This is a genomic window from Flagellimonas sp. 389 (assembly GCF_018449435.1).
Taxonomy (GTDB): Bacteria; Bacteroidota; Bacteroidia; order Flavobacteriales; family Flavobacteriaceae; genus Flagellimonas.
Window position 1 is genome coordinate 1 of sequence record NZ_JAHCMU010000003.1, and the last position, 57,671, is coordinate 57,671.

Below are 57,671 nucleotides of genomic sequence, written 5' to 3' on the forward strand. Positions count from 1 at the left end.
ACTTTTGTTGGAAGGTTCAGATGGTTATATTCTATTGAACTTATCCCCTTATTAAGGTCGGATGTCATGTTCCCGTTGGCATCATATTCAAAGTCATTGTTCGTGTTGGTGCCGTCCTTGAAGCCCTGGTCATCGTTCCAGAAATCCGTCACCTTGCGTATCTGGTTCGAGTCCGTATGGTAGTAATAGATCAAACGGTCCATATTGCCAAAGGTCGTTGCCCCGGCATTGGTATGGCCCTTTCGCTCCAGTTTGGTGATGTTCCCGTTCTTGTCGTACTCCACCAGGTCCAGATCGTAGTTGGCACTGGAGTTTGTGGCATTGGTGATACGGTTGAGCGCATCGTAGCCGTAGCGGTACCATTTTAGGCCATTGTCCACATTGGCCGTCCGCCATTCCGTTTCAGCAATGTTGCCATTGTAAAGTGGTGCGCCTCCATGGTCGGCCGTGTTGTAGTTGATTCCAAAGGCAAAGAGGTCGTTGCCCATGCTCGAAGGGTCGTTGATACGCTTGAGCCAGCCCCTCACATTATATTCGTAGTCCACCGTCTGCAGGTTGCCGCCCACCTTCTTCTGTACCAGTTGCCCCAGCTCGTCGTAGGTGTTCTCCGTTAGGGTCTCGGTATGGGCTCCCATGGTCTGGGTCTGTTTGGTGAGCCTGCCCATATGGTCGTATTCAAAATCGTCCGTGGTCACTATGGCGGGGTTTGCACCCTTGGTATGGGTGGTAACGGTCTGCAAAGGCCTGCCCACAAAGTCCAGCTTCGTCTCCATTTGGTCAAAGGTATCCAAATAATCGTTAAGGGTGCCCTCGGCTATCATCCTTCCCTTTTCGTCATACGCCCTTGCCCAACCTATCCATTTATCGTTGTTGCCGTCGAGCACCAAGATACTGCCCCCCGTGGGAAGCCCTTTTACGTTTTGTGAGACTGTCTGGCCCAGAACATCGGTAGGGATGGTATAGCCCAAGAGCGGAAAGTTGTAGTTATCGTAAAAATTGATCGTGTGTACCTGTGGTGCCGGGGAACCTACGGAAATCTTGGGGTAGGCATTGTCCGTATAGCCCTGTCCAACCTTTTCCTCATATTGCGCGGTGGCATTCTCAACATTGGTCTGTGCCTGGGAGCGGGTCATGTTACTGCTAAGGATCCCGGTGAGGACAACACGCCCAAGGGCATCGTATTTGGTAAAGAGCCATTTTCCGTCGGCCTGCAGGTTGGCATGGCGCGTGAGCACGGGCTGGTCCAATGTGTTGTATACAATTTCCTCTGGGTCCTTGCCCGGCACCTTTTTCTCCACCAAACGGTTGCGGTGGTCGTACTTGTACTGGTAGCAGAGCTCGTTCAACTCGGTACCGCTCACACTGGCCGTGGTCACCTTTGGGGGTATCACATAGGTAAGGTTGCCATAATCGTCGTACACGTAGTAAGTGTCGTGCGCCTCGACTGCGCTCGGCGACCCTACTTCTGCGTAGGTGCGCTTTAGCACTACCCGGCCCAGCTTGTCCGTGAACTCCTCGGTGGTATGCAGCTTGGAAGCGGTGCCGTCGTGGTTCTCGTCCTTGGTGACCGTTTTGTGGAGTTCGCCTTTGGTACGATATCCATTTTGTACCAATTGAGGGGATTCTGGGTTATTTCCCGTAAATGAAACGGAGAAACGGCGCACTTCATTCGTTACATTGGCCTTGTATGCAAATTCTATCTCGTGCCCCCCTCCCATTCGCCAGTCATGGCCCGGTGCAGCTTGTTTTAGTATCCTGCTCAAAGGAGAGGGTTCAAACTCTTTTTGGGAATACGGGTTGGGACTACCACTGTTGATCTCCCCATTGTACTTTTCTGTATAAAAGCCATGAGTATCAGTTTTGGAAGTGCTTCGCATATGTCCCACTGAACCGTCGGCAGCATAGGGTAGGTATTCCTTTTCCACCCTACCGATCGCATCGTATTCCATGTAGGTCACCAAATCCTTGCCATCTGGGTTCCCCATTGCAAGTACGTTCTGTTTACCACGTCCAAGACCATCGTAGTATGTAATCTCTTCTATGACATCACTACTGTTCTTAATCTGAGATGAATTGGATAAAGTGTTCACCCGAATTTGAAACTTACGTACATAGACATAGTTCTCATCGCTTAATGTTGGGGGAACATAACTGCAACCATTATTGGTACCATAGCTATCTGGGCATTGGTCCAAGTTATTAGGCACATAATTTGCAGGTTGATTGCAACTTGAAATGGACATGGCCGGATCTCCAAAACCATCACCATCCGAATCGTCATAATACGTAACGAGCTGTTGCACGTTGTAGCTCACTGTCCTAGCGTTGGACCAACATCCCGATGCATTGTTCTGGGCCCTTAGATAATAGGTTGAGCCCACGGTCCGATTTACAGATTGAGATGAGTTGGCCGTACTGGTCCCTGAACTGGAACTTTGCCAATAATACGTAATGCCGACCGGATGGTTCGCCCTTGTTAAACGGGAGTAGCCACAATTGTTGGTCACGGTCGGGGTAGGTGGAGTACCAGGAACCACGTTTACGGTATAGTTTACTGTTCTGGCAGTGCCCCAACAGCCAGAAGAGTTGTTACGTGGTCTCAAGTAATAGACGGTGCCACTGTTCCTTGTGACACTTGATGATGCACTGGATGTACTGGTGCCCGAAGATGAGCTTTGCCAATACCAGGTCACCCCGCTTGGCGGGTTGACCCTCGTGAGTACCGTATTCCCACAATTCTTTGTCACCGAAGGTGTTGATGGTGTTGATGGGATATAATCTATAGTATAGTTTATGGATCGCGCCGAACTCCAAAGCCCCGCGCTGCTCCTTGCCCTCAAATAATATACCGAACCGCTTGACCTGTTCACGGAACTTGCAGAATTTGAGGTACTGGTCCCAGAACTGGAACTTTGCCAATAATACGTGACACCACTGGGTGGATTGGTCCTTTTGAGGCGCGTGTAACCACAATATTTAATTATCGCTGGAAGGGGTGGAACACTCGGTGATCCAGTCACGGTAACGGTATGATCATCAGTATAGAAATTGTTAAAGGTGTTCATGGAGACCGCTGAGATGGTCCTTGTTCCCGGGTCGTTGAATCTTATAACCGCATTTACACTGTTCGATGACTGGACCGTGGCCCCGGAACTCGTACTCCAGTCCGTGCTCACTATATTTGAAGGACCAAAGATGGTATAATTCCTGGTCCCTCCGGAAGTAGCCGTGGTGGGCCCTGCTATGGCTATACCCTGACCTCCTCCGATCTGGGCCCAGAGTGCCGTTGGTATGGACAGAAAAATAAACATGGCCACTGTAAGCTTGGCCACTTGATTGAAATTGTATTGTCTTGTTTGCATGGTCGGCCAGTTTATTGTTGTCTGATAAAATGTTTTTCCTCGATGATGTTCCTTGTTTTCCCTTCCACCTTTGGCACAAGCACCAGTCGGTCATTGGTGAGTATACGTACGGTCTCATACCCAATGTTCCCTGTAGAATCGGTTAGCACAAGTATCCCATCATCGGTGAACGACCAGCCATAAGCGAAGCTCTGTCCGTTCGCCATGGTAAGCGTACAATTGCCGTTTGGCGAAAATGTCAAACGCCTTCCACTGTAGGAACTCAAAATCCGAGCCTTTAACTGGGGGAGGGAGTCCAGCTTGACCCTTGAAGGTCCGTCCATCGTGGCAAAGGAACTGACATCGTCAAAAAACCAGACACCCAACAGTTGTTCCCTTGGGTTTTGTTGCGCCCTTGCACAAGGGGCAAGAAGGATGAACAATAGGGCAATTATCAGAATATACAGTTTTGAAAGGTGTTCTCTTGAATGTGTCATCATATTAATTTTTTGCTTGGTTATTGACCTTTGTAATGGTATCTGTTCTCTGAAACATAATCTCCATTATGGTCCTTTACGGCTTTCAAGCGGCCCAGCCCATCGTATTCATAATGAACGGTGTATCCTGTTGGGTCTGTGACAGATTTTATCCCGAGCAAAGGGTCATACTTATAGGTAGTCACCAAGGTATTTGACAGTCCTCGCAATTCATTTTCTTGGCTAACGGTCAATCCTGAGATAGCCGTGAAAGTACCTGGAAAACTTGGTAGGGCATTGATTTGGGACAAGCTTGCATTCTGGACGGATGCTATTACATATGTACCGGTAACATCCCATATCAATGTTGTAGGAGAGCCGTTATAACGCTTGATCTCAACCAGCCTTCCGTTCTGTAGTCCATAGGTCTCAAAAAGTTCGTAGTTTAAAGGAATATGGCCACTGGAAGCGTTATTGCTACCTATTCCTTTATTAAACCTGTAGGTGGCCACCACATTCCCTTCATTATCAAAATCTTGGGTCTGGCCCAGGACCATATTGGATTTATTGAACACGCGCTTGCTCACCTGAAGTCCATAATTATCCGAAAGAAACGCCGCCATTGCGCCATTTTCATGTATGTGATCGTAGGGATAGGTGTGATTGGTCACTATATGCTCTCCATTTGAATCAAAGCTAAAGTTGTTGTTAACGATATCTGAATAATTTGAGGCAAAGAACCTACCGTCCTCTTCCAAAGTGGTCAATCTCATATTATTGTTGTATTGAAATTTTTTAACTTTCACTATGGCATTAAAGGGTTCGGGATCCTCGTAATCATAATGTATTTCGGTACGCTTCTGTAATACGTTCCTTCTATGGGTATAAACCGTGTTGTTTGGATTATTGTAACCTAAAAACATGTTGACATTGGAAGGTGGAAACGAGAATTGTTGATAACAATAGTCCCTGTCCCCCAAAGTCCAAAAGAAGAGCGTCTTTGTGGTCGTATTGGCATACTCCATGTCCACACTCTGTACCAATTTGGAACCTCTATACTGTTCTTGACGAACTATTTGGGATGCATAGGATTTATTTCTAAACTTATGGTCAAAGTGTTCAACGGTCCGTAAAGTATCCGTTCCACCAACAACGTCAATCGTTACTTTTTTATAAAAATGTCCTGATTTGATTAGTGCGGGATTTAATGCAAGATTATTAGAGGAAAAAACATCTCGACCACCATATGGCTTGTTAAAGTTGTCGTAATCGATACCATATCCAATAAGATCCTCATAATTATAGACGGTTTTCTTAGCCATAGAACCGTCCACATCTTGATCAATTTTCCTTTTTACCCTCAATCCACCAGCATAAAAGAAGGTAGGCACTACTTCTGGATCATCTTCGTCCATCCATGAGAGTCCAACACGAATCAGGGCATTGGGATTGGAATTCAATTGGCTTGTCTTTACTTTTAATTCCAGCATATAATCCCCAGCTTGGAGGTTTAAACTTCCATCGGCCCAAATAATCTTATCTGGATTAAGGATTGCTGGCCCTGAAATTGAAGTACCGGTTCTAGGATAAATATTGAAGGTGGAACAGTCGATGTTAGGGAAGTTTGGATCATAAGCGCATATATCGGAGGAACCGCTATAGGATACAGAGGTGCCTAGAATTCCCTGTACATTGGACACTACGGTAAAGGGTACTCTGAACAGAGTATTGAAACCACTTGTTATATTAGTTGAATAAATCTGGTTTGATACTTCAACCGATTTCTGTGAAAATGTGGGGTTGCTCGTAGTGCCTACAGCAATGGCATTGGGCTCATAATTAAAACTTGAACTTCCGCCCGTGGGGTAGATTATTTTATTGAGGACACCTCTTTGCAGATAATTATTGTTAAATGACCTGTCCCCCAACATTCCGGTATAGACATTGTTCAAGGTATATTGCGCCAATGGGGTAAAGGGTATCAATGTTGAATTGTTCTCCCCATTATAATATCCAAAATCATCCTTTCCCGTATTACCCTTATTTGGTAGATTACCATTATTATAGTAAAATTTATATGCAGGCTTTGGAACGCCGTCAAAACCAATTTCTTGTAATTCATCCAGTCTCAACCTTGGATCACCACCATATTTACCATAAGAAAAGACGAACGACTTAGTCTTTGAGTTCAGTTTATCCAATATTTGTATGGATGCAAGCTTCCGTTTCCATGTGGAAAGCGAAGAATCATCTAAATAGTTAAAGGTTATCTTTACTGTAGTCGATTCAATTATATGCGGTAGTTTATTTTGTGGAGAGTATACGATGGACGTGGTAGAGAGGCTTGTACTTGTTCCAGAACCTTCTTCCAAACAACCACATACAGATACTACGGGGATGACCGGCTTACACCTGTCTACGTGAACAATACTATGTGCCAAATCGGTAACAGTATACGACAAGGAATAGAGCTGATACGTAAATGTAATTTGCTTATTGTTCCTGGTCGTAATACGATCTAACATCCAAGATGCAGTATAAGAATTGCTGTTGAAATTCAAACTGCTTCCAAGTGAACCTCCAACCACAACATTCTGGGTATTGTATTCTTTGTCACCGTCAAAAAAATACGTATTTCCTTCACCATCAAAAGCCTTAAAATGGATGAGCTGTCCCACTCCGCCTATTTTTTCTACTCGAATATCAGTATCTTCTTCCATAGTCAGTACTCCATTCGCATCAAAAATGAAGTCACCAGTCTTTCCACCAAAGCTATAATTGAAATCATCAGGATAGTAATCCTGTGTTTCATCTGACTGTCGAATCTGCTTTTGAACCAAGTAATCATCCAAACCACCTTGGCTCGCTATCCAGTTTGGATTCACAGTTCCCTTACCGTTTGGGTGTAACCAGCCTATTTCATCATTTTTATCATTGACCTGTCTAAATATTCCTCCTCCTGCATTCAAGGTCCAATTGAGTCCTACTGCACTGGCCAACTGATCAACTTTTATTCCCAAAGCGTGGTAGGATATGGAAATCGGTACAGATACACCATCTTCAATTAGGGTAAAGAGAGGAATCTCAATCTGCGGAATCCCAGTTGAATTGTCAACTGGAATATCACCATATATAGTAAAAGTGCCTGCATTTGGAGTACTAGGCAAGACCTTAGCGTAGTAATCGATATACAAAGGGTTATAGCCTTGGGAAAATAAATCCGTATTGAAAGAGAAAACCAAAGTTAGTAATGCGAAAAGATAGAAGGTCTTTTTCATGTTAGGTTCTTGAAAGATTAAAAATGATTGTTCGATTACCAGAAAAGTAAACAAATTATAGTAGTTATTTTATTACAAAAATCATTTTAAATTCCATCATTTTATACTACAAAACGGAAATTAAAAACTAAAAACATGATAAACAAACGATTAACTGCATGTTTGCACCTTCTCCATACTCCTATAAAAAATAAGTATTTAACAATTATTTAATATTTTTAGATTGATTAAATTCTTACAAATTATAATGTGAAAAAAGTTATATTTTAAGTAGGATATTATTCGTACATTTTCATGAAAATTTCTTTTTTCCGCTTAAAACCAATACTAGCATGCACAATCCATTTAAAAAGATAACATCCATAAAAGTTTCATATAAAAAGTTGGATGCCATTAACCTGCAAGAGACCCTAATTGTGCTGGCCATAATAGGAATTCTTCTCCTACTTGCGCTTCCCAACCTCATGCCATTGATTTCCAAGGCCAAAAGTGTTGAGGCCCAAGTACAGTTAAAGGCCATTTACAATGCCCAGACCACGTACAGGTACATGCACAGCAAATATTCTCCCGTAATGGAGGAACTGGATTTTGAAGCACCACGAACGGTCGAGGAAAATGGAACGGCCAACTATGTTTACGAAATACTCAATGCCGACAATGCAACTTTTAAAGCTAGGGCCGAAGCCATAACGGATTTTGACGGGGATGGGGTCTTTAACGTCTGGGAAATTGATGAAAGCGGAAATCCCAAGCAAATCGTGAAAGATTGATCGTTCCTCTTAACCTATTGCTCATTATGTGCCTTACCGCTATCACATACCAAGATTTTAAGGAACGAAAGGTCTTTTGGTTTCTTTTTCCATTGGCAATGCTATTATTTGGACTGTTATACTATGTACAGGTTACTGGCATGTCGGTTTTTCTGTATCAAATTCTTACAAACATTTTCTTGGTCACAAGCATTTGGACCATTTTATTCCTTTACACTCATTTCATCACCAAAAAAAAATTCTTGAACCATAGTTTGGGTTTGGGTGATATCCTCTTTTTTTATACGCTGGGCCTAGGGTTTCCAACACTTACATTTATTGTGCTGTTTGTGGGCAGTACATTGTTTTCCTTATTGGTCTTTTTGATCATCAAGCGCAATCTAAATCATAAAACTGTTCCTTTGGCCGGACTCATGGGCCTTTTCATAATCTTTGTCCTGTTGTATAGCTTCATCTTTAAATACCCTCCTTTATATGGCTATTGATACCAAACACGATTTTAAGATAAGCTCGGACCTTGCGCAACGTATTACTGCGGAGCAGGCCTTCCACTATAGGATTGTACCTAAAGAATTCACGGATACTACTTTGGTGCTTTGGACCGATGCTTCAAGCCTTGAAAGCCTATCTTCGGAATTGATGATCGTTATGGATTCCCCTGTACGATTGGAGCGATTATCATCTGAAGAATTACAAGATTACTTGACCGCCAATTACAGGCAGGCACAGAAAGGTCAGAACAACGAATTGCACTATACCCCTGATTTTCTGGAAAAAATACTGGTCAATGCAAAGACAATCGGCAGTAGTGATATCCATTTTGAACCTTATGAAACTGCATGTCGAGTCCGTTTCAGATTGGATGGAAAACTCGTAGAACAGTTTAAGGTTCCTATCAAAGAGTATCCCACAATCATCAACAAAATCAAAATAAAGGCAGATTTGGATATCGCCGAAAAGCGATTGCCACAAGATGGACGGATTACGATGAAAATGAACAATGATGAATTCGATGTTCGTGTGTCCTCTCTCCCTACACTTTTTGGTGAAAAAATTGTGCTTCGGATCTTGAACAAGGATACCGAATCGGTCACCTTGGAAGATTTGGGGTTCAATCCCTTGGAATTGGCACGGTACAAGGAAGGTATAAAAATGCCCAATGGAATCATTTTGATATCGGGTCCCACAGGTTCTGGAAAGACAACTACGCTCTATGCCACATTAAAAATTCTCAATGATGCCAAAACCAATGTTCTCACCATAGAGGATCCTATAGAATATACCCTGGAAGGCATAAATCAAGTACAGTTAAAGGAAAATATTGGTTTGGATTTTGCCAGTGCGCTGCGGACCTTTTTAAGACAAGACCCAGATATTATCATGGTCGGGGAGATACGCGATGTAAAAACTGCCAACATGGCCATTAGGGCTTCATTGACCGGGCATTTGGTCTTATCTACAATTCACACCAATTCCGCTTGGGCCACTATTTCCCGATTGATCGATATGGGGATTCCCCCATTTCTTATTGCCAGTACTTTAAATACAAGTGTTGCGCAACGTTTGGTAAGAAAGTTGTGTCCAAACTGTAAAAGAAAAGGTGCTATTGAAAAAAGTCTTTTTCCAGAAGGGTTTCAACCTCCCAAAAATTTGACCCATCATTATTTACCTACCGGATGCCAAAAATGCCATCATACCGGATATCAAGGGAGAAGGGCCATCTATGAAATTATACCGATTACAAAAAAACTGGTGCCCCATATAAAGAACAACGAACTGGATATTCAGAAATATCTGAACGACCATAACATACCAAATCTACGTGACAATGCGCTACTGCTTGTTGCGGAAGGAACAACTTCTATCGAAGAAGTATATCCCATGCTAACCAATTGAACTGATGAAGAAAAATCTATTATTCCTTCTCTTACTTTTTTCTATACTTCTTACGGCCCAGGAAGAAAGCAGAATACAAAATATAAAGAACAATCTGGAGCTGCTTGCGGTCGAAAACCCAGGGCTTTCAGAAAATTTAAAGCTGGACATTAATGTAAACAGTGTATCAATTTCCAATTTTCTATTGGCAGTATCGCAAGTTCACAAAGTAAATATCAATATAGACCCCAGCCTTCAAGGCATTAATATCGTAAACAACTTTTCAAACGTTACGGTTTCGGACATTTTGGTTTTTTTATGCAAGCAGTACAGCTTGGATATTAATTTTACCGGCAATATTCTTTCCATCCAAAAATATCAACCGCCACCGGAAATAGTCCCCGAGAAAGAAATTTTGGTTTCTTTTGACGCTATCAATAGCCTAATTTCCCTGGACCTTAAAGGAGACCCTCTTGAGAAAGCATTTCGGAAGATCATGGATGTATCGGGACAAAACCTATTGTTCAATAGCGGGATGGAAACAATTCCCTTGACACTTTACATAAAGGATGTTTCTATGGATATGGCTATGGAAAAATTAGCGGAGACCAATAATTTAAAGTATGCCAAATCAAGGGATGGCTTTTATCTTTTTGATAAGTTCATAGAGAATACTTTACCAAATTCCCGAGTATCTGGCGGTTCCTATTTAGGCAACAATAATTTCCAATATCAGGTGCTTGATACGGTAAACAGAATTTTGACCGTGGATTTTACCAATGTGCCCATTGCGGATATTGTACATGAAATAAGTTTAGATCTAGATTTGGATGTCTATATGGCAACACCTTTGACCGAAGCGGGAAACATCAGTTTCAAGGCCAAGCAAATCTACTATGATGAATTACTGACCAAGATGTTCGAGAGCAAAGCCAAATTCTCGAATCCGGTCGCTGATCCTTCTAATGGTCAACTTTCAAATCAGCCCCAAAACAGAAATCAGAACAGGTCAGCTCCAAACATTGGGTTAAGTTCCAATACTGCAACGTTCACCTTTAAAAAGGAAAACGATCTCTATTTCTTTGGAACGGCAGACCAGCTCAGTGTTAGAAAGTTTGAAATTGTACAGATGATGCACCGATCCGTGGAACTTTTGGGTGACCCCATGCAATCTGGAGGATTTGGAAGATCGGCTGGGAGAACGGTCCAAGCAGGAGTCAATTTTTTAGGCAACAACGGTTTTCAAGGTGGTGCAAATGGATTTGGAAATAATCAAGGAGGTTTTGGACAAAATCCCAATACCACGCGCAGAATCAACACCCAACCCACACAGTTTAACAATTATTCATCAAATGCAGAGGCGATTGTCAGCATCTTGCCAGATGATGTGGTCGCTGATTTGGATATCAAGATAGATTTTGAACTCAATAGTTTTCTCATTAGTGGACCTGCAGCCAACATAAATCGTTTCAAAAAATTCGTCAAAGAGATTGACAAACCAGTTCCTGTTGTACTCATCGAGGTTATGCTAATAGAAGTAAGAAAAACGGCCACGGTAGAAACTGGAATCAGTTGGGGCATTGGGGAAGAACCCGTACAAACGAGTGGTGGAATCTTTCCTGAAACTGACTTGACTTTGGGTGCAAAGACGGTAAATAAAATAATCGGTGGATTCGATGGGTTCGGCTCTTTTAATATTGGACGTGTAGTTCCCGAATTCTTTGCAACGATAAAGGCTATGGAGGCCAATGGGAACCTAAAGATCAGGTCTACTCCCAAACTCTCTACCTTGAACGGCCATCGAGCCAACCTTTCCATAGGGGAAACCACATACTACGTCGTAACGAGCCAAAACTTTTTTGGATCGCAGATACCCACTACTTCCGAGGTTAGGAATTTTCAGCCCATAGATGCGCAATTGGCCGTAAGCATAAAACCATTGGTATCGGGAAACGGGCAGGTTACCTTGGACATCAATGTTATACAATCCGATTTTAGCTCGGAACGAATCGATGAAGATGCTCCTCCCGGACTTACCTCTAGGGAATTTAGTTCTATCATACGAATGCAGAACCAAGATTTGGCAATTTTGGGAGGGTTGGAGGAAAAGGTAAAGAACGATTCTGGCAGTGGAGTACCATTTTTGGCAAGGATACCGGTCATTAAATGGCTATTCAGCAAAAGAAGAAGAGAGGATACCAAACAAAAACTTACCATTCTTATAAAACCTACAGTAATCTACTAATGCTTGAGTTTTTAAAGACATATTTTACCAAGGGAAATATTTTTTACGGACTGAAAATCTATCAAGTGGAAAATACCATCAAGTTTCATCTTGTGGAAGCCGTTAGAAAGAAAGGTGAGCTCACCATTGCCAATAGCCAAGACTTTGATGAACTGGATATGCTCCCCAAGTTTTGTAAAACTTCCGTTCCACTCTATCTTATTTGCAATACAGCGGATGTTATCACAAAGCAGTTGGAAGCCGCATCAAATCTTAGTGGCGAAGCGGCTGTAGAACGTATGTTCCCTGGTTTGGACCTTGATGTTTTTTACTACCAGATTTCAAAGCTCAAAAACCATTTATTGATAAGCATCGCAAAAAAAAATGGTGTTGACAGCTATTTGGACAAGTTAAAAGAAATGAATTTCAGTGTTGTCGGATTTTCATTGGGGCTATCTACATTGGGTTCTTTACTGAACTATATCAATAATGAAACCATCTATACCAATACAAATAAAATAGCTTTTGATAGCGGTCATAGCGAAAAACTTTCAATTTCCAAAGTAAATAATACCGCTCCCGTTAGCTATACCGTTAATGGGTTGCACATGAAAAATTCTGCATTGGTGGCGTTTTCAGGAATCTTGGATTTTTTATCGGACAGTGCGGCACATAACTCCAATTTTGATGCTGCGGTACAAAATCTCCAAAATGAATTTAAAAGAAATAGAATCTTCAGGATTGTCTCCAGGTCATCTTTGGTTCTGATACTATTGATTTTACTATCTAACTTTTTTGTCTTCAGTCACTATTTTGATAGCGTAGCCTCGTTAAAGGAAAATTTAGCATTTGATAACGAGAACAAAAAGAATCTCATGACGCTAACAGCTAAAGTAGCGGAAAAAGAAAGAAAAGTGGATGCCGTCCTATCGGTTACAAATTCAAGGACTTCTCACTATTTGGATGAATTGGCAGCTTCTATTCCCAAAAGTATATTATTGGATGGGATACAGTACCAACCACTTACAAAACCGGTACAAGTATTGAAACCCATCGAAGTGAACATTGACGAACTTATCGTGACCGGAAATTGTATCAATAGTGAAGACTTTTCATCTTGGTTGATATATCTGGAAAGATTGGAATGGGTCAGGTCGGTGGAGACTTTAGAGTACGATTACAAAAATCAAAACAGTTCAAATTTTAAGATAAAGATCAGTGCAACAACTCCTTAAAAATAAAGTAGTTCTCTTATTTCCATTGCTATTGGTGACATTGCTCCTATGCTATAAATTGGCAATATCCAACACATTGGCCCTTAAAAAGGAATACCGCTCCCTAAAAGCGGAAGAGCAATTGTTCAATGATATTCCACAACAATTAATGTTTCTCTCCAAAAAAGAAAAGTATTTGGACTCGTTGCTCCAAAAGCTGAATTTGAACAATACTTCGCTGGAAAACAATCTATTGCGGGTTGTAAATAGTGAAGCTGCCAAGAACAATTTAAAGGTCATGGATTTTAATCCGCCCCATAAAGTGATTACAGATAATAATTCGGTTACTACCTACGAATTTGTTTTAAGGGGCGGTTTTACCGGTATTTTAAAGACTATTTATACCATTGAGAATCAGTCTACCTTTGGAGAGGTCATACATTTAAATTTTTCGAAGGATAAAAACTATAGAACAAACAAGAATCACTTAGAGGTAAAAGTATTGATGCAACATATTGAGTAGAAATTTAAAAAGCGGAAAGAGAATTTATAATATTAAATGTCCCAAATCCTTACCTCTAACTTTGTGCGTGGATCCTGTTTCGATTTTATAATGTTCCGATAGATAAGTGTTAAATAAAATCGAAATAGGGCGCATTCTACTATTGCAAAAGGTAACTTGAATTTCATTTCCCATTTAGCAGTGACAAAATTTTTGTGAAGGACTATAAACCTTATGCTTACGGTATATAATATTAGGAGTCAATTTAAAAATATAAGAGCAATTGTCAATTACAAAAGGTGATTCGAAAATACAAGAGTAAATGCGAATCCCATAAGAGTAAGATGTATTACATTGGATTCCCCAACAAGCGGGCGGAGCTTATCTATTTTTACTGTATGCACTAACCCAGTAAAAGTCTCTGTAAGCAATAGACTGGAATTGAACTCTTTTCTGAAGTTTGAAACTGTTTATTATCCCAGAAAATGAGCAATGACGTAATCCAATCTCACGTACTCTTTTTCTGAATCGTTGCATTTACTTTTGTGATTTTTGCAGAAAACACATGTTTTTATGTGCATTTAGTATTGTAATTGACAACAACTCGACTCTAAGGAGAGTTGTTCTATTTCAACAATCCCCCGTGTCATTGCTCAACAATTACTAATGGTTTTGCTTCTCTTTTCCTCGAACCGTTTCAACAAATCATTTATATCCTCGCTTATTTTGCTCTCGACCACTCTGGCATATATCTGTGTAGTGGATAGCTTGGTATGTCCCAAAAGTTTGGATACCGTTTCAATGGGCACTCCATTGGACAGCATTACCGTTATAGCAAAGGTATGTCTGGCAACATGAAAGGAAATGTTCTTGTGGATATTGCAGGATTTCGTTATTTCCTTTAGATAAGTATTTACTTTTTGGTTTGAGCTTATGGGCAATAAATTGTTTGTAACATCTATTGTTTGGATTGCCCTATACTTCTCAAGTACTGCCCATGCTCTGGGCAATATGGGAACTTTTACAAGCTTGTCCGTTTTTTCCCGTTTGGTATATATCCAGTAATTGTTGTCTATACCCTTTACAATATTATCTTTTGTAAGTCCCTTGACATCTACATACGATAGTCCCGTATAACAGGAAAAGACAAAACAATCTTTTACCCGCTGTAACCGTTCACTTTTAAAATCGGTGTTCTCCAATAGTTCCAGTTCTCTTTCATTTAAAAATACCCTGTCATATTTATTGAATTTTAGCTGAAATTGGTTAAATGGGTTTTTGTTCATCCATTCCAATTTAACAGCTAGGTTTGCCATTTTCTTTAAACGTTCCATATGCTTCATCACCCCATTGTTACCAAGTACAAGCCATTTTTTGGAATCCCTACAGTTTCTCAGATAATGCTCAAAGTCCGTAATAAACCTAAAGTTCAATTGTTTAAGGTAAATATCATTTACTTTTCTTTTTTTGAGTAAAAACCGTTCCAGGTACCTTTCTGTGGTAAAATAGTTTTTCATCGTTCCCGCTTTAAGAACATGAACCATATTGTTATTATGATAGGTTATTAATTCCTTTAAGGTTTTACTATTCTCATCTTCTCCCAAGTATCGGGACTTAATGGCATCTGAGGTTATTATTTTATCCTCTTCCAATAGTTGTTTATGGCATTGGAGTAATTTACCATACACTTGGTCCAAATAAGCGTTTAAGGCTCTGATTTTTTCGGTGTTTCCCCTGCCCCTATTTTTGGCAGAGTCCCATTGTGCTGAATTTGCACACCTTTTTAGACTGATTTCCGCTCTTTTTCCCATGACATTTATACGTGCGTAGATGGAAAGTTCGTTGGGGTTGCTTCTTGATTTTCTTGTGAAGAAAGTAATGGAAAAGGTACTTAATGTTCTCATTTTAAATGACTTTGATTAAACAATGATTTGTAAAGACGAAAGTCAAATCATGCCTCAAAGCTCCATAAAGTTAGCACAATTTTAGTGAAACATTGCACACCTAATTGCACACCTTTTATATGGTTTTATTTGGCATCAAAAAAAATGAACAAAAACAAAAAACACTGATAATCATACGATTAACAGTGTTTTGTTTCAACCTATTTCTAGGTTCGTCGGGATGACAGCGTTTGAACCCTATCTGTATGTCTTTGAAGACCAGTACAATATCCCAATATTTTCAAAAAATGTCACCCAAACGGTCACCCTCAACGCCGGTTCGACGTTTTCGTTCTATAAAATTAGTAAAAGTTGTTCAAACTAATACAATGGAGTACAAATAAGATTTCCTTTGCTCAACTTGTCACTATAGGTCTTAACTCAATGGTAAAAGTGAAATCATTTATTGTCCGATTGTCTCTTAAAACGGCCATTTCTCAAGACCTTTTTTCATATCCTTCAAGTTAGTATTGGAGAATGTCCAAGGAGTTAGCACAATCGAATTCATGCTTTCTCCTCAATAGTAGAGTCGCGGTGATTACAAAACGAAATCACCTACTACATTTATCCTCCATTTTCTATAATACCCAGTATACTGGAGATGTTCACAGGTTTTTCCAAGGTAAAATCGGCTCCTAGATTTTTGGCAACACGATCGGTGGAAATAAGATACTCTTTTTCATGTCGAAAGTATCCGGTCACTGCAATAATTAGGGAATTTTTGTTGTGAATTGCCTCATATCTTCGTATTTGCCCGATGCATTTGATACCTCCATCGGGTAGGAATTCATTATTCCGTACATGAAATAGGTCAAGGATAAAATAATCATAATTGTTGGTTAACAGTAAATTGGCCTCGTCTGCACTGGGTACTGTATCCACATGATAACCTTTGGCCATCAATGTATCCTGCCATTCTGTAGCAAGTCTATAATCATCCTCAACAATGAGAATTCTAGGTGTTTTTTCTGTCATCTTTCTCTACTAATATACATATCCATTGACAATTTCTTTCAATTTCTGTGTCTGAATAGGTTTCAGAATAACGGGGGCTTTGGGAAAGGTACTTTCATTGAGAAAAGAACTTCCATATCCTGTAATATAGTAAAAGGGTATATTTTTTCGCTTACATTCCGAGGCCACCTTGATGCATGTTTCTTTTTTTAAGTTAACATCCAACAATGCAAGATTGTAAGTGGTAGTGCTCAATGCAGCAAGGGCTTCCTCCTGATTCGAAAATGTATCTACCTGATTTACCTGAGGGTGTGATACAACTTTCTTCATATCCCTGGCATTCAGGAAATCATCTTCCAAAATGAGGATGTTGATACATCGGGCCTTTGAGACCCTCTCCGGTTCGTTAGCATCCTGCACCTGTTCCAGAACAAAAACATTATTCTTGTCTTCTCCGATAAGGTCTCCAGGGATTTTGAACTTGGCATAGAGCCCATTTTCCTGAAAATCGACTTCAGATATACCGGAAAACTCATATTTTAACGCATTTTCAATAATGCTCGTGCCAAACCCTACCTTGTTTGGAGGTGTAACGGAAGGTCCATCTAATTCTTTCCATTCAAGGAGCAAATCACTATTTTCTTTTTTCCAAGATACATTAAGCTTACCCTCTTTCATAGAAAGCGAACCGTATTTCACCGCATTGGTGGTCAACTCGTGAATGATGAGTACCATCATTGGAATGGTATCGGGAGCCAACATAATACTTGGTCCTTCAAGGTCGATATTGTCAGAGTGATTGCATAAAGGAGGTATAACTTTTAGAAGTAGCATTTTCAAATCAACCGAGTTATATGAACTTGAGGTAAGCAAGCTGTTTGCGTCGGCCAAAGCCAGAATTCGCTGTTCCAACGAATCTACGTAATGGACCACGGATTTTTCGTTTTCCGCAGTCTGTCTCGATATTGATCGTACCAAGGTCAGCACATTTCTCAGGCGATGGTTGAGTTCACGAACCACGATTTTTAGTCGCTCCGAAGTGGCTTTTTCAACCATTACAGCTCTTTTGAAGGTCTTGACCGCCACCTCCGCCACAGCAATCGTCTCGGCATCCCATAATTCGGATTGTCCCTTGTTCAATTCCGTAAAATGATTGAAAGAACTTCTGGGATGAAGACGTACTTGCGAATCTTCCACCACCACATCTTTTTTCGGGTTGCCTGCCCATGCAATGTTCTGTTCTACCGCATTCCGAAAGAAATAAATAAAAATATTTGGGTGGTCTTTATTTATTTGAAGGGCGAGCATTCCCCTAGAGTTGCCTATTCCGTTTACATGTAGCTCATTCAAATTAGTAAAATGATGAATTTCTTGCTCTTCGTTGTCCTTTATTTTTTTTGTAATCTTATGGATGGCCTTTATCGTAGGACAATCTCCATGAATTAAAATTTTCTTATCAATTTGATACGCCACACCATCACATTTTATGAGTGCTTTGAGCTTATCGGCATACTTCTTCCAGAAGGATCTTAGATATAGCGAGTTCTGGTTTAGGGTTACAAATTCTTCTCCATCCATATGGAGTTTGTTGATTCTTTTCTCTGCATTTCGTTCCAATTGCTGTTCCAAGACCATACTGACAAGCTGCCCCACCAATTCTGCCGAATAGGTGATTTCAGACGTTAGCTTTTTTGCGTCTTTATTGTGGAGGGCAAATAGTCCCCAAAGTTTATTGTTGATTACAATTGGGAGGGTCAAAGAGGAAGCTACCCCCATATTTCTCAGGTATTGGTTATGAATAGGAGAATTTCCCCTTAATATGGCCAAACTCAAGTTTAAAGGTGGTAAATCTTTCTGTGCCGCCTTAATACTTATTCCCTCGTCCGAAGTACTGGATATATGCCGTATCGATATCTTTAGAAAGAGCTCTCTTGCAATGGGTGGTATGTCGTATGCCGGGAAACGTAAACCCAAATAGGAATCCATTTTTCCATTGTTTACCTCGGCAACCACTTCTCCAGAATCATCAGGGTGAAATCTGTAGGCCATTACCCGATCATATTCAGTGATATTTTTCAAACCCTGTACGGATTGGGCCAAGATTTCATCGACAGTTTCCAATTTTCGTATGGTATCGAGGGTCCATTTCAAATGCGAGTTGATTTGAATGGTGGATAAGGGCTGTCCCACCGGAATAAACTCAAGTACTACGTATTTGTCCACACGAAACAGTGAGAGGTCTATTTCGCACTCGTTTAACACCATTATTTTTACCTGTTCTCGATGACGAAAGGCTGAACTGTGCGATGCAATGTTCGCAATAGCATGAAAATCCTCACTTTTGAACAAATCCCTTACAGAAAGCTCAAATATGTGGGCAGGGTTGAAATTTATATAATCTCCAATATTGTTAGAGGCATAAGTTATGGCCAAGGAATCAAAGTCAAAAGCCAACAACGCACCGTAACTTTGTATGAGCCCTGGAATCTCAATGGGCTCACTGTTACATGCTTCCAGTGCCTTTGCTTCAAGCTCTTTAGACCGCTGTAGTTCTTTTTCGAAGTTCATTGGAAGCTATTTTATATATGAGATCAAAAGTATGTTGGGCGGATTCAATCACTTGGTCATCAACAAACTTGCCTTGGGTTATAATTTTTTTTAATGTGTTCATTTGATTTTTTGAATGACCTACCAACTCTGTAAAATAGTATAATGGGCTTTGTATGCCCTGTTTTCTTGCTAAGGATAAAATTACTTTAGCTCCTGAGGATGAACCAGCAAACACATAAAAAGCACCTATTTGACTACTGATATCCGTGGCGACGAACAGGTTTCCTTGCAATTTTTGCATTTCGGCATCCAAATCGAGATCGTTTGCACCAAGATCTTCCTGCAAGGCTCTGATCAATGCGGTATTGTAAGTGTCTATTCCAAAGTTAGTCTCAAGATTTCCCAATAATGGTTGGCAATACACTCTGGCTACCAGCATGGTACAAAGAAAAAGATGCAAATTTTTTGTATTGACTTCATTTTTAAAGTTGAAAACCTCTTCAACAGCTTCATGTTGTGGTTTGGTATCGAGATATAGTTTATTTCGAAAGGAGTTATCCAAAGTGTATTTAATTAAAATAGTTTAGTTCATTGCAGCTAAAATAGACTTTTTTGGTAGGATAATACAACAACAAAGAATTAAAAAGTTTTCTTTCCACACAACTTGGTTTCTTCCTTGTATATGGAATAATTTCATTACTGACATGTTTTAGCGAGTTGATTTCATTACATCAAAAAATTAAATTTTTCAACCACAAAGCCTTGGCTTATACTTTTTTGCCATCAACAAGTTAGGTTTAGTTTTAAAAATATCGAGCGGGAATTCACACTCTTTTTTTACATTTTTTGAGATATACCGGAACTATTGCAGAAATATTCTTAAATTACTAAAGAATTAACTTACGTTTGCCTTTCCCCAAAAGGTTAAAAGTTCCTACTGATTTATATATTTAAAGTTTTGGTATTTAATGACTCAAAAAAGTAATTCACCCTTTCAAGAGCAAAGTCAACAAAAGAACAACGATATAACAACTGAATTTCAAATTATAGCTATTGGGGCTAGTGCAGGCGGCCTTCAAGCACTTAAAGAATTTTTCAACAATGTTCCTCCCGATTGCCCGCACAGTTTTGTCATTGTCCAGCATTTAAGTCCGGATTATAAGAGTCTGATGGCAGAATTGCTTTCAAAGAATACCTTGCTGCCAATTTATGAGATTAGCAACAACATGAAAGTGGAATCGGGCTGTGTCTACCTAATACCCCAAAAGAAAAATCTCACCATTCTTAATGGAAAGTTAATGTTGAAAGACAAACCAAAAGGCAATGACCTGAACTTACCCATCGATATCTTTTTCAGGTCTTTGGCGCAAGATTCCGGAGAAAAAGCGATTGGTATTGTACTAAGTGGAACAGGCAGTGATGGAACAAGTGGTAGCCGAAGCATAAAAGAGGCAGGGGGAATGGTTATGGTACAAGACCCTGTTCAGGCAAAGTTTGACGGAATGCCACAAAGTGCCATTAACACGGGTTTGGTTGATTATGTCCTGCCCGTGGAGCAGTTGCCCGCAGAGCTTATCAACTTTATAGAGCATCCTTCATCAAACGGCGTGGTGGAGAGCCAAATTGAAAAAGATGAGATAACTGTAGGTAGGATTTTGCACCAAATCCGAAACGTGACCAAGCTGGATTTTGAACATTACAAGCGTCCCACCATTATACGGAGAATTGCACGCAGAATCAGTGTGAACAAACTGCATAATCTAACGGAGTACCTAGATTTTATTTACGAAAGCTCTACCGAAGTGCACATCCTATCACGTGAATTCTTAATTGCCGTTACAAAGTTTTTCAGGGATTCCCGGTCTTGGGAGAAGTTAAGTCAGCTGGTCATTCCAAAATTGGTTGAGTCCAAACAGGCAGACGATCTGATAAAGGTATGGTGCGTAGGAACAAGTACGGGGGAAGAGGCATACAGTGTGGCAATTTTGCTATCTGAAGAAGTGGAACGACAGAAAAAACAGCTTGATATTAAGGTTTTTGCAACTGATCTGGAGAATAACCACTTGGAGATTGGAAGCAGAGGTGTCTATCCGGAAAGTATAATAGCGGATGTTTCACCACAGCGATTACGAAAGTATTTTACCCGAAAAGGAGATAAATATCATGTTGCTGAATCGCTGCGGCGAATGGTCATCTTTAGTCAACACGATGTATTGAAGGATCCCCCCTTCAATAAAATGGACCTCGCTATTTGTCGAAATCTGCTCATATACATCCAGCCCTTGGCCCAACGTAAAATCATTGGATTGCTCCACTATTCGTTGAATTTAAATGGTACACTGTTTTTGGGAAGTAGTGAGACCATCGGGGATTACAAAAATGTGATGCAAGAAGTGGATAGGGCGGCAAAACTCTATACCAACGTCAAACCCGCCAGATCGTTGGGGATGGAACCATTGAATTATCCTGACATTCAGAAAATGGCACCGGTCACCTCAGTCAAAAGTTCCAACAAGGTGAAGCTGGAAAACCAGATGGCAGAACTCATGAACGAGACCGTTGCAGAAGAATTGGGGCTAGCCGCAGTATATGTGGATAAAAACTACAATATCCTACATGCCGTTGGTGAGTTTAAAAAGTTTATTGAACTTCCGGACAAAGGGTTTAGCGTCAACTTATTAAAAATGCTTCCCGACAGTGTATCGGTTAGTATTGGAAGTGCTGTTAGAAAAGCCTTAAAGCAGGGGGAAAGAGTCCTGTACAAAGGTATGAAGATCAAAAAGGCAAGTGGTCATATTTATCACGTTAACTTGTTGGTAAACCCTTTTGACATCAATTTGATTTCGAATACTGGTGGTTGCATGTTGCTTTTTATCCCAACAAAAATAGAAGAGGGCACTGCGACAGTGATTGAGGAGACTTCAGGGGAAAATAACATTCGAATCAGCGAGTTAGAGGAAGAATTGAAGGAGACCAGGGAAAATCTCCAGGTAGTGGTACAGGAAGTGGAAACCGGTAATGAAGAATTACAGGCGACCAATGAAGAACTTTTGTCGGCCAACGAGGAATTGCAAAGTACCAACGAGGAATTACAGAGTGTCAATGAAGAATTGCATACGGTGAATGCAGAGCTTCAACAGAAAATCGATGACCTAGGGTCGCTCAATGCAGATATGGACAACCTTTTGCAAAGCACCGATATTGGGACCATTTTTTTAGATAGGGAATTGCGCATACGAAAATTCACCCCGGCCATACGTGAGCATTTCAGTTTAAGGGACAGTGATATCGATCGTCCCATACATCATTTTACCAGTAGCTTTGGTGATGAAATAGACCTTATTGCCCGTGCTCAAGAGGTTTTGGAGAACGGAAATCCTTACCAACGGGAAGTACTGACCAAAAATGAAAATTGGTTTTTAAAACGCATTACTCCTTACCACAACAGCAATAACTCCATTGATGGGGCGGTCATCAGTTTTGTGGATATCAATGAGCTAAAAGAGTCTGAGGCCCTAATTAAAAAGAGCGAAGAAGAGTTTAGGGCACTTTATGACAATGCCCCAGATATGTATGCCAGCTTTGACCCTAAGGGTATTATCATCAATTGCAACACAAGATTGGTGAACAATCTTGGATATTCGAATATCGAAGAAGTTAGAGGGCTTCACTTGTCCGATTTGTATTTGAAGGAAGACACCAACAAAGTGGAAGAATTCAAGAAAACAGGGAAGATGGAAAATGTAATGCGGCAACTTAGGCGCAAAGATGGTTCCACAATTCACGTAAGTGTAAATGCTGAAGTCCTCTATGATACCGAAGGAAACGAAGACTACACCATTACCGCTTTTAGGGATGTGTCCGCAATCCAAAAGGCTGAACAAAGGTATCTTGACCAAAACTTGGCATTCCAACAGGTCCTTGAAGGTACCATGGCTGGATATTGGGATTGGATGATACAAGAGGGTACAGAATACTTTAGCCCTACGTTCAAACAAATGTTTGGGTATAAGGATAATGAAATGGAAAATACCCCGGAATCATGGCAAAAGATAATTCATCCAGATGATTTACCTGGCGTTTTTGAAGCTTTTGACAAGCATGTGGAAACAAAGGGAGAATACCCTTATGATAACCAAGTACGTTACTTTCATAAAGATGGGAGCATTGTTTGGGTGCTTTGCCGGGGAAAGGTAATCGAGTGGGACAAAGACGACAAACCTGTTCGCATGGTTGGCAGCCATGTAGATATAACCCCCTTGAAGAACATAGAGGAAGAACTGTACAGCAGTAACAGAGAATTGGAACAATTTGCCTATGTGGCCAGTCATGACCTGCAAGAACCCCTACGAACAATTATTGATTTTGTAAAGTTGCTTGAGGAAGAGTATAAAGGCAAACTTGACGATGAGGCTAATACCTACATCCGATTTATAACCGAAGCCTCCGAACGAATGGGGACTTTGGTTAAGGCAGTGCTTGACTATTCACGAATAGGAAATGCCAAGGAAAGTACCCTAGTGGACTGTAATCAACTTTTGGAAAACATAAAGGATGATCTTACTAAGTCCATAAATGAATCCCAGGCCGAACTCAAGATAGGAAAACTTCCAAAAGTATGGGGATTTGAATTCGAGCTCTATTCTCTATTCTTTAATTTATTGTCCAATAGTATAAAATTTGTGGACGAAGGCAAAAAACCAAAGATTTCCCTAAAAGCAGAACGGAAAGATAATTTCTGGCAATTCAGGCTCAAGGATAATGGTATTGGGATCGATAAAAAGAACAAGGAAAGGGTCTTTGATATTTTTCAAAGGTTACATAATACCAATTCATACGAGGGAACCGGTATTGGGCTTGCCCAGTGCAAGAAAATAGTACAGTTACACGGGGGTAACATTAGTGTGGAATCGGAACCAGGCCAGGGGAGCTTATTTATTTTTAACATTTTAGACAGATATGAAAGAGAAACTTGATAGCATACTGTTGTTGGACGACAATCCTGCAACCAACTATATCCATAAAAAGTTTATTGAAAAGGTGAATTGTACGGAAAGAGTACTGGAATTTCAAAACGGTTACGAAGCCTTAAAATATATTCGTGACCACTCACACCGTCCACCGGATTTGATTTTTGTGGATATCAATATGCCCATAATGGACGCATGGGAATTTTTAGAAGAATTTGAGAAGCTGGAAGAAGGGCTACGCCAAAAGAGCAAGGTGTTTGTTCTCACCACGTCATTAAGCCCAAGAGATGTCGAAAAGGCAAATCAAATTGGGTTCATAGAAGATATAATGATGAAACCTTTGTCTACAGATGATATAGAACAATTAATGACGAAGTTCTTCTAAGTATAGTCACTTTAATGAATTCATAACACCTAGAAGGTGTTTTACAACATTTTATGACCGTTTTACAACATTTTTTAAAAAACTGACAATATTTCTACTGTAAATTGTAAGAAAAATCAACAATATATGGCACATCCAAACACTATCCAAACATCAACTACATGGCTAAAGGACATTCCATCCGCTATCGCTCTAATAGACAAAAACTTTGAAATATGTGATGCATCCCAGAATTGGTTCCAAAAGTTCCAGCTAGAGGGAAAAGAAAAAGAAACCAAAGGCGTAAACATCTTTGAAATATTCCCGAGATTCTCAGAAGATTGGAAAGTTAAACTTGATTACGTATTGGACGGCTTGCCCAACATTCAAATCATGGATAAAGTTGAAACCGATGGAGGGGATTCCCTAAAATACATTTGGCACCTTAATCCATGGAAAGACGGTTATGGAAATCAATTAGGGGTAATTCTTAATGTCCAGGATGTCAAGGATAACCACCACCTCCAACTGGAGCTACAACGTACCAGGGATAGCCTATACCAAAAGGGGAAGATGGCGAAAATTGGGAGTTGGGACTATAGCCTTTCAGAAAAAAATGTTACATGGTCGCAGAACATTAAGGAAATCTTGGGTATAGATTCTAATCTAAAAGGCACTTTGGAAAATATGGTGACATTTTTCAAAGAGGGTAGTTCTAGAGATACTTTTCAGACTATCTTGGAAATGGCAATTAGAACCGGTAAGCCTTGGGATGAGAATCTTGAACTTGCCACACCTGGTGGTAAGTCCATTTGGGTCAAAAGCATCGGAAGACCTAAATTCAAGGATGGAAAGTGTTCAAGGATAATAGGTACGTTACAAGCCATTTCACAAACTCGGGAAACCAGTTCTGCCCATAATCAGTCTAGCGCTTCATGGAACTACGATCCATTTTTTCAACAATCACCAGTGGGTATGGCTATCGTAGATTATACCACTGGTAAACTTTTGCAGATCAATGAGACTCTTGAAGCCCTTATTGGAAAAACGAACAAACAATTGTCCAACAAATCTTATCGTAATTTTTTAGATACCAAGAAATTGGGGCGAAAAAATCCTGTTACACAATTATCCAAATCAGGTCGTTTTGGACCATTGGACATAGAATATGTTAGAGGAAGGACCAAGAGCCTGAACGTACAACTCAAGGGTAAAGTGATTGAAGGTCAAAATAAAAGTAAGCTCGTACTTATTACTGTAGTGGATATAACCAAGCAGAATGAAAAACAATTGGTCTTGGAAGAGAAAATTGGTCAGACCAAGGATGAAATTAAAAAATTGGTCAATTTTGCCCATATGACCTCCCATAACCTAAAAGGACAGGCAAGTAACTTTTCTTTATTACTTCAATTTTTGAAGACCGAAAAGATGGAGGAGGAACGAAAAACCATATTTACAATGTTGTCTCATGCCAGTGAAAGTCTCACCGATACCATAAAAGGATTAAGGGAAATTGTAACCATAAGGCAGAATATCAATCTTCGAAAAAGACCGCTTTCTTTCAATGAATACGTATTCAAGGCAGAACAGGGCCTATCTGGATTGATTAAAAAGGAAGAAGCCAAAATTGTAAATGAAATACCTGACGATTTAAAGGTAAGGGCGCTGCCGGTCTATTTGGAAAGTATTATAGGCAATGTATTGTCCAATGCGATAAAATTCAGGAAGAAACATAAAAAGCCTCTAGTGGTCATTTCTGCACAAGTGAAACAGTATTACACTGTGGTAAGTATTGAGGATAATGGAATTGGATTGGATTTGAAAAATCATGAGCAGAAATTGTTCGGACTTTATGAAGCCTTTCAAAAAGAAAATGATTCAAGGGGAATGGGGCTTTATCTGGTCAAATACCAAATGGAACTTATGAAGGGAAGTGTGGAATGTGAAAGTAAACCAAATGAAGGAAGTGTTTTTAGACTGTTCTTTTCCAATAAGTAAGCCAATATTTCTGACTTGACACCCGACTTTCGGATTATTAAAAAGATGTCCACGATTTTGGGAGATTTTGATTTTCAACTTAAGATATCTATAGCCTCAGGAATACAAATGAATGACCGTGATTTGGATTATTGTATTGATATCCTTGATATGCCTTGTGATTTCAATTATTCTTATAATCAGAGAATGTAAGGTTGAACAAGAAAAGGAATCTCTAAATTAATCTGGTTGGATGCAGCAGGAAGGGCTCTTAATCCATAAACTACCCGTAGAGATTTTAATTTGGAAAAGATATTTAATAGGTAAAAAACTACTTTATTCATAGTATTATGCTATTTAATTCTTGCATATAGATTACAATAAACCGATTAATTAATAGTTGATGATAAGTAAAATGTTATTTTTAATATTTAGCACAAACTGATTTATAACACATTAACTATTAAAAGTTTTAAAAATGTACAAGGAAATCTATTTAGTCGATGACGAAGACTTGGTAAACACAATCAACACAATTCATTTCAGAAAAATGGGTATGGAGGACAAGGTCAAAAGCTTTACCAACCCCGAGCTGGCTTTGGATGAATTGCGTTTTCGTAAAAATAATGAGGATAGAACATTGATTCTTTTGGATATTAACATGCCCGAAATGAGTGGTTTCGAGTTTTTGGAATTTATGGCCTCGGAGGATTTTCCGGAAAATAATGAAGTACTGATAGTAACCTCTTCAGAATCAGATTCTGATAAGGAAGAAGCTTCCAAGTATGATAAATATGTAAAAAGATTCATATCCAAGCCCTTACAGACCAGGCATTTAGAAGATTATCTGCAAGGAGCCTATACAAAACAATAATACGTATTTCTTTTTTCTTAATTTTTTAGAAGTGCGATGGATTAGATTGAGGTGAAAACTTATACCTCTTAATCGTTTGTGGAACTATTTCAGCGATTAAAATAGCGCTTAATGGACTTGTATTTTGAAAAGTTAAACCACAGGTAACCACACCACTTGTTTGAAAACAATTATACTTTTTTATGAAATCAAAAATTGGGATTTTTGATAAGGAGAATAGGCTGATTCCAAAACATGGGGATGATGTTACTTGGTCAATCAATCAGGATTATCAGCTTACCTTTTTTAGTCATTCCTTTGAACAGCAGTTTGTCAACGACTTCCAAATTGCACCTGAGATAGGTATGGATTTAAGGTCTCTGGGGTTGAATGATGTTTTTTTTCATGCATGCAGCAAGGGTTATGCAGCGGCATTGAAAGGAAAGCCACTTGTGTATCTTTCAACAATCCAAAAGGATGGAAGAGGAAAGGTATTTGAACTTTCATTTCTTCCCTTTCATAATGTTTCAGGAGAGGTTTTAGGGTGCTGTATGCAACAAAAAGATGTTACGGCAGAGTCTGAGGCTTTACAATTGCTTGAAGATAGAGATCGTAAATATAAAGAAGCTCAAGAGATAGCGAATGTTGGCCATTGGAATTGGGACATGCTAAAAAATGAGATAAGTTGGTCCGATCAACTTTTCAGGGTCTTTGGACAGAAGCCTGGAAATTTTGAAGCTACTTATGAAGCTTTAATGGATATCATTCACCCTGAAGATAGAGAAGCATTCAATGCCGATGTGGAAACCTCTATAAAAGAAAATGTGCTCCATGATATGGTACATCGTATTATGCTCGGAGAAAATGATGTGAGATATGTTCACCAAAAGGGTCGAGCATACTATAATTCCAATGGAAAGCCTATTCGGATGTCAGGTACTACTCAGGATGTAACTTCAGAGATATTGGCAAATCAGAGAATTGTGGAGCAAAACAAAGAGCTTGAACATTTTGTCCATGTCGTATCCCATAACTTAAAGGGACCTATTTCTAATCTTTTGATGCTATTGAGTGTATATAACTGGGGGCGAGATACAGAGAATGACATTATTTTGAAAAAGTTTGAAACTACCTCAAAGGCTCTACACCAGACCATGAAGGACCTCAACCTTTCCCTTTCCTTGAGAAGTGTTGATAAGGAACGCTTTAGGGATATTTATTTTGAATCAGCGATGGAAGATGTTCTTGGTTTGCTCTCTGAGGAAATTGTGAAAACTGGTACTAGCATCACTATGCGTTTCAGCAAGGCGCCTACAATGAAAGGCGTCAAAAGTTACGTAGTGAATATACTTTATAATCTCATCTTAAATGCGATTACATATAAACAAGAAGGGCGAACTCCCAAGGTGCGAATTTCTACCATGCTAAAAGAAGGTTCCTTGATTTTGACAGTTGCTGACAACGGAATTGGGATTAAGCTCACGCCGGAAAGAGAAAAGAAGATATTCGATATGTATGGAAGGTTAAGCGGGAAGACAGAAGGAAAAGGCTTGGGGCTATATCTTGTAAAAACACAGGCCGAAGCAATGAATGGTAGAATTGGAGTTAAAAGCGAAACGGGAATTGGAAGTAGCTTTACTATAAGATTTGAACTTCCTCCAGATTGTTCCTAATAACTGTCGCCAAACCTAAACCATTTTTACAGATTAACGCAAAGATTCTGTGATTTCAATTAGATTAATATATTGCGCTCATACTAGTACTTGGACTACCCCAAATACAGTGAATGTAGTTTCAATAATTACGTGAGTTGTTAACCAGATTTCAGTACAAAATCACCGAATTTAAAGATTTATATGGAATGGCATTACAAAAATTGGAGAGGATTCCTTGAAAGGCAAAAATAATTCTAGACTTTAATCCAGCGTTCTGAAAAACCAACTTTTTTTAAGACCAAGTATGTTCTGGACTAGTTGTAAACAACCTCACTAACAATTGAACTTATGTTCTAAAGTTCCAATCTGAGAAGAGTTTAATTGTTCAGGTTCAAATCCTGTTCCCCGAGAACCTTATAAGTGAATCGCAGCAATAGCGGATGGTTCGGTAGAAAGGTCTCCTAAAAGGTCACCTTCATATACGGTTTTGTACTCATTTGAACTGATTTGCACCTTTAACCTTAAAAAACAAAATCCTGATAATCAATATATTATCAGGATTTGAGGTGTTAAGAAAATATTAAAGTCGGGATGACAGGATTTGAACCTGCGACCCCACGCCCCCCAGGCGTGTGCGCTACCGGGCTGCGCTACATCCCGAAATTGGATTGCAAAAATATAAATTTTAATGACACTCGTGTACTAGATTTAGGAATTTAAAGTACAGTTTTGAAGAGGTCCATCATAATCCTGACAGAAACTCCCTGATCTCTATGCTAAATGCCTCTCGAGCTTCAGCTGAATCGTTAAGTGGATTAAAAAGAAAATAGCCTAAAGCTTGATCATGACAAAACTCATCTAAATCGCTGCCTTCCCATAAATGATAGCTTACCAACAAAGTATTGTAGTCAATCTTATAAGGTTTATTACTTGCATTATACCCATTTAGGTATAAGTTTAGAAGAAAAACCGAGGAATCAAGTTCACTATATTCATTGGTCAAAAATGAAAATGTTGGGGTAGACTTATTGTCATTCATTTAGAAGGATATGTTATGGTTCAGTTTGATTGTTTTACTATCGAGGGGTAAATTAGTGATTTTCAATTTAAAAATATAGTAATCCACCAGCTCTTTTGTAAGATAATGTTTCATAAAACAAACCAATCCATACAATCCTAAGAGATTTAATCAAAACACAATTATTCAAGAAATACTATCTGTACAATGTAAAGTGACCCACAAATTGTTGTTTATCCTCATCATTTGCATTTACAACGTACCAGTAATCCCCTGTAGGCAACTCATTTCCTTCATAAGTTCCGTCCCAACCTTTTACCTGATTCAATATGGCAACAACTCTACCATAACGATCATAAATCTTTACTTCTAGATTAGGGAACAGCTCACTGTTGCCAAGCCTCCAGAAATCATTAAGGTTATCTCCATCCGGTGTGAAGAAATTAGGAATCTCTGGCATACTGTCAAAATCAAATGGCATGACAAGATTGGCGACACATCCATTTTGGTCCCTGACCATAATATTAATATTGGCATCTTGGAGTACGGTAAATACATTAACCTCACCAGTGGATTCTCCTTGGAAGAAGTACTCGTATCCTCCAAATCCACCAGTAGCGATTGCCGTTACTTCATTCTCCGCTGATTTGACAGCTTCAAGAGTCAATGGTTCGTATTCCTCAACTTCAAATTCAACAAATGTCACACAACCGTTTTGATGATAAATGTAAACTGTATGTTCTCCTGCAGGAAGGTCACCAAAGGTTCGTTGTTCCGTTGCCAGACTAATATCGTTTTCATCCAAAGAGAACAACAAATTTGGTAGTAGGGAACTGTCAGTTATGGAAACAGTGGCCGTACTATTGGGGAATATCCCATCACAACCATATTCTACTATAGGTTCTGCCATCAATTCTATTCCCAAACCAATATCCGCAATCACGTTAGTTTGACAACCATTAGCATCTCTAACAAAGATCACATAGGTCTCTCCACCTATTAGATTATCGAAGAAGAATGTACTATCCAAGGTAAAGTCGGCATCATCCGCTGAATTAACACTGGTATAATAAGGAGCAGTACCTCCGCTAACAGATAGCGTTAAAGTTCCATTCCCTTCGCCCAAACAAATTTCGGGAGTTGTAGATGCTACAGCAGCGACAAGCTCCATTGGTTGCGTTATCTCTACAGTTCGGGTAATTGTACAACCCAAGTCGTCCTGAATAATCACATCGTAGGTTCTTGGTGACAAATCATTAAATGTTTTTCTATTTGGGTTTGATGGGTCATCGCCTTCAAAAAATTCACTTAACGTATCGGAAATTGAATAACGAATCTGTCCTGTTCCGCCACTGGCTTCTATAATAATCTGACCATTGGTATCTCCTGCACAAGCAACTGGGACTGCTTCCAGATAATCCAATACTAGAGGTGGTGGAGAAGTTATTACTATAGGGGTCGAAATTGTTTCACAACCACCACTATCGGCATATACGTAATAGGTTCCGGGACCTAGATTTCTAAAGATTCCCGATGCTTGTCGGTTTCTCACTATATCACTTGCAATTGGAGCGTTGGGAACACCACCATTCGCTGCACTGCCCAAGTCATTGTTCACTAGGGTATACATATAGCTACCTATTCCACCAAAGGCTTCGGAGCGAATAATACCAGTCGCCTCACCAGCACAATTAATGGTAGCGTTTGTAAGGTCCAAACTAATTACCAAAGGTGCTGCAGGATCTAATCGAATTTCATTTGAGCGTTCAAATGGACATCCGTTAGAGTTTTGGACCTCATATTGGAACGGACCTGGATCAATTGTGATATCAGCAGTAATTTCAATACTTGTCATTCCAGTTCCAAAAGGTATAAAAGAACCACTAGTACCCTCTCTTCGATAGAAATAGTCCACACCTACTTCTGGATTGGTCACCCTTAGCTCCATTCTTCCTATATCTCCACAACCTGGAGGCTGAAGCTCAACTAGTTCTGCAACTATAATTTCTGGATCTTGAATTGTTATTGGAATCGTTTGACCTTCACAGTTCCATCCATCAAAAATTGTAATCCTATATTCTCCCGCGGATAGGTTTGCAAATGTTGGGGTTGTCTGTAAACCACTATTAGTTCCATCTGTTATCCTGTTCAATTGATATAGATAGTTTCCTGGGCCCTGTCCTCCCGTTTCATTAAATGCTTCAATAATACCGTCATTATCGTTATTACAGGCTAAACCTTGAACAATTCGAATATCTGCGGTAATAGGATCTGGCAATAATAAATCTTGGTTTGTCGTTGCTTCACAACCTTCAATATCCCTAATATTTATTGTATAGCCAAGACCTGCAGATAGATTCTCGAAGACAGGATTGGTATTGGGGTAATCAACCAGAACAGTAACACCATCGGGAGCTATCAATTGATATTGATAGGTACCCCAGCCACCATCGCCAGTAGCGGTAATTTCCCCTAAACCGGGAACATTACAGGTAACATCAGCTGTTTGAAGTGTAGTTACCGTAAGTGGCCTGTCTGGTGACCTTACCGTAGTTACATTGCTTATAGCATCACAAAATGGCGTATCCAATGCTTCAATACGGACCACTAAGTTTCCGGCAGGCACCCCAGTTATAATCTCTGGGGAATTGATAGGTGCATTGGTATCAAAACTTCCCGTAACTCCTGTTGTTGTCTCAACTCCAGAGTTGTCCCTAGAGAAGACTTCATAGTTGTACTGCCCAGTATAGTTATTGACTTCTAAACTAATTTCACCATCACTAGAACCAAAACAAGATACCGGGCTTACCTCAGCTATTATGGGTTCTATGGTATTGTATTCGGGCACATTGACCGTAGTGGTCAAATATGAACACCCACCGCTACCAATATCAGTAACCGCAAAAATATAGTCCCCTGGAGTTGAAATTGGCCATACAACCCTATCTGTACCCGATGAGCTTCGTGGTGTTTCGGAGCCTAATGGCAGAATTTCCACTTGATAATTACCCGGTCCTTGATCTACAATAATTGTTATGGAACCTGGACTAACTCCAGAACCAGAAGAATCACAAGTAATTTCGCCGACAGCGTAGGTAAAAGTAATATCGGTCGGAGCATTTATAGTAATTGTTTCGGTTTCTTCACATCCATTCTGATCTCTTACTGTAAGTATGATGCTTTGGTCCGTACCATTATCCACAACCTCAAAAGTATTGCTGGTCTGGAAGTTTGTACCGTCAAATTGGGCAGTGCCATCGTTCATACTGTACGTGTATGGGCCAGTACCTGTAGCTGTCCCTGATCCATCCCCGTTTGTATCTGTAAAAATAGTTATCGTTGCAGTACTAAATTGGTTACTGGATGGGTTACAACTAAATTCAGTATTTATAGTATTGACCATCAATGCGGTTGGTTCACTGATAATAATATTGGCTGAACGATCTGTACACCCCCTATCGGATACCACTTCAACCTGATAGGTATTGGGTGTCAAATTATCAAACACAGGAGAACCTTGGGGTCCTGCAATTACCGTAGAACTAGCTCCATCGTACAATATGTAACTTAGCGGAGTATCTGTATCGGTTCCAGGTTGCAATTCTACTGATATTGTTCCATTGTCAGCTCCGTTACAAGTAATATTTGTACTTGGTGTAGCTGTGATAACTGGTGTATTTACCGTAGATACATTTACAACAGCCTCATCCGAACAAAGTGGCGATGTATTGGAATCCAAATCGGTTACTAAAATGTTGTAATCTCCAGGGAATACACCTGTAAATATATTTGAGCTTTGTGGAGGTCCGATATCCGTCAAAGTTGCATCATCACGTAGTTGGTACCTAAAATTACCACTACCCCCTGTGGTATTCACAACAATTTCACCATCACCTGCATTACAGGTTGGAAAGGAAGTTGCATTGGCACTTATCGCAAAGAAATCGAAAACATCTGCAGTTACTGTATTTGTACATCCGTTACCATCTCTTACAGTTATAATGTAACTACCTGGATTTGGAACTACAAAATTGACACTGGTCTGGTATCCACTACCTATATTGTATTCAAATGTTTCTTCTGGTAGACCAGAGCCTGTTGACAAAGGAGCCGTTACCTCTATTTGGTAACCACTTACTGCAGTACATTGGTTCGTAACATCTATGGTTGGCGTTGGAACTCCAGCATCTTGGGTTACTGTTGCCGTTGTCAGTGCTGTACATCCATTAGCATCCTGAACATAAAAATCATAGTCGCCAGGATAGGGTCCTGCAATTTCAAAAGTTGTCTCCGATGCAAAGGTAGAAGGTGCTGGATCACCTGTAGGAACAAAAGCATACGTAAACGGTGCTGTTCCTCCAAAACCTCTTACCGTTACAAAAGCTCCTGCATTACAAGTAGCCGCCACATTGTTATCTATAATGATTGAAGGTGAACTGAAACCAATAAACACCAAAGTGCTACCGCTACAACCCAAATCATCTGTAACTATGATTTGGTAATTGCCTGGTGCCAAGCTTGTAAAGGAATCACTAAAAGGCATTGACTCGCCAGTAAATGGTGTAGGTCCTGATACCGTTGCACCCGTATCAGTATTCTCTAAGGTAACCGTGAAGTTTCCAGAAGGGATGCCATTGACTTCATACGTAATGCTTCCTGTTCCCGATACATCACATGATGCTGAAGTGGCAGTTGCATTTACCGTAACAGGGTTTGATGATATTATAGGATCAATTTCCTCGATATAAGTACATCCATTTGCATCTCGCACCTCTACAAAATAGGTGACCCCTGGAACTACTTGACCTGTAAAATCGTAGGTATCTCCACCCGAAGTAGCTGGATTAAATATAGGTTCCCCCACTAGCCTAAACTCATAAGGTGCAGTACCTCCACTTGCTGTAACTACAAATGAAAAGGTAGAATCTGAACATGATGTAGGTGATCCTACTGGGGTTAAATCCAATTCATTTTGATCAATGATAAATTCGTCCCTATCCTCACAACCTTGAGAATCCGTAACAACTACAGTATAATTACCTAATGGAAGGTTTGGAAAATTAGCCGTAAGACTGGGAGTCCCTATAGATGAAGCGATTGGAGTACCATTCACGTCCAATAAGACATAATCAAAAGGTGCTACACCAGTACCCCCCGTAATTGCAACAGCAACAGAACCATTTACGGTTCCTGATGTACATACTGCATCAGTAGGAGTGGCAGTTGCCTCTAAAGCAGAACTATTACCAACGGTTGCGGTCAGACTTACTTCACACCCTCTACTGTCCCTAATCACAAAACCACCATGGGTTCCAGGTCCATAACCAGAGAAGATGTTTTGTGAACTAAAAGTTGCCCCTCCATCATTACTGTATTCATATGGTGGTACACCTTGTGTGGTATCGGGAATCAATTCTACGATTCCACTAGTATTATCACCACACTGCGTATCCGAGCCTACCGCTGAACCCGCTATGGTCTCTGGTGGAGAAATGGTCACAATATTTGATTCCGTGGTACAGCCACGACTATCCGTAATCAAAAATTGAAAGGTAGTGTCTGTAGTTATGGAACCGTCATTGGGTACATTGTAAATAAAAGAGTTTCCAGTAATATTATTGTTGTTCGATGTGTACCCACCTCCGTTTATCTGCACTTCATAAATATCGTAATCCCCACTGGTAGTATATCCATTACTTATATTGACACGAATCTGTCCCGGAGGGCCCGCACAGTCCAATTCTTGGATAGTCGTTGCCAAGGCAGTAACCTGAGGCTCGATTGTTGCCGTGACAGTATCCCTACAATCATTGGCATCAACAACTTCTATGGTATACGTTCCTGGTGTAAGGCCAGCAAATGTACTACTGGCACCTAATGGACCGCCATTAATTCTATATTGATAAGGTGCTGTACCTAAAGTTGCGTTAACTACTAAGGTTGCAGCTGTAAAATTATCATAACAAAAATCTGAAGCACCCAAATCCAATGTTAAAGTCGGGGCTTCTAATTCGGTAAGTGTAAAACTGTCTGTAACTGTACAGCCGTTGGCATCCGTAACGCTGACCTGGTATGTACCATCTTGGGACAGGTTTGAGAAAACACGTCCATTTTTTGGGCCTCTTGTTGTAGCATCTGGCTGTGTCAAAGTATAACGATTACCTCCCCAACCTCCTACTGTATTAACCCTAACCGAACCTATATTTCCATTTTGGCAACTCATATCGGTTACGTCCAAACTAGAGATAGCAAATGCTACAGCTGGTTCTTCAATAACCAATGTCGCCGTATCGGTACAATTGGTATCTTCATCGGTAACGGATATTACATAATTTCCTGCCGTCAATCCCGTAATAGGAATTATACCACTACTTTGAGCCGTTTGCACTGCGCCACCATCTATACTATAACTATAGGTAGTATTGAATCCATCAACCAAAAAGCGTCCTTCACCGTCCGAATCTCCAACACAAGTAACCACTCTGGTCTGCTGTGCCACCACACCAATTGAACTGATGTCCGTAATTGCATAGTTCTCATCATAGGAACAACCTTCGTTATCAGTTACCCTAAACGTGTAGGTACCCAATCCCAAACCAGAAAAATCATTATTAGTACCATTATTGATAGCACTTCCCGACGGAGCAATAATTTCATAAGTATAAGGTCCTGTTCCCCCGGTTACGCTCAAACCAACCGTTGCTGTAGTTGTTATACAGTCTAAACTTGATATGGTGAAGCTTAAATCCGTAGGTTTATTTAAGGAATTAAAAACAATTGGGGTCAATGATTCCACGCATCCATTAGCGTCTCTGATCAATGGAGTATAACTTCCAACTCCTAGATTGGAAAAGACAGGATTTGTACCAAATCCGGCTCCAATACTGAATTCGTATGGTGCCGTTCCTCCTGAAACTCCTGAAATTGTAATTTGTCCACCATTTTCATTTAGACATGTTGGCACAGAATCTGGAGTAGCAGTGGCTGCGATACTTGAAGGTGTTCCAATCGTTCCTGTTATCGGTGTTGTATCACAGGTAAATGAGTCTTGCTCATACCTCAACACGATATCATAGCTTCCCGGAGCTAGGTTGGAGAATACATTACTTGTTTGAAAAGTTGCCCCATTATCGTTACTATATTCAATTTCATACCCAAACCCGTTGGTAACATTAACAGTAATTCTACCATTGTTAGCTCCACCACAATTGGCATCTTCCTCGGTTAAATTGAAAATAGGAGGAGGTATATTAGGAACATCGACAGAAGCACTTCGTTGACAACCATTGGCATCTTCTACCAAAATTGCATATGTAGCGGGAGTATTTACTGTAAAGAGTGTTGATCCCGTGTAAGTTGCACTAAACGGTCCGCCATCCACACTAAAACGATATGGCGCGGTACCTCCAGAAGTAGTCAAATTTACATCTATTGAAGTAGCGCCACAACCAAAACTCTCTGAAGCGGTAGCAGAAACGGCTAGAGGACTTATTCCTCCGCCAATTTCAATTGTATTTCCACTAGTATCTGTCGTTACCGTTTCTGAACAATCATTGGTTTCTACTCTAATCTCATAGGTTCCGGGACTGACATTAGCAAAAGTATGGGAGTCAGAGACATTAGGACCGAATGTGTTTATAGTAACCCCATCCTTGATTAGCCTATACGTGTAAAACCCAGGGACACCGGATACTTGCACGTCTATACTTCCCAATTCACTTGGACAAAGAATATCATTGGCCGTTACATCTACTGTAATGTCCAAATTTTGGATAGTTTCCGTATTGGAAGGAAATAAACAAGCACTTGCAGAAACACCCTTTAAACGCACCCATACACGGTAATCGCCTGGAGTTGCAATATCAAAAAATGGATCATCTTGGTAAGGCCCTGCTGAGCTATTCAAACTATATTCATATCCAGCTGGTACATTAGTTACCTCTACCCTACCTGGATTTCCACAAATAATATCTTCTGATATCAACTGTGGATCCAATGGGTTCAGTGTCGATTTAAAATAAAAGAACTGGCCTGAATCAACACGAACCCTAAATTCACCAGCGGTGCTTAAATCATAAGTTGCATTTGTTCCCACGGTATTCCAAGTGCATGCCGTGTTTATCGTAGGACAATCATCTACAACCGTAGGAGCACAGGTATTAGGGTCAAGCTGTTGCCACTGATAGCTACTACCAGATTGGCTTAAGGTCAATGTTCTGATATCACTAACACCACACAAGAAGAATTTAGCCAATGTACTTCCATCATTTGGACATACCACTTCTTCATTGGCGCCTTGAATGATGGTCATGAACATGCTACTGTTCGCTGAGGAAAAAGTAGTTGTATTTGTTACGGAGTCATCAACTTTGTCTACTGAAGAAACAGCTTCAGTACTAGCTTTGGAAATGGTGGACACCAGTCCGTTCCAAATAGAACTGACCTCTGTTTTCGCCAAAACTGTTGAGCAAAAAATTGATATGAAAACTAAAACCACGGCATAAAGAAGATGCCTTGTTTTTCTAGGAAGCATAGGTTAAGTCTTATTATAGCAGAATACTTCGGATTTGGGGTCTTTATATTCCTAGTTGTAATTATCTAAACTTATAAATTTCTATTTATCTTTCGGCTGTATTTAACCGTATTTCGTCTATTAATTCATCTATTTGAACGTTAAATTATGAAAAATAGTGCTCTACTTCTTTATTTTTTCGTTGTAATGCTCTATTCGTCTTGTGCTCAAAATACGGATAAGGGCATAAATCTTCCGTCAAAGACTGATTTTACTGCTAAACTAGTAGTAGAGCAGGTGCAGAATCCCTGGGGTTTAGTTTTTCTACCTGATGGTAGCGCTTTAATTACAGAAAAAGCAGGAAAAATTTTACTATTTAAAAATGGCAGTACCAAAGAGGTAACCAATTTGCCAAAAGTTTATGTTAGAGGGCAAGGTGGACTCTTAGATATTGAACTACATCCCAACTATGCAAAAAATGGTTGGATCTATCTCTCCTACTCCTCGGATCAAGGCGAAGGAAAAGGAGGTAATACCGCGATTATGAGAGCTAAACTGCAGCAAAACAGATTAGTAGACAAACAACTGCTCTACAAGGCAGGGCCAAACACTACCAAAGGACAACATTTTGGATCCAGATTGGAGTTTGATGGTAAAGGATACCTCTATTTTTCTATAGGAGATAGGGGCAACAGGGGTGTAAATCCCCAAGATATAACCAAAGACGGTGGGAAAATCTATAGAATACATGATGATGGAAGCATTCCCAAGGACAATCCATTCGTAAATTCATCAAGGGCCAAAACTGCAATTTTCAGTTATGGACATAGAAACCCGCAAGGTCTGACAATGCATCCTGAAACTGGTGAGCTATGGGAACATGAACATGGTCCAAGGGGAGGTGATGAAATCAATATCCTAGAAAAAGGAAAGAATTATGGTTGGCCAGTAATTACTTATGGTATCAATTATAGTGGTACTAAAATTACCGATGAGACTTCAAAAGAAGGAATGGAGCAACCTGTTTATCAATGGACCCCTTCTATTGCACCTTGTGGAATGGCCTTTGTATCTTCCAATAAATATCCCGATTGGAAAGGAAACTTATTGGTTGGGTCTTTGGCTTTTCAATATTTAGAACGATTGGTATTGAAAAATAATAAAGTGATCTACAGGGAAAAACTATTGGATGGCATGGGCAGGGTACGTAATGTAAGGCAGGCACCAGATGGGTTTATCTATGTTGGTATTGAAGGTAAAGGTATTTATAGGTTAGAACCCAAGTAAGCTTTTACCTTTGAGTTTAATGCTTATTTGTTACTTCATGGCTTCCATCGCGTTTTTGACGGAACCATATTTCTTTAAGGCTTTTTCAGCAGCATTGTAATCAAGTCCTAATTCCTCCACCAAATAACGTGTTCCTCGATCTACCAATTTGGTATTGCTCAGTTGCATATTGACCATTTTGTTGCCCTTTACTCTACCTATTCTAATCATAAGGGCAGTGGAAATCATATTGAGCACCATTTTTTGACTCGTTCCACTCTTCATTCGGGTACTTCCAGTTAAAAACTCTGGACCCACATTGATTTCCATGGGAATATCGGTATCCGTAGCTAAGGGTGAACCTGGATTATTTGTAATTCCCGCAGTCAAGATACCATGGTCTTTTGCATAGGCAATACCGCCCAATACATAAGGTGTGGTTCCTGATGCAGCTATACCCAACAAAACATCGTTTGCGTTTATATCGTATTCCTTTAAGTCCTTCCAAGCTTGGTGAACATCATCCTCTGCAAATTCAACTGCCTTTCTGATCGCACTATCGCCACCTGCAATTAATCCAATGACCCTATCATGTGGCATTCCAAATGTTGGAGGTATTTCCGAAGCATCCAAAATACCCAATCGCCCGCTGGTACCCGCTCCAATATAAAAAAGACGCCCACCTCTCTCAAAACGTAAAGCCAAAGCATCAACTAACTCAGCAACTTTGGGCAGAACCAATTCAACGGCATCTGCTACTTTTTTGTCTTCATTATTAATATTGACGATTATATCTAGAGTATCCATTTGATCCAACTGATCGTATAAGGATGGTTTTTCTGTAATCTTGATGTGATTTCCTCCCACTTTTACAATAATTGTATGTTCATATTTTTAAAAACATCCAGTTTAATATCCCAAGGCTCCAATTCAGTAATTAATACATCTACCTCTTCTACCCCACATATTTTATAACGTTGCAAAGATCCTATTTTTTCAGAGATGCATGGAGACACCACTTTTCTGGAACTATGAATCATTGCCTTTTTCATTTGTACGATTTCCCAATCAAATTCTGTTAGTCCTTCTATGGGATGAATAGAGTTTGTACCAAGAAAACAAATATCTACTTTAATCTCTGACAACATATTAATTGCACTGCCCCCCACAGCTATCTGAGAATCTTTTGACATTCTCCCACCAATAAATATGACTTCTACATTAGTTTTCCCTAAAAGCTGAACTGCAATCGGAAGACTCGGGGTGAAGCACGTCAATTGAATTTTTGACGGTAAACGCCTGGCCAATTCAAGATTTGTAGTACCACCGCTCAAAAGTATTACCTGACCTTCCTTTATAAGTCCAAGCGCTTTTTCGGCAATTTGCGATTTTTTTTCGAGAGAATAAATTTTCTTTCCAATAGGATTATAATTGTTAAATCCTAATGATATTGCTCCTCCATGAACTTTCTTCAATTGCTGTGAGTTGTGCAACTCCTTAATATCACGTCTTACGGTATCTACCGAAACATTGAGTAAATCCGCTATATCCGTTAGTAGTACCCTGTTATGAATCCTTACTTCATTAAGTATAAACTGATGTCTTTCCTCTTTTAACATATGGGGTGTAAAGTTAAAAAAATCTTAAAGAATATTTAATAGCAGCAAAATACGGCAAAATAGAGATATAACTAAAGATAATCATTAAAAATTGCATTAAACTGCAATTAATGCGGTTTTTTGCATATATTTGATGTTAAATTTTCCGTTTTTTGCTAGAACACTATATTTATTTAAATGAGCAACCAGTATCAAGAAGACCAGAGGTTTGAAAAAATTCAAACCATAATACATGAGAATTCCAATAATGCCTCTTTATCCGTAGCCAATGAGATTGCCAGTTTAATCAATCAAAAAAAAGAACAGGGAAAGAATGCCATCCTTGGGCTCGCCACTGGATCTACGCCGATAAAGGTTTACGAATATCTTGTTCAATTTTATAAAGAGGGAAGGTTAAGTTTTAAAAATGTAATAACCTTCAATTTAGATGAATATTTCCCCATGCAACCTGACTCCATCCACAGTTATGTTAGGTTTATGAACGAGCATCTTTTTGACCATATCGATATAGAACCTCATAATATCCATATTCCAAATGGAAACCTGAATAAGGATGAAGTACGGCAGTATTGCGAGGATTATGAGGAAAAAATCCAAAATGTTGGAGGTATCGACATCCAGATTCTAGGTATTGGTCGGACCGGACATATAGGATTCAATGAACCAGGATCAGCCCTGAAAAGTAAAACACGTCTCATACGATTGGATCGTGTTACCAGATTGGATGCAGCAAGTGATTTCTTTGGGGAAGAAAACGTTCCCAAAAGGGCAATTACCATGGGCGTAGGTACCATAATGGATGCGAAAAAGGTCATACTTATGGCCTGGGGAGAAGGAAAAGCAGATATTATTAGACAAGCTGTCGAAGGCCAGATACGAGAATCTGTACCAGCAACTTTTTTACAGCATCATAAAAATTGTGATTTTGTTCTGGATGGAGCTTCGGCATCCTCACTTACAAGAATAAAGACACCTTGGTTGGTCACCGATTGCAATTGGGACGATAGACTGATTAAAAGTGCTACCATTTGGTTATCTGAAAAACTAGGCAAAGCTATTCTCAAATTGACCAATGAAGACTATAACGAGTACGGTATGAGCAATTTGGTAGCAGAAATAGGGTCTGCCGAACAAATTAATATAAAAGTTTTCAACCAATTACAACATACCATCACAGGTTGGCCCGGAGGAAAACCAAATGCCGATGACAGCCAAAGGCCAGAACGTGCAAAGCCCCATAAAAAAAGATCGTTGATTTTTAGCCCTCACCCAGACGACGATGTAATTTCAATGGGAGGTACGCTTTTACGTTTGGTCGACCAAGGCCATCATGTCCATGTAGCGTATCAAACTTCTGGGAATATAGCAGTTTTTGATGATGAAGTAATTCGATTTTTAGATTTCGCGACTGACATTCAAAAAGACAACAAAGAACTCAAAAAACAAGTTAAAAAAGTTCGTGAATTTTTAGCATCGAAGAAACCAGGACAGGTAGACAGTGACGAGATTCAATATTATAAAGGACTTATTAGAAAAGGAGAAGCTCTATCTGCCTGCAGATACTGCGGTGTACAAGAGAAAAACGCCCATTTCCTAAACCTTCCGTTCTATGAAACAGGAGCGGTAAGAAAAAAACCATATTCAGTAGAAGATATACAAATAACATACGACCTGTTAAGCACACTACAGCCCCATCAAATATTTGCGGCCGGGGATCTTTCCGATCCACACGGTACACACAGGGTTTGCCTGGAGGTAATCTTTAAAGCATTGGAAAGGTTGGTAGAAGAGCGTGCAGAGTGGATACGAAGCTGCTACGTATGGCTTTATAGGGGTGCTTGGCAAGAATGGGAAATTGCGGACATGGAAATGGCCGTTCCTATTGGACCAAAGGATATGGCCAGAAAAATAAATGCAATTTTTAAGCACCAATCGCAAAAAGACAGTGCCATGTTCCCAGGAAATGATGAAAGAGAATTCTGGGAACGTGCCGAACAACGAAATAAAAAAACCGCAGACCGATACAATGCACTCGGTATGGCAGAGTACGAAGCGATAGAGGGCTTTGTACGATATAATTTTAACTCTAATTAATTAAACTCAACTACTCTATGAAAAAAACAAATCTAAATTTAGGAAGGCTGCTACTTTTCCTGCCTTTATTGATTTTGTTGTGTTCCAGTACAATTATGCTTGGGCAGGACAATCAATATACGGTGACTGGGACGGTAACCGATGCCGCAAGCGGAAGTCCAATCCCAGGAGCTTCTGTATTTATCGAAAACACTTCTTATGGGAGTGTAACCGACTTTGATGGAAACTATAGTTTTGAAGCCAGTCTATCTTCAAACAGCTATACACTTGTAGCAAGTTATTTAGGATTTTCCTCTGCTAAATCTGAAGTAACTTTTGGTTCTAGTAACGCAGTAAGTGCTGATTTCACACTTAAAGAAGATTTATTAAGTCTGGATGAAGTAGTCGTAACTGGCTCAACAGTGGTACAAGAACGAAAAAAATTGGGTAACGCAGTAACTACCGTAAAAAGCGTAGAGCTTTTGAAAGCCGACCCAATCAATGTGACTTCTGCAATACAAGGTAAAGTTCCTGGCGCACAGATTACGCAAAACTCAGGTGATCCAGCAGGTGGATTTTCAATCAGATTAAGAGGTCCAAGTACAATAAGTGGATCTTCGGAGCCTTTGTATATAGTTGATGGTGTTATCGCAAGTAACCTAACAACAAACGTTACCAATATTAATGTTAGTGCAGGAGATGCAAGTCCAGGTCAGAACAGAATGGTGGATATCAACCCAAATGATATTCAGGATATAAATATTCTAAACGGTTCCGCCGCAGCTGCCATATATGGATCACGTGCTTCGAATGGAGTTGTGGTCATTACGACAAAAAGAGGAAGTAATATGGCCGATGGACCAGAAATCTTCTTTAAAACATCATTTAATGTCAACCAGTTAAGGAAAGAAGTTGATGTTAATTTAAGAGGGGAACAATTTGGCGGGGAAGATGTCAGGTTATGGCCAATTTTTGGTAGAGATGCCGAAGGAAATACCACGCCTTTCGCGAACCTTTTAACCAATAAGGTAGATGTACAACGCTTTGACTATCAAGATTTGATTTTCCAAACAGGATTGGGTACCGATAATTACTTATCTGTTAGGGATGGAAACGAAAAAATGGGATATTCCGCTTCTGTTGGTTATTTATCAAATGAGGGTATAATAAAGAATACAAAATACAATAGACTTTCGGCAAGACTCAATTTTAACCATACCGTGAACGATTGGCTCTCTTATAACGTTGGACTTTACTTCATGAACAGTACTTCTGATGAAAAACCGGACGGCAACGTTTTTTGGAGCCCAATCAACTCTGTGAATATTACGAATAACATTTACGATGCAACCCAGAGGGATGCGAATGGCAACCTACAAAGTGTAGAACCAACACGGGTGAATCCATTATCAATTATTGAAGAATTTGACATCACACAGGATGTTACTAGATTCATTCCCAATCTGACCGTCTCTTTAAGACCGACCGATTTTTTGACAATAGATCAGATTTTTGGTATGGACACTTACAAACAAGAAGGTAATATTTCAATTCCTATCTATCCCTATGAGCCGGTAAATGCCGCATACTTTAATCAAGGATTTCAAGGTAATGCTGAGGCGACCGTCTTTAACTGGAATTATGATGTGAATGCAACATTTGACTTTGATATCAACGAGAACATAAATTCACAAACCATAGTAGGATACAACTTCCAATCCAGCAGTGTGGAGGACTCAGGAACCCAAGGACGCGATTTAGATGCGAACGGTGTACCTACAGTTCCTTTGCAACCACAGGAAGGTGATGACCGATTAGATATTTTTGGAGCTTTTATACAGGAAACCCTATCATTCAGCGATAGATACTTTTTAACTTTTGCAGGTAGAATCGATGGAGCCACAAATTTTGACCCTGATAAAAGAACTAACTTTTACCCTAAAGTATCTGGTTCATACGTGTTATCCAGCGAGCCATTCTGGGAAAACTCGGGCATCTCTAATGTAATTAATTCAGCAAGAATCCGTACGTCCTATGGAGAGGCGGGAAATCTAACCGCCGTAGGCCCTTATGCAAGATTTGGAAGATATAATCCAAATGAGTTCCAGGGAACCACCACATTAAACCAATCAAGTGCCCTTGGTAATGAAGGCTTAGAAGTAGAGCGATTGAAGGAATTTGAAATTGGTACGGATTTGAGTTTGTTCGATAACAGGGCTTCCATATTGTTCACCTACTACAATCAGGAAATATCCGACTTAATTGTCCAACGTACATTAGCACCTTCAGAAGGTGGACTTACAAGATTTGACAATGTTGGAAGTATGAAAAATAATGGTTTGGAAATTTACTTGAGAGTAACTCCTATTAAAACAGATAACTTAAAATGGGACTTAAATTTTAATTTCTCCAGAAATAGAAATGAAGTTACTGCAACTACAGGTGGACCAATATCCATAGCGACAGTTAGTGGAGCTCCACCACAGGTAAGAGAAGGTGAACCACTAGGGGTATTTTACGGAACTTATTTCGCAAGAAATGATGACGGTAGCTTACTGTTGACTGCAGATGGTTTACCACAACAAGAAAGAGGTGATGCCCTAGCGGGAACAATTCAACGAGATGGGGACGGACAACCAACTGGCGATCCGCTAAGAAGGGTAATAGGTGATCCAAACCCAGATTATCTTTTGGGGATAGGCACAGATTTACAATACAAGCAATTCTCTTTCTCCATGCTATGGGAATCGGTACAAGGCTTTGATGTTTTTGATGCCGATAAACGTACGAGACAAGGTGTTGGTGTAGGTAGATTGGCAGAGCAAGAATTGTCTGGAGAATTACCAAGGGGGTACATTTCTTCAATCTACCCCATACAGGAGTTTAGAATGGAAGACGGTTCGTTTGTAAAACTGCGTGAGGTTTCCTTGGGCTATACATTCCCTGAGCTATTCAAAGGTGTGAAAAATTTCACTGTAGCTTTAAAAGGAAGAAACTTAATTTCTATTGACAACTTTTTTAGTTATGATCCAGAAACAAATGCTGGTGGACAATCGAACTTGTTACGTGCTGTGAATTTTGGAAATGTTCCAATTCCGAGAACTTTTATCTTATCACTAAGTGCAAATTTCTAATATGAAGACAATGAAAAATATCAATAAAATTTTTATAGCAATTACCATGCTCTTTATTGTCGTATCATGTGACAAAGAGTTTATCGACCCAATTAATATCTCTGATCCAGAAGTAGAAGGAAGTGTTGAAAATCTGATCAAGTTGATCAATGGAATCCAGCAACGCTTCAGCACAGATCGTGCAGGTGCAAAATACACAACGGTTACCGCATCGGGATTAACAGCAGATGAATTGAGATTGATTAATCCAGGTAACCTGGGAGAGGCAGAGCTGACCAATGGAGGTACCGAAATCTCTATCAACAATGGTGTTATAAGGAGCTTGTGGGGCGAGATTATGTTGGTTAGAAATGAATCCTTAACTGTATTGGAAAGTGCTGATGCAGCAGCGGCAGATGAAGCCGAAGCAAATAGTTTAAAGGCCTACGCCCTATTTTATGAAGCATTGGCCAACGGTACATTGATTCGGTTTTTTGAGCAAGTACCGCTGCTTACCGAGGCAAACGCACAGTTTAATACTAGAGCAGAAGTCTTGGCAGATGCCATAGGTGATTTAAATACAGCTCTTGGTTACGTTCAGAGTGGTATCTCCTCATCTGTATCTTCGGGTGTTTTTCAATCTGTGGATTTGGAGAATTCCATTCAGGCACTATTGGCTAGATATCATTTAATGGCAGGTAATTACGCAGAAGCAGTTACGGCTGCAAATGCAGTTGATTTATCTGTGCAGTCAACATGGTCTTATGATGCCGCAGTTCCAAATCCAATTGCTGAAACCTATGGAACGAACAACGTTGTAGAAGCAAAGGATGATCAATTTGGACTACCAGATGATCTATTACCGGATCCAGCTGATGAACGAATTGATTTTTACGTTACAATCGCAAACGATCCTTCAACTAACGAGGATGCATTTTTTGCAGTCGGATTCTTTGATGACAATCTTGATGAAATTCCCGTATACCTTCCAGGCGAAATGCTGTTGATCGAAGCGGAAGCGTTGGCAAGACAAGGCCAAATACCTCAAGCTATAGCAGCATTGGACGAAGTCTTGACCAAAACTGCTGCGGAAGATGCCTTTGGTATAGGGGCCAACCTACCTGCCTACGCAGGAGCAGCAACTGAAGAGGCTGTTTTAGAGGAAATTTATAGAAACAGACGCATTGAACTTTTTATGACTGGAATGTCCCTAGAGGATAGTAGAAGGTTTAACAGACCTGGACCTGGTGAAACGGACGCTGAACGTAACAGGAATTTTTATCCCTATCCTGATACGGAAAGAGACAATAATACAAATACACCTGCTGATCCAGCGAATTAAACAGCTTCAGTTTTGAATTAGTTGTTAGTTTTAATTTAATCAAGTGAAAAGGCCTACATTTAGTCCATACGTAGGCCTTTTTTAGTTACCCTTTATGCGAAGTATTTCTTATGTAATCCTTATACTTTTTTGTCTTTCGTGTGCCACCAACAAGATGTATACCATTAATGTGCCCAAAACAGAGTTTAGAGGCGTATGGATTGCTACAGTGGTCAATATTGATTGGCCCAAAAACTCAAAAGATAATGTAGAAAAGCAGAAAAAGGATTTCATTGAAATTCTTGACTTTTATCAAAACTTAAACTTTAACGCAGCTATCGTACAAATCCGAACGGCAGGTGACGCGTTTTATAAAACGGAATTGGCACCATGGTCCAAATATCTTACGGGAAAAGAAGGCCAGGCACCTACAGACTTTGACAAACCTTTAGAATGGATGATAGCTGAAACCCATAAACGGGGCATGGAGTTTCATGCCTGGTTAAATCCGTATAGGGCCACTTTTGATTTGGATACTCTTGCGCTTTCAAAAACACATGATTATTACCAACATCCAGACTGGATGGTAAAATATGGTAAAAAGTTTTATTACAATCCCGGTTTGCCAGAAGTCCAACAAAAGCTAACAGCTGTGATTGAAGAAATTACAGCAAATTATGAAATTGATGCCATTCATTTTGATGATTATTTTTATCCCTACAAAATACAAGGGGAAACATTCAATGATAGCATTGCATTTCAAACAAACAGATTACCTAATCAGAGTTTAGAAGATTGGCGGCGAAGCAATGTGGATTCTTTGGTCAAAAAAGCACACCAAACCATAAAGAACACAAAACCTTGGGTACAATTTGGTATAAGCCCCTTTGGAGTTTGGAAAAATAAGAATACCGATCCAAAAGGTTCCGATACACAGGCAGGGCAAACCACCTATGAAGACCTTTACGCAGATCCACTCCTATGGTCAGAAAAAAGATGGTTGGACTATTTGGTGCCACAAATCTATTGGAGCTTGGAACATCCCAAAGCTTCCCATCGTACAATTGCAAATTGGTGGTCCAATGCAACAACGAACACCAACCTATATATCGGAAACGGCACGTACAAAATCAAAAACAATTCGGACAAGGCTTGGAACAAAAAAAACGAAATCCCTAAACAACTTTCCTTAGCTAGAGAAAGAATCGAAATTACGGGCAATGTCTTTTTTAGTGCTAAATCGCTTATAGGACAAAACGAAAACGTAACCAATTTGCTAAAACGAAAATTCTACAAATTCCCAGTTCAGAACCCAACAAGCCCAAGAAAAATAAATAGATCGGTCGCTCCCATTAAAATCAAAACGTCTTTATTGGTTGAAAACAAACTTGAAGTTTGCATTTCCCATAAAGATAGTATCCCCCGATTCGTGCACTTCTATGCTATCAAAAACAAAGCTGCAATCAATGAAAAATTACTTATCCAAAAAAGGTACCTTTCAGAAAGTGAAAAGGAAAGTTGCTCACAACTGCAATTAACCAAACGTCAATTAAAAAATCCTATAGGAGTATCTATAATTGATGCTTTTGGCAATGAGGGCGAGTTACAATTTATTAATCCAAAAACAGATTAATATGCAGGATATGCTTGTTAGACTTTTAGATTTACCCAACGTCTCCAAGGAAGAAAAAAAACTTTTGGAAACTGAAAGTATTGTTTTTAGAAAACCCATAGCTCCAGAAAAAAGCTTAGTAACCGATTGGGTAACATCAAATTTCAGTAAAAATTGGGGTGACGAAGTAAATGTAGCTTTTGCAAGCCTTCCCGTAAACTGTTTTATCGCTCAGCGGGAACAGTCCATTTTAGGCTTTGCCTGTTTTGAGTGCACCTCAAAAAACTTTTTTGGTCCTACCGGTGTACTTACATCCGAAAGGGGAAAAAGTATAGGTAAAATATTATTAATAAAAGCACTTGAAGCGCTTAGGCAGATGGGGTACGGCTATGCCATTATTGGTGGAGTCGGCCCTGCATCCTACTATGAAAAAACCGTAGGTGCCAAAATCATAGAAAAATCGGAAAAGAGTATCTATGAGAATCTATTAAAACAACCTAAATGAACGCTGAAAAAAAGGACAAAGGTGCATGGGCATGGATACCGTTGCTCTACTTTACCCAAGGGATTCCCTATATTTTAGTAGTGACCGTATCCGTTATTATGTACAAACGCCTTGGAATAGGGAATGCAGAAATTGGGCTTTACACCAGTTGGCTCTACCTCCCTTGGGTCATTAAACCATTGTGGAGCCCTATGGTAGATTTGAACGGAACCAAACGAAAATGGTTTTTGGCGATGCAGTTTGTCGTAGCCTTGGCTTTTTTGGGGATTGGTCTTTTTCTTCCCTCAAATTCATTTTTCGTCATCACACTAGCTTTCTTCTGGATGGCAGCCTTTGCATCCGCTACGAACGATATCGCTTCCGACGGTTACTATATGATCGGTCTAACCCAGAAAAAACAGTCATTTTTTATAGGGTTGCGCAGCACGTTCTACAGGCTTGCTATGGTCACCGGGCAAGGACTTTTGGTCATATTTGCTGGATTCTTGGAAAACAAATATGGTGATAATACCAAAGCATGGTCCATGACCATGATATGTGCTGCTGTTTTAATGATGGTATTGACAATCTCCAACTTTTTTGCAGCACCCAAGTTTGAAGACACTCAAAATATGGCGTTAAAAGACCGTATTGGATTTTTGGAAGTTTTTGCTTCGTTCTTTAGAAAAAAACAAATATGGATGGCGCTATTGTTCATTCTAACTTATCGCTTGGGTGAATCGCAATTGGTAAAAATGGCCTCCCCTTTTTTGTTGGATACTATAGAAGTTGGTGGGCTGGGCTATTCAACAGAAGCCGTGGGAACCATTTACGGAACCGTTGGTATCATTATGCTATCATTAGGTGGAATCATTGGAGGAATTCTGATTTCTAGGGATGGATTAAAAAAATGGATGCTCCCCATGTTGCTAGCACTTAACTTACCGAATATTTTCTATGCCATATTGGCCTATACCCAATCCACAAGTCTATTTGCAGTTGTTGGCACAGTAGTATTGGAACAATTTGGCTATGGGTTTGGGTTTGCAGCCTTTCTCATCTATCTTATTTACATTTCCGAAGGAATTTCAAAGACCTCACACTATGCCATAGCTACCGGGTTTATGGCCTTGGGAATGATGTTACCCGGAATGTTGAGTGGGTATATTCAAGAATGGCTAGGCTATGATGGCTTCTTTTTATGGGTGGTCATTGCAGCAATTCCTGCATTCTTGGTACTCACCTTTTTAGAATATCCCGAAGATTATGGTAAAAAATCAAATGTGAGCGATGCTTAACAGATTACCAAGCTACAAAGAAGCAAAAGAAAAGCTTACGCCCAAACAAAAAGTGGGGCAATTGTTTATGCCTGCCGTTTTTATAAACGATAGCGAAAAAGAAATCAGCAGTATTGAAGATTTAATACGGACAGACAACATAGGCGCTATTTGTTTTTTTCATAGTCGTGCTAGCGCAGCCACTAACTTTGAGGGCAAGAAGAAGGTAGTTTATAATGAGAACAGTTATGACCGTTTAAAACAACTCATTGACAGGTACCAAAAGGCTGCCAAATTTCCATTACTTGTAGCTATTGACGCAGAATGGGGATTGGCTATGCGGATAGAAAACACAAACCAATTCCCTTATGCGATTACCTTAGGGGCGATTCAAGGAGACAACCAGTTAATTTATGAAGTTGGGCGGCAAATAGCGCTAGATTGTATGGAAGCTGGCGTCCATTGGAATCTAGCTCCCGTAGTTGATATCAATAACAATCCTAAGAACCCGGTAATTGGTTACAGGTCTTTTGGCGATGATAAGAATAAAGTTCTGGTAAAAGCCGAAGCTTATATTAATGGGATGAACAGTGTTGGTACTTTAAATGCGATTAAACATTTTCCTGGGCATGGCGACACCGATACAGATTCGCACTTGGGATTGCCTGTGATCAACAAGACAAGAGAAGCGCTTTTTGACAATGAACTTTACCCATACAAACAACTTATAAAAAAGGGCGTGGATGCAGTAATGGTAGGGCATTTGTCAGTACCTGGCTTGGACGATTCTGGAAACCCTTCCACCACCTCATCAAAAATTATAACCGATGTCCTGCGAACAGATTTAGGTTTTGAAGGGGTTATTATCTCCGATGCTTTGAACATGCATGCCGTATCTAAAAAATATGAACAAAAAGGAGCACTTGAAGCCAAGGCTTTTGAAGCTGGCATGGATATGATGTGTTTCTCCGAAAACTCAGTACAAGGCATTGCGAAAATAACAGCTACGGCCACTGAGAAAAATATTGAAGATAGTTTTGAACGCGTCTGGAAATTGAAGGAAAAAATCTTCTTAGAAGCGAGTCAAGAAGATCATATCACAGGACAATCAGTATCAGAATTAAATCGAAAAATAGCGCAAAGAAGTATCACCGAGCTATATGGAAATCCAAGAGATGTTGAAAAATTCAAACAGCCCGAGTTCCTTAATCTTTCATTGGATAATCAATCCACAAATCACTTTTCATCAAAGATTCAAAAAGAATATGGGCAGACGCACCATTGTTTAAAAGAAACTACAATTGTTGAAATCAAAAAAGCAATCTCCCGACATCAATATATTGTATTGGCACTCTTTCCCCAATCCATCAAACCAAAGAATAAATTCGGAATTGCAGAGGAAGTCTTAACTGTTATTACCGAAATGATATCCAAAAAAAATGTTTTGATCTATCTTTTTGGAAATCCATATGCACTGGATATACTCAAATTGAAACCCAATTCAAATACCGTAATCGTATACCAAGATTTTCCAGAATTTCAGCAAGAGGCATTTCGGCATTTCACAAGGGAACTAAAAGCAATGGGCAAGCTTCCTGTAACATTGAAAACATTTGGTGTATGAAAACTGATATTATCTCATCCTGGGAAAAGAATGCTACCGAATGGATCAAGGTAATTCAAGGTGACGGTATTCCATCAAGAAAGTATACCAACAGAGCTATTCTTGATATAATTTCCAAAATAGCGTGTGAAAAAATTGTAGACGTAGGCTGCGGTGAAGGTTGGCTTACCAGAGAACTCAGTAAAATGGGAATGAATGCCACGGGATTGGATGCCATTGAGAGTCTATTGATTGAGGCCCGAAAAAAAGGAACTGAGAATTACCATACATTCACTTTTGAGGATATTATAGCGGGCAAAACTATTCCCAATGCTCCATTTGATGTTGCAGTTTTCAACTTCTGCCTGTATTTGGGCGAAGACCTTGAAATGCTTCTGAAAAAAACACTGGATGGGATTTCTGACAACGGGACCCTATTGATTCAAACGCTACATCCTTTTTCCCTTATCCAAAATGGATTTCCGTATAAAAGCCAATGGTTATCGGATTCTTGGAAAGGCCTACCCGGCAATTTTAAAGATGGACATGCTTGGTACGCGAGGACTTTTGAGGATTGGATCGCGTTAATTTCCAATCTTGAAAATGTTCATTTTTCTACAAAAGAAGTTCTCAATGAAGAGCAGAAACCTGTTTCATTAATCCTAAAAATCGATAAAACATCATGAAGGTATACAAAGTATTGGGTTTAATGTCGGGAACTTCCTTGGATGGATTGGATTTGGCCTACTGTCATCTTTGGAAAAATGATGCCCATTGGAATTTCTCTTTAGAGCATACGCTCGAAGTTGGGTATACGGAAAAGATGCGCGATTATCTTAAAAACGCTATTTACCTTTCGGAAGAAGAACATGCACAGTTGCATAAGGATTATGGAACTTGGTTGGGTGACCAAGCTTCTCGCTTTATTGAGGCGCAACAACTTGAAGTAGATTTTATATCCAGCCACGGACACACATCGCATCATAGACCCGAAGATGGCATTACCTTTCAGTTGGGTGACGGGCAATTTTTGGCCAATGCGAGCGGCAAACAGGTGGTCTGCGATTTTAGGACAAAAGATGTTTCCCTAAAAGGACAAGGGGCACCTCTGGTTCCCATTGGCGACCGGCTCTTGTTTCACGAATATGATTTCTGTCTGAATCTTGGAGGTATCAGTAATATATCTTTTGAAAAGGATGGAAAACGAATCGCGTATGATATTGGATTGGCCAATATGCCCCTAAACTATATCACTGAAAAAATGGGGCTTGCCTATGACGAAGGCGGGAAATTGGCAAAAAGTGGAACCTTGGATAAAGTGCTCTTGAAAAAACTCGATCAATTAGGGTATTACCAACTACCCTACCCTAAATCTACCGGATATGAATTTTTTACTGAACAAGTAGTTCCCTTAATCTCAGCTTCAAAGGCTTCTGATATTGATCTACTACATACGTTCATACATCACAACTGTGAACAAATAGCCAACGAAGTTTATAAATATGCTACAAAGGCGCATCACAAACTTTTTGTGGCAGGTGGTGGTACCTTTAATCTGTTTTTTATGGATACGTTGAAAGAAAAGCTTGGAAAAGCAATAGAGGTCGTTATCCCCAATACCAAGTTGATTGCCTTTAAAGAAGCATTGGTCTTTGCATTAATGGGAGTTTTACGTTTAGAAGAAAAAACAAATGTGCTCAGCTCCGTAACCGGTGCAATTCAAGATTCTTCGAGCGGTTCAATCTTTTATCCTGAATAGTATTTTTGTATTAAGATGTAACCAATCTCTTGGTTTTTTTGATAACCATGAATATCGCCAGCGAAGCAAATCCACAGAGTGCCAAACCTATAAAAAGAGGCAAAACCCTATCTTCAACAAAGTTCCCGATAAAAGACGCAATGGGCACCGAAATAACAGTGGACACAAAACCGTTGATTGCCGCTCCTATTCCTGCGATATGACCAATGGGCTCCATAGCAATAGAACGGAAATTGCCCCACATAAAGCCCAAACAAAAGAATTGTAGAAATAGAAACACGACTAAAATAATAACGCTTGGATTTGGCGAACTCCAGAACAAAAGCACAAACAACGTAGCGTTTCCACAAAAAGCGATCAGTGCCATAAATGATAATTTTCGCATACCAAAGCGAAGTACCAGTTTACCATTGGAAAATGTAGAAAGTCCTATAGAAACAGACAATCCGGCAAAAATGTACGGAAATGTATCCTTTAAATCGTAAAGATCTTCGAAAATATGTTGCGATGCACTCAAATACACCAAAAAAGCTCCTGTTACCAATCCCGAGACAAAAGTGAATGCAACCGTTTCACGATACCGTAAAAACTCCTTTAATCCATCGGTGAACATATGGGTGGTTATCGGAATCTTATATTCTGGACGTAACGTTTCTGGTTGACGTTTCCAAAACCATACCCCAACCAAGAACGTGCAGCCCAATTGCATATAAAAAATGGCTTGCCAATTAAATGCATCCAGAATAACTTTCCCAATGGCAGGCGCTACAATCGGAACTAAAATAAAAAATGCGGTTACAAAAGACATGACCCGTGCCATATAATCACCTTTGTACGTATCACGGATAATAGCAATTGCGATAGTTCTTGCCGTGGACAAACCTATACCTTGCAGTATTCTGCCAAAAACCATCCATTCCAAACTTGGGGCTACGATACAAATAACACTGGCAATGCCAAATACCAGCATTCCCAAATAAACCACTGGTTTTCTTCCATAACAATCTGAAAGCGGACCGAAAAATAATTGTCCTACGCCCAAACCAAGAAAAATCATGGTAATCAGCATCTGATTATCTGTGGAGTCCACACTTTTAATAGCCTCTCCAATATTTGGGATTGCCGGTAACAAAGCATCTATGGAAAGTGCCACAATCGACATCAATGCAGCCATTAATGCGATGAACTCAAAGTTCGGCTTCTGATTTTCTTTTTGCATGATGCAAAACTAGGTATACCCTAGCGAGTGGTGAAGCTTTTTTAGATAGTATTTTGATTATGTTTTCAGAAAAAATTATAAAAGATCAATAGAAATATGTTCTTTATGATTGATTTTATCCAAATCGAACTTTCCATACTGTCCGTTCAACGGAGGAAGCTCTAAAAACTTAGTGACATATTGCTCTAGAAGAAAACTTTTTACATACTCTGGGTCATCAAAAGGACTGACCCAAATCTTTATCTTCAGGTCGTTGATATCAAAAGTATCCTTAATCCGATAAAATTTCTTGCTAAACGTTTGATGTCCTTTGTTTATCGAAATACTTCGCCGATTATAAAACACTTCAAAAATTGTTTTTTGGAAAGAACCCACCCTATCCAAAATCACATCAGCTTTACCAATGTAGAGTATCCCATTTTCATCTTTTCCTTTAAGCCTCGTTACTCTTCTTGGCATACCATCCTTGCACCAGATAAGGCCAAAACACCCTTTACTTTTCTGTGTAGAAAAATCAAGGATTTTGGCCGGATCAGAATCAATATTGATTATCATCTTACACTAGCTACAAAGGTATATTGCCGTGCTTCTTTTTTGGAACCTGCACTTCTTTATTCTCCAACATGGCAAAAGCTTTTAATAATTTGCGCCTTGTATCTTCTGGCAATATAACCTCATCAATAAAACCGCGTCTTGCCGCACGGTATGGATTGGCAAACTTATCAGCATATTCCGCTTCTTTTTCTGCCAATTTTTCGGTAGGATTCTCAGCCGTGGCAATTTCCCTCCTAAAAATAATTTCACTTGCCCCTTTGGCACCCATTACAGCAATCTCCGCATTAGGCCATGCAAAATTGAAATCTGCACCAATATGCTTGGAGTTCATAACGTCATAGGCGCCTCCATATGCTTTTCTGGTAATCACCGTAATTCTTGGGACAGTAGCTTCACTAAGGGCATATAAAAGTTTTGCACCATGCATAATGATACCTTCCCATTCTTGATCCGTTCCCGGTAAAAATCCTGGCACATCGACCAACACCAACAATGGAATATTGAATGCATCGCAAAACCTGGTAAAACGCGCTGCTTTTCTAGAGCTCTTCACGCCCAATACTCCTGCCAAGAACATTGGTTGGTTGGCTATGATACCAATGCTCCTACCACCTAGCCTTGCAAAACCAACGATGATATTTTCGGCATAGTCTTTATGGATTTCATAAAAAGAGTCTTCATCTATAATCCCTTCGATTACATCATGCATATCGTAGGGTTTATTGGGGTTACCGGGTACAATGCTTGTAAGTTCTTCTCTTATTTCATCTCCTAGTGCATAAGGTTTTTGTTTAGGAACTTCAGAACTATTTTGCGGTAAATAATCCAATAATTTCCGAATATCATTTAAACAAGCTGCATCATTGGAAGAGGTTTTATGTGCTACACCTGATTTAACGGCATGTGTACTGGCGCCGCCCAATTCTTCTGAGGTCACCGTTTCATTGGTCACTGTTTTCACGACATTTGGGCCAGTAACGAACATATAACTGGTTTCTTCCACCATTACGATAAAATCCGTCATGGCCGGAGAATAAACGGCACCCCCCGCACACGGTCCCATTACAGCGGATATCTGTGGGATTGCTCCTGAAGCTTGTACATTTCTGTAAAATATATCAGCATAACCGCCCAATGACTTTACACCCTCCTGAATACGAGCCCCACCAGAATCGTTCAATCCAATGATCGGTGCCCCAACCTTCATGGCCAAATCCATCACCTTGCAAATCTTTTCTGCATGGGTTTCGGATAGAGCACCACCAAAAACCGTAAAGTCTTGCGCATAAACATA

At 39.8% G+C, this 57,671-nt stretch carries 35 protein-coding genes and 1 tRNA gene (1 of these 36 running past the window's edge); 21 read left to right on the forward strand and 15 right to left on the reverse strand.

Going from position 1 to position 57,671, the window contains the following annotated elements:
* The 3 genes from KIM67_RS03290 to KIM67_RS03300 all read right to left on the reverse strand — a co-directional run.
* The coding region (locus KIM67_RS03290) for a DUF6443 domain-containing protein (protein ID WP_250149133.1) at nucleotides 1–3,362 on the reverse strand (3,362 nt) is incomplete at its 3' end.
* 11 nt (nucleotides 3,363–3,373) lie between these two features.
* Nucleotides 3,374–3,841: a hypothetical protein gene (locus tag KIM67_RS03295; RefSeq protein ID WP_213829946.1), complete on the reverse strand. Its 468-nt coding sequence runs from the start codon at nucleotides 3,839–3,841 to the stop codon at nucleotides 3,374–3,376.
* 17 nt (nucleotides 3,842–3,858) lie between these two features.
* Nucleotides 3,859–7,095, reverse strand: a complete 3,237-nt coding sequence (locus KIM67_RS03300) for an RHS repeat domain-containing protein (RefSeq protein ID WP_213829947.1) — start codon at nucleotides 7,093–7,095, stop codon at nucleotides 3,859–3,861.
* Nucleotides 7,096–7,427: 332 nt separating this feature from the next.
* Between KIM67_RS03300 and KIM67_RS03305 the strand changes: the two genes are divergently transcribed.
* From KIM67_RS03305 to KIM67_RS03330, 6 genes are all read left to right on the forward strand, one after another.
* Entirely contained in the window at nucleotides 7,428–7,865 is a 438-nt protein-coding gene (locus tag KIM67_RS03305; RefSeq protein ID WP_213829948.1) for a general secretion pathway protein GspG, read from the forward strand.
* Nucleotides 7,862–8,350 carry a general secretion pathway protein gene (locus KIM67_RS03310; RefSeq protein WP_213829949.1) on the forward strand — a complete coding sequence of 163 codons (489 nt, stop codon included), beginning with the start codon at nucleotides 7,862–7,864 and terminating at the stop codon, nucleotides 8,348–8,350. Before KIM67_RS03305 ends, KIM67_RS03310 begins: the two co-directional genes overlap by 4 nt.
* Nucleotides 8,340–9,761, forward strand: coding sequence for a GspE/PulE family protein (locus tag KIM67_RS03315; protein ID WP_213829950.1), 1,422 nt, complete (start codon nucleotides 8,340–8,342; stop codon nucleotides 9,759–9,761). Before KIM67_RS03310 ends, KIM67_RS03315 begins: the two co-directional genes overlap by 11 nt.
* A 4-nt stretch (nucleotides 9,762–9,765) precedes the next feature.
* A complete protein-coding gene (locus tag KIM67_RS03320) occupies nucleotides 9,766–11,985 on the forward strand; it encodes a type II secretion system protein GspD (protein ID WP_213829951.1) in 2,220 nt (739 codons plus the stop codon).
* A 65-nt stretch (nucleotides 11,986–12,050) separates the two neighbouring features.
* Nucleotides 12,051–13,199, forward strand: a complete 1,149-nt coding sequence (locus KIM67_RS03325) for a hypothetical protein (RefSeq protein WP_213829952.1) — start codon at nucleotides 12,051–12,053, stop codon at nucleotides 13,197–13,199.
* Nucleotides 13,183–13,701 (forward strand): hypothetical protein, encoded by a 519-nt coding sequence (locus tag KIM67_RS03330; RefSeq protein WP_213829953.1) that lies wholly within the window; start codon nucleotides 13,183–13,185, stop codon nucleotides 13,699–13,701. The genes KIM67_RS03325 and KIM67_RS03330 overlap by 17 nt, the downstream gene beginning before the upstream one ends.
* A gap of 632 nt (nucleotides 13,702–14,333) precedes the next feature.
* Here the strand turns inward: KIM67_RS03330 and KIM67_RS03335 are convergent.
* The 4 genes from KIM67_RS03335 to KIM67_RS03350 all read right to left on the reverse strand — a co-directional run bounded on the left by KIM67_RS03335 (nucleotide 14,334) and on the right by KIM67_RS03350 (nucleotide 19,689).
* Nucleotides 14,334–15,584, reverse strand: a complete 1,251-nt coding sequence (locus tag KIM67_RS03335; RefSeq protein WP_213829954.1) for a site-specific integrase — start codon at nucleotides 15,582–15,584, stop codon at nucleotides 14,334–14,336.
* Nucleotides 15,585–16,187: 603 nt separating this feature from the next.
* Nucleotides 16,188–16,598: a response regulator gene (locus KIM67_RS03340; RefSeq protein ID WP_213829955.1), complete on the reverse strand. Its 411-nt coding sequence runs from the start codon at nucleotides 16,596–16,598 to the stop codon at nucleotides 16,188–16,190.
* Between the two features lie 9 nt (nucleotides 16,599–16,607).
* Nucleotides 16,608–19,145, reverse strand: coding sequence for an HWE histidine kinase domain-containing protein (locus KIM67_RS03345; RefSeq protein ID WP_213829956.1), 2,538 nt, complete (start codon nucleotides 19,143–19,145; stop codon nucleotides 16,608–16,610).
* Nucleotides 19,114–19,689, reverse strand: a complete 576-nt coding sequence (locus tag KIM67_RS03350; protein ID WP_213829957.1) for a hypothetical protein — start codon at nucleotides 19,687–19,689, stop codon at nucleotides 19,114–19,116. The genes KIM67_RS03345 and KIM67_RS03350 overlap by 32 nt, the downstream gene beginning before the upstream one ends.
* Before the next feature lie 406 nt (nucleotides 19,690–20,095).
* Between KIM67_RS03350 and KIM67_RS03355 the strand changes: the two genes are divergently transcribed.
* The 5 genes from KIM67_RS03355 to KIM67_RS03375 all read left to right on the forward strand — a co-directional run bounded on the left by KIM67_RS03355 (nucleotide 20,096) and on the right by KIM67_RS03375 (nucleotide 28,964).
* Nucleotides 20,096–24,103, forward strand: a complete 4,008-nt coding sequence (locus KIM67_RS03355) for a chemotaxis protein CheB (protein WP_213829958.1) — start codon at nucleotides 20,096–20,098, stop codon at nucleotides 24,101–24,103.
* Complete coding sequence (locus KIM67_RS03360) at nucleotides 24,087–24,482, forward strand: response regulator (protein ID WP_213829959.1); 396 nt, start codon at nucleotides 24,087–24,089, stop codon at nucleotides 24,480–24,482. Before KIM67_RS03355 ends, KIM67_RS03360 begins: the two co-directional genes overlap by 17 nt.
* 126 nt (nucleotides 24,483–24,608) lie before the next feature.
* Nucleotides 24,609–26,459, forward strand: coding sequence for an ATP-binding protein (locus KIM67_RS03365; protein ID WP_213829960.1), 1,851 nt, complete (start codon nucleotides 24,609–24,611; stop codon nucleotides 26,457–26,459).
* 457 nt (nucleotides 26,460–26,916) lie between these two features.
* The gene (locus tag KIM67_RS03370) at nucleotides 26,917–27,312 is read left to right on the forward strand and encodes a two-component system response regulator (RefSeq protein ID WP_213829961.1); all 396 of its coding nucleotides are present in this window, start codon (nucleotides 26,917–26,919) and stop codon (nucleotides 27,310–27,312) included.
* Between the two features lie 182 nt (nucleotides 27,313–27,494).
* Nucleotides 27,495–28,964, forward strand: a complete 1,470-nt coding sequence (locus KIM67_RS03375) for an ATP-binding protein (RefSeq protein WP_213829962.1) — start codon at nucleotides 27,495–27,497, stop codon at nucleotides 28,962–28,964.
* 568 nt (nucleotides 28,965–29,532) lie between these two features.
* Here the strand turns inward: KIM67_RS03375 and KIM67_RS03380 are convergent.
* The 3 genes from KIM67_RS03380 to KIM67_RS03390 form a co-directional block, all read right to left on the reverse strand.
* Nucleotides 29,533–29,606 (reverse strand) — tRNA-Pro (locus KIM67_RS03380).
* 82 nt (nucleotides 29,607–29,688) lie between these two features.
* Nucleotides 29,689–29,985 (reverse strand): hypothetical protein, encoded by a 297-nt coding sequence (locus KIM67_RS03385; protein WP_163418363.1) that lies wholly within the window; start codon nucleotides 29,983–29,985, stop codon nucleotides 29,689–29,691.
* 175 nt (nucleotides 29,986–30,160) lie between these two features.
* Complete coding sequence (locus KIM67_RS03390; protein ID WP_213829963.1) at nucleotides 30,161–38,497, reverse strand: T9SS type B sorting domain-containing protein; 8,337 nt, start codon at nucleotides 38,495–38,497, stop codon at nucleotides 30,161–30,163.
* 147 nt (nucleotides 38,498–38,644) lie between these two features.
* On the opposite strand from KIM67_RS03390, the gene KIM67_RS03395 reads away from it, so the two are divergent.
* Nucleotides 38,645–39,763 (forward strand): PQQ-dependent sugar dehydrogenase, encoded by a 1,119-nt coding sequence (locus KIM67_RS03395; RefSeq protein WP_213829964.1) that lies wholly within the window; start codon nucleotides 38,645–38,647, stop codon nucleotides 39,761–39,763.
* 30 nt (nucleotides 39,764–39,793) lie between these two features.
* On the opposite strand, the gene murQ is transcribed toward KIM67_RS03395, so the two are convergent.
* Together murQ and KIM67_RS03405 are read right to left on the reverse strand one after the other, a co-directional pair.
* Complete coding sequence (gene murQ / locus KIM67_RS03400) at nucleotides 39,794–40,609, reverse strand: N-acetylmuramic acid 6-phosphate etherase (RefSeq protein WP_213829965.1); 816 nt, start codon at nucleotides 40,607–40,609, stop codon at nucleotides 39,794–39,796.
* A gap of 2 nt (nucleotides 40,610–40,611) precedes the next feature.
* Complete coding sequence (locus KIM67_RS03405) at nucleotides 40,612–41,361, reverse strand: DeoR/GlpR family DNA-binding transcription regulator (protein ID WP_163418359.1); 750 nt, start codon at nucleotides 41,359–41,361, stop codon at nucleotides 40,612–40,614.
* A 177-nt stretch (nucleotides 41,362–41,538) separates the two neighbouring features.
* Between KIM67_RS03405 and nagB the strand changes: the two genes are divergently transcribed.
* The 9 genes from nagB (at nucleotide 41,539) to KIM67_RS03450 (ending at nucleotide 54,603) form a co-directional block, all read left to right on the forward strand.
* Nucleotides 41,539–43,455, forward strand: coding sequence for a glucosamine-6-phosphate deaminase (nagB, locus tag KIM67_RS03410; protein WP_213829966.1), 1,917 nt, complete (start codon nucleotides 41,539–41,541; stop codon nucleotides 43,453–43,455).
* Nucleotides 43,456–43,472: 17 nt separating this feature from the next.
* Nucleotides 43,473–46,568: a SusC/RagA family TonB-linked outer membrane protein gene (locus KIM67_RS03415; protein WP_250149134.1), complete on the forward strand. Its 3,096-nt coding sequence runs from the start codon at nucleotides 43,473–43,475 to the stop codon at nucleotides 46,566–46,568.
* Nucleotide 46,569: 1 nt separating this feature from the next.
* Entirely contained in the window at nucleotides 46,570–47,889 is a 1,320-nt protein-coding gene (locus KIM67_RS03420; RefSeq protein ID WP_250149135.1) for a RagB/SusD family nutrient uptake outer membrane protein, read from the forward strand.
* Between the two features lie 94 nt (nucleotides 47,890–47,983).
* Entirely contained in the window at nucleotides 47,984–49,501 is a 1,518-nt protein-coding gene (locus tag KIM67_RS03425; protein ID WP_213829967.1) for a glycoside hydrolase family 10 protein, read from the forward strand.
* 10 nt (nucleotides 49,502–49,511) lie between these two features.
* A complete protein-coding gene (locus KIM67_RS03430; RefSeq protein WP_213829968.1) occupies nucleotides 49,512–49,985 on the forward strand; it encodes a GNAT family N-acetyltransferase in 474 nt (157 codons plus the stop codon).
* On the forward strand, nucleotides 49,982–51,262 hold the full coding sequence (locus KIM67_RS03435; RefSeq protein WP_213829969.1) for an MFS transporter: 1,281 nt from the start codon (nucleotides 49,982–49,984) through the stop codon (nucleotides 51,260–51,262). Before KIM67_RS03430 ends, KIM67_RS03435 begins: the two co-directional genes overlap by 4 nt.
* Nucleotides 51,255–52,865, forward strand: coding sequence for a glycoside hydrolase family 3 protein (locus KIM67_RS03440; RefSeq protein ID WP_213829970.1), 1,611 nt, complete (start codon nucleotides 51,255–51,257; stop codon nucleotides 52,863–52,865). The genes KIM67_RS03435 and KIM67_RS03440 overlap by 8 nt, the downstream gene beginning before the upstream one ends.
* Complete coding sequence (locus KIM67_RS03445) at nucleotides 52,862–53,530, forward strand: bifunctional 2-polyprenyl-6-hydroxyphenol methylase/3-demethylubiquinol 3-O-methyltransferase UbiG (protein ID WP_213829971.1); 669 nt, start codon at nucleotides 52,862–52,864, stop codon at nucleotides 53,528–53,530. The genes KIM67_RS03440 and KIM67_RS03445 overlap by 4 nt, the downstream gene beginning before the upstream one ends.
* Nucleotides 53,527–54,603 carry an anhydro-N-acetylmuramic acid kinase gene (locus KIM67_RS03450; RefSeq protein ID WP_213829972.1) on the forward strand — a complete coding sequence of 359 codons (1,077 nt, stop codon included), beginning with the start codon at nucleotides 53,527–53,529 and terminating at the stop codon, nucleotides 54,601–54,603. The genes KIM67_RS03445 and KIM67_RS03450 overlap by 4 nt, the downstream gene beginning before the upstream one ends.
* Nucleotides 54,604–54,613: 10 nt before the next feature.
* Here the strand turns inward: KIM67_RS03450 and KIM67_RS03455 are convergent, their stop codons facing one another.
* The 3 genes from KIM67_RS03455 to KIM67_RS03465 form a co-directional block, all read right to left on the reverse strand.
* A complete protein-coding gene (locus KIM67_RS03455; protein WP_213829973.1) occupies nucleotides 54,614–55,822 on the reverse strand; it encodes a multidrug effflux MFS transporter in 1,209 nt (402 codons plus the stop codon).
* 75 nt (nucleotides 55,823–55,897) lie between these two features.
* Nucleotides 55,898–56,377 (reverse strand): hypothetical protein, encoded by a 480-nt coding sequence (locus tag KIM67_RS03460; protein WP_213829974.1) that lies wholly within the window; start codon nucleotides 56,375–56,377, stop codon nucleotides 55,898–55,900.
* A gap of 10 nt (nucleotides 56,378–56,387) precedes the next feature.
* Nucleotides 56,388–57,671 carry the 3' portion of an acyl-CoA carboxylase subunit beta gene (locus KIM67_RS03465; RefSeq protein WP_213829975.1) on the reverse strand. The gene runs 258 nt beyond the window's last position, so 1,284 of the gene's 1,542 nt are visible here — the last part of the coding sequence; the start codon falls outside the window, past its right edge; the stop codon is at nucleotides 56,388–56,390.

Excerpts from the sequence above, each read along its gene's own strand:
- KIM67_RS03295 (WP_213829946.1), bottom strand. The coding sequence starts at position 3,841 with ATGATGACACATTCAAGAGAACACCTTTCAAAACTGTATATTCTGATA.
- KIM67_RS03300 (WP_213829947.1), bottom strand. The coding sequence starts at position 7,095 with ATGAAAAAGACCTTCTATCTTTTCGCATTACTAACTTTGGTTTTCTCT.
- KIM67_RS03305 (WP_213829948.1), top strand. The coding sequence starts at position 7,428 with ATGCACAATCCATTTAAAAAGATAACATCCATAAAAGTTTCATATAAA.
- KIM67_RS03315 (WP_213829950.1), top strand. The coding sequence starts at position 8,340 with ATGGCTATTGATACCAAACACGATTTTAAGATAAGCTCGGACCTTGCG.
- KIM67_RS03320 (WP_213829951.1), top strand. The coding sequence starts at position 9,766 with ATGAAGAAAAATCTATTATTCCTTCTCTTACTTTTTTCTATACTTCTT.
- KIM67_RS03335 (WP_213829954.1), bottom strand. The coding sequence starts at position 15,584 with ATGAGAACATTAAGTACCTTTTCCATTACTTTCTTCACAAGAAAATCA.
- KIM67_RS03340 (WP_213829955.1), bottom strand. The coding sequence starts at position 16,598 with ATGACAGAAAAAACACCTAGAATTCTCATTGTTGAGGATGATTATAGA.
- KIM67_RS03345 (WP_213829956.1), bottom strand. The coding sequence starts at position 19,145 with ATGAACTTCGAAAAAGAACTACAGCGGTCTAAAGAGCTTGAAGCAAAG.
- KIM67_RS03355 (WP_213829958.1), top strand. The coding sequence starts at position 20,096 with ATGACTCAAAAAAGTAATTCACCCTTTCAAGAGCAAAGTCAACAAAAG.
- KIM67_RS03360 (WP_213829959.1), top strand. The coding sequence starts at position 24,087 with ATGAAAGAGAAACTTGATAGCATACTGTTGTTGGACGACAATCCTGCA.
- KIM67_RS03365 (WP_213829960.1), top strand. The coding sequence starts at position 24,609 with ATGGCACATCCAAACACTATCCAAACATCAACTACATGGCTAAAGGAC.
- KIM67_RS03370 (WP_213829961.1), top strand. The coding sequence starts at position 26,917 with ATGTACAAGGAAATCTATTTAGTCGATGACGAAGACTTGGTAAACACA.
- KIM67_RS03375 (WP_213829962.1), top strand. The coding sequence starts at position 27,495 with ATGAAATCAAAAATTGGGATTTTTGATAAGGAGAATAGGCTGATTCCA.
- KIM67_RS03385 (WP_163418363.1), bottom strand. The coding sequence starts at position 29,985 with ATGAATGACAATAAGTCTACCCCAACATTTTCATTTTTGACCAATGAA.
- KIM67_RS03390 (WP_213829963.1), bottom strand. The coding sequence starts at position 38,497 with ATGCTTCCTAGAAAAACAAGGCATCTTCTTTATGCCGTGGTTTTAGTT.
- KIM67_RS03395 (WP_213829964.1), top strand. The coding sequence starts at position 38,645 with ATGAAAAATAGTGCTCTACTTCTTTATTTTTTCGTTGTAATGCTCTAT.
- KIM67_RS03405 (WP_163418359.1), bottom strand. The coding sequence starts at position 41,361 with ATGTTAAAAGAGGAAAGACATCAGTTTATACTTAATGAAGTAAGGATT.
- nagB (WP_213829966.1), top strand. The coding sequence starts at position 41,539 with ATGAGCAACCAGTATCAAGAAGACCAGAGGTTTGAAAAAATTCAAACC.
- KIM67_RS03415 (WP_250149134.1), top strand. The coding sequence starts at position 43,473 with ATGAAAAAAACAAATCTAAATTTAGGAAGGCTGCTACTTTTCCTGCCT.
- KIM67_RS03420 (WP_250149135.1), top strand. The coding sequence starts at position 46,570 with ATGAAGACAATGAAAAATATCAATAAAATTTTTATAGCAATTACCATG.
- KIM67_RS03425 (WP_213829967.1), top strand. The coding sequence starts at position 47,984 with ATGCGAAGTATTTCTTATGTAATCCTTATACTTTTTTGTCTTTCGTGT.
- KIM67_RS03430 (WP_213829968.1), top strand. The coding sequence starts at position 49,512 with ATGCTTGTTAGACTTTTAGATTTACCCAACGTCTCCAAGGAAGAAAAA.
- KIM67_RS03435 (WP_213829969.1), top strand. The coding sequence starts at position 49,982 with ATGAACGCTGAAAAAAAGGACAAAGGTGCATGGGCATGGATACCGTTG.
- KIM67_RS03440 (WP_213829970.1), top strand. The coding sequence starts at position 51,255 with ATGCTTAACAGATTACCAAGCTACAAAGAAGCAAAAGAAAAGCTTACG.
- KIM67_RS03445 (WP_213829971.1), top strand. The coding sequence starts at position 52,862 with ATGAAAACTGATATTATCTCATCCTGGGAAAAGAATGCTACCGAATGG.
- KIM67_RS03450 (WP_213829972.1), top strand. The coding sequence starts at position 53,527 with ATGAAGGTATACAAAGTATTGGGTTTAATGTCGGGAACTTCCTTGGAT.
- KIM67_RS03455 (WP_213829973.1), bottom strand. The coding sequence starts at position 55,822 with ATGCAAAAAGAAAATCAGAAGCCGAACTTTGAGTTCATCGCATTAATG.
- KIM67_RS03460 (WP_213829974.1), bottom strand. The coding sequence starts at position 56,377 with ATGATAATCAATATTGATTCTGATCCGGCCAAAATCCTTGATTTTTCT.